Below are 57,671 nucleotides of genomic sequence, written 5' to 3'. Positions count from 1 at the left end.
GAACCACATCGATATATAGTTGTAGCTCCCGTGAAATGACGCTTACGGCTTTCGATATATGGCTGTGCTATATTAAGATGTGAAAAGAAAAAGGGGCTATCTCATAGCACATGGGACGGCCTCTTTTTTCTGTTCGTTTATGAAGACGATGCGGCTTCTAACATTATTGGTTAATATTATAATAGAAAAAATAAACATAAATGTAAAATTAATCCTTTTGAAGAAATGAGATGTAATCGGCGTTACTAGGTTGTAGATAAATCGTTGCTTTATGTTGTTATTCACATGTGGATAAGTTAAAATTGAAATGATTACTTAGAAAGTTGTGGATAGGTTTGTTATTGACGCATATTCTTTTGTTTACAATATAGATAGCACGTTTTGGCTAAAGAGAGGTGAGAAAAAGATGGAGTTTGATACGATTGCGGCAATTTCTACACCTATGGGAGAGGGAGCGATCGCGATCGTTCGGTTAAGTGGAGAGGAAGCAATCTCCATTGCTGATCGGATTTTTAAAGGAGTGGGTGGAAAGAAACTCAAAGATGTCCCATCCCATACAATTCATTATGGGCATATTATTGACCCTGCGAATGGTCAGACGGTCGAAGAAGTAATGGTAACGGTGATGCGTGCGCCAAAAACGTTTACGAGAGAAGACGTTGTAGAAATTAATTGCCACGGTGGATTGGTGTCTGTCAATCGCGTTTTGCAGCTTATCCTTACCAACGGAGCGCGGTTGGCCGAGCCAGGAGAATTTACAAAGCGCGCGTTTTTAAACGGGCGGATCGATTTGTCCCAAGCAGAAGCGGTCATTGATTTAATTCGTGCCAAAACGGATCGGGCAATGAATGTGGCGTTACAGCAAATGGAAGGACGACTATCAAAAATGATTCGCGAACTGCGGCAGACGATTTTAGAAACGCTTGCTCATGTAGAAGTCAACATTGATTATCCGGAGTACGATGATGTTGAAGAGATGACACATCAACTTCTCATGGAAAAAGCACAATATGTTCGCGGACAAATTGAGCGTCTATTGCAGACCGCACAACAAGGGAAAATTTTACGCGAAGGGCTAGCGACGGTTATTATTGGTCGTCCCAATGTTGGAAAGTCGTCGCTTTTAAATAGTCTTGTTCATGAAAATAAAGCGATTGTTACCGATATTCCGGGAACAACGAGGGACGTGATCGAAGAATATGTGAACGTCCGCGGTGTTCCGTTAAAATTAATTGATACAGCGGGTATTCGGGAAACGGAGGATATTGTCGAACGTATCGGTGTTGAACGTTCGCGCCAAGTATTAAAAGAGGCAGATTTAATTTTACTCGTTTTAAATTTCAACGAAGAGTTGACAAAAGAGGATGAACAGCTTTTTGAAATCGTAAAGGATATGGATGTCATTGTCATTGTCAATAAAACTGATTTGCCGCAAAAAATCAATATGGAACGTGTCAAGGAGCTAGCGAATGGACGCCCGATTGTTACGACATCTCTGCTAAAAGAAAAAGGTATTGAAGATTTAGAAGAGGCGATTGCCGCATTATTTTTCACTGGGAGAGTAGAAGCGAATGATTTAACATACGTTTCGAATTCTCGCCATATTGCTTTGCTGCATCAAGCGAAAAAGGCGATCGAAGATGCAATTTCGGGGATTGAAGCAGGGGTGCCGATAGATCTTGTGCAAATTGATTTAACAAGAGCATGGGAATTGCTAGGGGAAATTATCGGTGATACCGTCCACGAAAGCTTAATTGATCAGCTGTTTTCACAATTTTGTTTAGGAAAATAAGCGGTTAGAAAAGGAGGATCGTTTCAATGGAATATCATGGTGGTTCCTATGATGTGATTGTCGTTGGCGCTGGTCATGCCGGATGTGAAGCAGGATTAGCGGCAGCACGTATCGGAGCAAAAACATTAATGATTACTTTAAATCTTGATATGATTGCATTTATGCCTTGCAACCCGTCCATCGGTGGTCCGGCAAAGGGGATTGTCGTCCGGGAAATTGATGCGTTAGGTGGCGAAATGGCCAAAAATATTGATAAAACTTACATTCAAATGAGAATGCTCAACACGGGAAAAGGGCCAGCTGTAAGGGCGCTGCGGGCTCAAGCGGATAAATTTTTGTATCAGCATGAAATGAAAAAGACGCTCGAAAATCAAGAAAACCTTACATTACTCCAGGGGAAAGTGGAGCGCTTAATTGTCGAAGATGGCGTATGCAAAGGCGTTATCACTCATACAGGAGCTCATTATTATGCGAAAACAGTCGTCATTACGACAGGTACGTTTTTACGCGGTGAAATTATTATTGGAGACATTAAATATTCAAGCGGTCCGAACAATCAACAGCCGTCTATTAAGTTATCGGAGCATTTAGAAGAACTTGGATTTGAACTAGTCCGTTTCAAAACAGGAACACCGCCTCGTGTCAATAGTCATTCCATTGACTACAGCAAAACAGAAATTCAACCGGGTGATGATGTTCCACGGGCGTTCTCGTATGAAACGACCGAATATATTACGGACCAGCTTCCATGCTGGCTTACGTATACGACTGAAGAAACACATCGCATTATTGATGAGAATTTGCACTTATCACCTATGTATTCGGGAATGATTAAAGGTACGGGGCCGCGTTATTGCCCATCTATTGAAGACAAAATCGTTCGTTTTCATGATAAACCGCGTCATCAAATCTTTTTAGAGCCGGAAGGTCGAAATACGGAAGAAGTGTATGTACAAGGATTATCAACGAGCTTGCCGGAACATATTCAGCGACAAATATTGGCGACGATTCCGGGACTTGAAAAAGCTCAACTAATGAGAGCAGGATATGCGATTGAGTATGATGCAATCGTTCCAACCCAACTATGGCCAACTCTCGAAACAAAACTTGTCAAAAACTTATATACAGCCGGACAAATTAACGGCACTTCCGGTTATGAAGAGGCGGCAGGACAAGGAATTATCGCCGGTATTAACGCAGCAAGAAAAGCATTAGGAAAAGACGAACTCATTTTAAGTCGCTCCGATGCTTATATCGGTGTGTTGATCGATGATCTTGTTACGAAAGGAACGAATGAACCATACCGATTGTTAACGTCCCGCGCCGAATATCGTCTGTTGCTTCGACATGACAATGCCGATTTACGTCTTACAGAAATCGGATACAAAATCGGTCTCATTTCCGAAGAGCGCTATCAAAAATTTTTGGCGAAAAAAGCAGCCATTGAAAAAGAGAAAAAGCGTCTTGCTGCGCATATTATTAAACCGACTGCTGAAGTGCAAGAAGTCATTCGCAGCGCTGGGGGAAGCGAGTTAAAAGATGGAATTCGTGCTGCTGATTTATTAAAACGCCCAGAGATGACGTATGAACATATTCGAATGCTTGCACCAGCTGACGAAGAAATTCCAGCCGAAGTTGTGGAGCAAGTCGAAATTCAAATTAAGTATGAAGGATATATTGAAAAATCGCTACAACAAGTCGAGCGATTAAAGAAAATGGAAAACAAAAAAATTCCAGAAGATATTGATTACGACGCAATTCATGGTCTTGCGACAGAGGCTCGCCAAAAATTAAAGCAAGTGCGTCCGCTGTCGGTAGCCCAAGCTTCGCGCATTTCTGGAGTAAATCCTGCCGATATTTCGATATTATTAGTGTATTTAGAACAAGGAAGAATTGCGCGAGTGTCGAATGAATAATAAATATATAGTGAAAGGATTGGCGTATGGATACAAAACAGTTTCAAGCGATGCTTGAGGAGAATGGAATTTCCCTTTCTCCTCGAGCATTACAGCAATTTGAGCAGTATTATGAGCTATTGATAGAATGGAACAAAAAAATGAATTTAACGGCGATTACGGACAAGCCTAGCGTCTATTTAAAACACTTCTTTGACTCTCTTTCTCCGGCATTTTACTATGATTTTTCTCAGGTGACGTCGATTTGTGATGTTGGAGCAGGGGCTGGCTTTCCAAGCGTTCCATTAAAAATTTGCTTTCCACATTTGAAGCTATCAATTGTCGATTCTTTGCAAAAGCGCATCACATTTTTACATCATTTAGCGGCTGAACTTGGGTTAGAAGACGTAGCGTTTTATCATGATCGTGCGGAAACGTTCGGAAGAAAAGAGGGAATCCGCGAATCGTTCGATGTCGTGATCGCTCGTGCGGTTGCACGAATGTCGGTGCTGAGCGAGCTTTGTCTTCCATTAGTAAAGTTAGATGGGACGTTTATTGCAATGAAAGCAGCAGCCGCTCAAGAAGAATTAGAACAGGGCAAAACAGCTATTCAAGTACTAGGTGGGGAAATTACTGCAATTGAGCAGTTTGCATTGCCGATTGAGCAAAGTGAGCGTACGATTATCTTTATTAACAAAAAGCGAAAAACACCAAACAAATATCCTCGGAAACCGGGAATACCAAACAAGCTTCCGATTGAATAGTTTTCTTACAATTTAGGGGAGAGTTTTTAAAGGTGGTGTAGGGGAATGAAACATCCTTTCTCGCGCTTCTTTCATTTCGGGGAAAAGGAACAAGAAGAAATCATAGAAAAAACAGAAAGTGAAGAAGTCAAAAAAATTCCGGTATCACAAATTGTGCCTAATCGTTTTCAGCCGCGCACGATTTTTGACGAAGAAAAAATTGAAGAACTTGCTTTAACGATTCGCACACATGGTATTATTCAGCCAATTGTTGTTCGTGAATGCGAGGATGGGAAGTTCGAAATCATCGCAGGAGAGCGGCGTTGGCGCGCTGTCCAAAAACTTGGGTGGACAGAAATTCCAGCTATCATCAAAAACTTAAATGATAAAGAAACCGCTTCTGTCGCTTTAATTGAAAACTTACAACGCGAAGAGTTAACGCCGATTGAAGAAGCTATGGCGTATGCGAAATTATTAGAGCTACATAACTTAACGCAAGAAGCTCTAGCTCAGCGTTTAGGAAAAGGACAATCCACCATTGCGAATAAATTGCGGCTATTAAAGTTGCCTAAAGAGATTCAAGAAGCGTTGTTACAAAGAACCATTACCGAACGTCATGCGCGAGCTTTAATTGTGTTAAAAGATAAAGAAAAGCAATTAAAGCTTTTAAAAGAAATTATTGAGAAACAATTAAATGTCAAACAAACAGAAGACCGTGTTTTGAAACTGCTCGAAGCTGCCAATCCAAAGCCAAAGCCAAAACGGAAAGCATTTAGCAAAGATATGAGAATTGCTGTAAACACGATTCGCCAATCGCTGACAATGGTCGCCGATAGTGGAGTGGCGATTGATTCCGAGGAAGAAGAGTTTGAGGACTATTATCAAATTACCATTCGTATTCCGAAAAAATAAATAGTTCTGTTTCACCTCATCAAACTTTATTTGATGAGGTTTTTTCATTGATTTGAAATTAAAAGCAGAAAACGCGTCCATCTCTTTCGTTTCGTGATAAAATAGAGGATATGAGTAAGAGATAAGGGTAGGTGTCATCGTGGGCAAAGTGATTGCGATTGCAAATCAAAAAGGCGGAGTGGGAAAGACGACAACAGCAGTCAATTTAGCCGCTTGTCTAGCACATATAGGAAAAAAAGTATTGCTTGTTGATATTGATCCACAAGGCAATGCGACAAGTGGCATTGGGATTGAAAAAGGGGATGTCGATGAATGTATTTACAATGTTCTTGTTGAAAATATGAAAGCGAAAGATGTCATAAGACCGACAAATATTGAAAATTTATATATGATTCCGGCCACCATTCAACTAGCTGGAGCAGAAATTGAGCTTGTGTCTGTCATCTCACGAGAGATTCGCTTGAAAAACGCGCTTGATCCTTTGAAAGGGCAGTACGATTTCATCATCATTGATTGTCCTCCTTCACTAGGATTATTGACGCTCAATGCGTTAACCGCAGCGGATTCCGTGTTAATTCCTGTACAATGCGAATATTATGCACTTGAAGGATTAAGCCAACTATTAAATACGATTCGCCTTGTACAAAAGCATTTAAATGGCAATTTAAGACTCGAAGGCGTCGTCTTGACGATGTTAGACGCCCGAACCAATTTAGGTATCCAAGTCATCCAAGAGGTTAAAAAATATTTTCGTGAAAAAGTGTATGAGACGATCATTCCGAGAAACGTTCGTTTAAGTGAAGCTCCAAGCCATGGAAAACCGATTATTCTTTACGATGTAAAATCGCGAGGAGCGGAAGTATATTTAGAGTTGGCAAAGGAGGTGCTAGAGCGTGGCTAAAGGTCTTGGAAAAGGGATTAATGCGTTATTTGCCAATTTAGAAGTGAAGGAGGGGGACTCGATTCAAGAAATCAACATTAAAGAATTACGTCCCAATCCTTATCAACCGCGCAAAACATTTCGGCTGGAAGCGATTGAAGAGTTAAAGCAGTCGATTTTACAACATGGGATTTTGCAACCGCTTATTGTACGAAAAAGCATTAAAGGGTATGAAATTGTCGTTGGAGAGCGACGATATCGTGCCGCGAAAGAAGCGAATTTAAAAACGGTTCCTGTTGTCGTTCGTGATTTAACTGAACAGCAAATGATGGAGTTTGCGCTACTAGAAAATTTACAGCGTGAAGATTTAACCCCGATTGAAGAAGCAACGGCGTATCAAACATTGATACAGAAGCTCAAACTAACGCAAGAAGAAGTAGCCAACCGCGTTGGAAAAAGCCGTCCTCATATCGCCAACCATCTCCGGTTACTTTCACTACCAACAGACATTCAGCAGCTCATAACCGATGGCGTTTTATCAATGGGGCATGGACGAGCATTAGTAGGATTAAAGAATAAAGATAAAATGAAAGCGATTGTCGATAAAGTCATTCGCGAACAGTTAAATGTTCGCCAGCTTGAAAAGCTCGTTCAAGAAACCAATCAAAATGTTTCACGTGAAACATCGAAAAGAAAAAAAGTAGAAAAAAGCGTATTTGTGAAACAAAGCGAATCATTATTAAGGGAAAAACTTGGGACAAATGTAACAATTAAACAAAATCGTAAAAAAGGAAAAATTGAAATTGAATTTTTTTCTACTGAAGATTTAGAAAGAATACTAGAGTTATTGAATGTGCAACTTGATGAATAAAGAGATCCATCTATTTTTGATGGTTTATTTTTTTCGTCGTACATATTGATTGTGGTAGGAGGACAATAAAGTTGGTACTGCTGGGAACAGTCGTCAATGGGATTTGCATTACGTTTGGCTCATTGCTAGGAAAGCTATTTCATCGTATTCCTGAGCAAGTAAAATCGACGGTGATGAGTGGAATTGGCCTGGCGGTGACATTGCTTGGAATTCAAATGGGATTAAAAGGCGAGCAATTTTTAATTGTCATTTGTAGTCTTGTTCTTGGTGGAGCGTTAGGTGAAATATGGAGACTTGATGAAAAATTAAATCGCTTAGGCGATTGGCTGGAGAAAAAAGTAGGGACACATCAACAAGGAAATATCGCTAAAGGATTTGTCACCGCCACGCTCTTGTTTGTGATCGGGGCGATGGCCATTGTCGGTGCGTTAGATAGCGGTTTGCGCGGTGACCATCGCGTTTTATATACTAAATCGATCATTGACGGCTTCACAAGTATAATTTTGACGACAACCCTTGGTGTCGGGGTTATTTTTTCTGCCATTCCTGTTATGTTGTATGAAGGAGCGATTGCCTTACTAGCTACGCAGATTGAGCGGTGGGTTCCAAAAGGATTGCTAGAGTCGTTTATTTCTGAATCCACCGCAACTGGTGGTATTTTAATTATTGCAATTGGGTTAAATATATTAGGCATTACAAGCATTCGTGTCGCCAATTTACTTCCTAGTATTCTTGTCACCGCTTTGCTTGTATCGCTTGCGTATTTCTTTTTATAAATAAACAATCCCTTCTTGTTCCAGTAACAAAGAGGGGATTGTTGTTTTTATGTTGGTAAGTCCTCCGCCTCTAAGCGGAAACAGGGGAAAGTAGGTTAAAATCGTGGATAGTAGTCTTGGTTCATCATAAAGTGAGATAAATAATCTTTCCGCTTTAGTTGTTTGTCTACTTCATAAATGCCATTGGCAATCGTTCTAGCCATATTCATCACTAAATGAAGACGAGTATTTTGCAATACAAAAAACTCCATAAAGCCGCTCACATTCACGACTCCGGTAATATGGAGATCACCCACGGGTGGGAGTTGTTTATTGACCCCGGCTCCCGGTTTGACGGGTCCTTCTGCAATTGTAATAGCGCCAACACTTTTTAATCGGCCTAAACACGCGTCAACAGCAATGATAAATACGTTCTCATGAATCGAACGAATGGCAGAAATTTTTTCCTCTAAGTTCATCGCATGAATAGGCTCTTCCAATGTACCGTACACATAGAAATGAGAAACATTTTTTTCCTTTAACATCGTGCCAACAAGTGGTCCAAGTGAATCTCCGGTAGAACGATCGGTTCCGATACAGACAATAGCGATCGGCTGGGACAGCGGAGAAGGAAGTAAGGAAATGAGCTGTATGGCAACTAAAGTAGAGGCACCTTGTTCATCATGAAAAATTCGTTTATTTCCGTCTTTTGAGTGAAAAGAAATAGACGGTATATTCATAAATGTTCACTCCTAGCTCCGATTAAGTATTAACAGTATACGGAAAAAAAGCACATTATATACATTTCCTTTCTCGTTTCTTGTTAGAGTTATTACTACAAATCTGTTGAAAATCTTGATACAATAAATAATTGATTACAGCAGGGGATATACAATCGTAAGAGGTGTCAATCAAAGTGAGCAAAATTGAAAAGTTTTATGAGGGAATAGCTTCTTTTTTTACCAATGAAGAGTTGTGGACCAATATAGGTATAGGAACTGTAAAAATTATTACCATTATATTGTTATGTTCCATCTTTTCAAAAATTTTAAAAGTAGCTGTTCATAATATTTTTAAAGTACGACAAAAAGCGCCCATTCGCATTTCAGAACGAAGAGAAGCAACGTTGTTAAGGTTGTTAGACAACGTCATTACGTATGTGCTGTATTTCATTGCTTTGATTATGGTGCTAGATACGTTCGGCGTTGAAGTAAAAGCAATTCTTGCCGGAGCGGGAATTGTCGGACTCGCTGTTGGTTTTGGTGCACAAAGTTTGGTAAAGGATGTCATTACAGGGTTTTTTATTATTTTTGAGGACCAATTTTCTGTTGGCGACTATGTCCGAATCGGCAACTTTGAAGGGTATGTAGAGGCGATTGGATTAAGGGTCACAAAAATTAAAAGTTGGACAGGTGAAGTTCATATTTTGCCAAATGGGAGCATTAACCAAGTCACCAACTTCTCTCTAAACAATAGCGTTGCTGTTGTGGATGTTAGCATCGCCTACGAAGAAGACATTGAAAAAGCGGAACAAGTCATTCGCGAGCTACTTTCCGAGTTGCCGGAGAAGTATGAAGATATGGTAGCTCCTCCTGAACTATTAGGCATTCAAAACTTTGCAAATTCAGAAATTGTTATGCGCGTTACGTGTGAAACAAGGCCGATGCGTCATTGGTTTGTTGCGCGCGCATTGCGCAAGGAAATTAAACTTCGATTAGATGAACATGGTATTGAAATCCCATTTCCACGACTCGTCCTGTATAATCGTCAAGACGAAGGAGAATCGATGCCGAAAAATGCGAAAGAAAATGCCTAAATAAAACAGTGATAGGGGTGAGCAAATGGAAAAAGAGTTTGGGTTACATGATATTGTTGAGATGAAAAAGCCACATCCTTGCGGAACAAATCGCTGGAAAATTATTCGTATGGGAGCGGACATTCGTATTAAATGTGAAGGTTGTGCACATAGTGTTTTAATTCCTAGAAAAGAGTTCGTAAGAAAACTAAAAAAAGTATTAGTGAAGCATGAGGAGTAGTTCCCTCATGCTATTTCTGTAAGAAAGGGAGAGAAGTGGGGAAATGGAAGAGATACACATTTCATCTTGCCCGTTAAATTGCTGGGATACATGCGGACTCAAAGTAACAGTAAAAGATGGGAAAGTAATGAAGGTTGAAGGCGACGAAACTCATCCGATTACGCAAGGGAAAATTTGCGGGCGCGGTCGTATGTTAGAAGCGCGCACGAATTCCAAAGAGCGTCTGCTTCACCCTCTTAAAAAAGTAAATGGCCAGTTTGTGCGCATTTCTTGGGAGCAAGCATTAGATGAAATTGCTGAAAAGATGAAAGAGATCAAGAACATATACGGAACAACGGCTGTGCTTCATAGCCACGATTATGCGAATAACGGGTTGTTAAAAAATTTAGATCAACGCTTCTTCCATTGTTATGGAGGCGTGACGGAATTAGCGGGAAGTCTTTGTTGGGGGGCCGGAATTGAGGCACAAACGTGGGATTTCGGCAGCTCGTATAGCCATGCCCCGGAAGATATTTATAACAGCAAACAAGTCGTCGTATGGGGACGAAACGTTGCACGGACGAACATGCATTTATTTCAACATCTCCTAGCAGTCAAAAAACGCGGAACAAAAGTCATTGTGATTGATCCTCTCTTTCATCAAACAGCGCAAATGGCTGACTTATATGTGTCTGTCAAACCGGGAATGGACGGTTTTTTGGCTATAGGAATTATGAAAGAGATATTACGCCTTGGCCTTGAAGATCGCGCATTTATTGAACAACATACAGTCGGGTTTGACGATGTGGTAACGCTGCTAGAAAGTATTACCATTGATGAGATTGAACGAATTACCGAAGTGGATCGCAGTGTCATGACCGAATTAGCTGTCATATATGGCAACCGCCCAACGATGACATATTTAGGGCTGGGAATGCAGCGTTATGCCAATGGCGGAAATACGATTCGATTGATTGATGCGCTCGTTGCAATCAGCGGAAATATCGGCATTCCTGGAGGCGGTGCTAATTTTGGCAATCTCCAAGTCAGTCAAAGTTTTAACATCAAAGCATTGACATTACCGGAGCGAAAAACTGCCTCTCGTACGTTTACGATGATGAAGCAGGCGGAAGGAATTTTACAGGCAAAAAACCCGGAAATTAAAATGATTATTGTTACATGCGGAAATCCGCTTACGCAAGTGCCGAATACTCATCTTGTGAAAAAAGCGTTCCAGTCAGTAGAAACGGTTGTTGTATTTGATCAATTTATGACGGACACAGCGGAATTAGCCGATTACGTTTTACCAACGACAACGGTGTTTGAAGAAGAAGATATTTATTATTCCTCGATGTATCATGCGTATGTCAATTACGGTCCAGCGCTTGTCGAACCGCCGGGTGAAGCGAAATCCGATCTTTGGATTTGGACACAATTAGCGAACCGTCTCGGATTTGGTGACGACTTTGCTTTTACAAGGGAAGAGTTTTTGAAAATGGGGTTACGATCATTAGAACGGTACGGAATTACGTTAGAGAGATTAAAAAAAGAAAAGCATATGCTTCTTCCCGTCCAACCGGTACCATGGAGTGACTATCAATTTCAAACACCGAGCGGAAAATATGAATTTACCTCAGCCTTAGCGGAACAAAAAGGCATGAACGGAACATTGCAGATTATGTATCCAGCAGAATCGGCATTTGCCAACCCGACATTAGCGGAAAAGTATCCGTATCAGTTATTAACGATTCATCCGCTTCGCTCCAATCATTCGCAACATTATCATTTAATTGAGCCGATGCAGTCTGTGAAAATTGAAGTGTCAAAAGATATTGCCGAAGAAAAAGGGTTAGCCGAAGGAGATATGGCAAGAGTGTTTAACGATCGCGGCGAACTTATTGGAAAAGTGAAAATTCTTATCAAGGCGCATCCGAAAACAATTAATGTTGACGAAGGACAATGGCAAAAATTTGGCGGTAGCGTGAATGTCCTGACATCTGATCGTGAGTCAGACAACGGTCAAGGGAGTACGTTATACGATTGTTTAGTCAATATTGAAAAAATCAGCGAATCACAGTGACAGCGCATGAATGCGCTTGTCATTTTCTTTTCAACTATCTATAATGAGGAAAGATGTTGACGGTTAAGAGGAGTGGAAAAAATGGGATTAACAGCAGGAATTGTTGGTTTACCAAACGTCGGAAAATCGACGCTATTTAATGCTATTACAAAAGCGGGCGCAGAATCCGCTAACTATCCTTTCTGTACGATTGAACCGAACGTTGGAATTGTCGAAGTACCTGATGAACGGTTGAAAACATTAACGGGGTTAGTCAAGCCAAAAAGAACGGTACCAACCGTGTTTGAATTTACCGATATCGCTGGAATTGTGAAAGGTGCAAGCAAAGGCGAAGGATTAGGAAATAAGTTTTTATCTCACATTCGCCAAGTTGATGCGATTTGCCAAGTCGTTCGTTGTTTTGCCGATGAAAACATTACCCATGTCGCTGGAAAAGTCGATCCGCTTGCCGATATTGAAACGATTAATTTAGAGCTCATTTTAGCCGATCTTGAAACGGTAGATAAGCGCATTGATCGCGTTGGAAAAATGGCCAAGCAAAAAGATAAAGATGCCATGTTTGAATATGAGATTCTTGCTCGATTGAAAGAAACATTTGAAGCAGGAAAAGCGGCGCGCACCTTATCGTTTACAGAAGAAGAAATGAAAGTCGTAAAACAGCTTCATTTACTGACGATTAAACCGATGTTATATGTTGCCAATGTGGGCGAAGAAGATGTAGCGAATCCGGACGATAATCCATTCGTACAACAAGTGCGTGAATTCGCGAGAAATGACCATGCGGAGGTCATTGTTGTTTGTGCGAAAGTGGAAGAAGAAATCGCTCAATTGGATGACGAAGAAAAAGAATTATTTTTACAGGAGCTCGGCATTGAGCAATCGGGGTTAGATCAACTTATTCGCGCTGCGTATAGTTTATTGGGGCTTGCGACGTTCTTTACTGCTGGGGAACAAGAAGTGCGGGCGTGGACGTTCCGAAAAGGAATGAAGGCACCGCAATGCGCCGGAATCATCCATTCTGATTTTGAGCGTGGATTTATTCGTGCTGAAACGGTTTCCTATGATGATTTAGTCGCAGCAGGGTCGATGGCAGCGGCACGCGAAGCAGGAAAAGTGCGATTGGAAGGAAAAGACTACGAAGTACAAGATGGCGATATTATCTATTTCCGCTTTAATGTTTAATATTGCTTCTATTTTTTAACCGTGATATAATCAAAAAATGTGAGTAATATTTTATTGCTCCTTGCCCTTTTATAGGGCCGTTTAGACCAAAAGGAGGTGACTAGCATGAAAAGAAAATACGAAATCATGTATATTATCCGCCCAAATTTAGATGATGAAGCGAGAAAAGCAGTTGTAGAGCGCTTCAATACTATTTTAACAGAAAACGGTGCGGAAATTGCAAACGTCAAAGAATGGGGTAAACGTCGCCTAGCATATGAAATCAAAGATTTCCGCGACGGTTACTACATGATTGTGAACGTAGTGTCTGAACCAAAAGCGGTACAAGAGTTCGACCGTTTAGCGAAAATCAGCGAAGACATTATTCGTCACATCGTTGTGAAAGAGGAAGAATAATTTCCGTTATTAAGTATTAAGGAGTGGTTCTGATGATTAACCGCGTAATTCTTGTAGGGAGACTTACAAGAGACCCAGAATTACGCTATACTCCAAATGGAGTAGCTGTTGCCACGTTTACGCTTGCTGTCAATCGTCCGTTTACGAACCAACAAGGTGAGCGTGAAGCGGATTTTATTAACTGTGTCGTCTGGCGTCGTCCCGCGGAAAATGTAGCCAACTTCTTGAAAAAAGGAAGTTTAGCTGGAGTGGACGGTCGCTTACAAACGAGAAGTTATGAGGGCCAAGATGGAAAACGTGTGTACGTGACTGAAGTGGTTGCTGATAGCGTTCAATTTCTTGAACCTAAAGGTAGCATGGAGCAACGTGGTGCAACAGCAGGTGGCTACTATGGAGAGCCATTTCCATTTGGACAAAATCAGAACCCGCGTAACACAAACGATCATGGCTTTAGTCGCATCGATGAAGATCCATTTGCCAATGATGGACAACCTATTGATATTTCCGATGACGACTTACCGTTTTAATGAATATATGAAATCAGGATGAGGAAGGAGGATCAATAATGGCAGGACGTAAAGGTGGACGTGCAAAACGTCGTAAAGTGTGCTACTTCACAGCGAACGGAATTACTCATATCGACTACAAAGACGTTGATACACTCAAAAAATTCATCTCTGAGCGCGGTAAAATTTTACCTCGTCGTGTGACTGGTACAAGTGCAAAATATCAACGTAAGTTAACTGTTGCGATTAAGCGCGCTCGTCAAATGGCATTATTGCCATATGTAGCAGGTGAATAAAAAGAAGAAGCAGTAAGGGGGAAACCTTACTGCTTTTTTTATGCTGTGTGATGGTTTTATCATTTCTGTGAATTAGGGTAATATAGTGAGGTAAGGAGGGCGAAAAGTTGAGAAATACATATGCGTTAACGGAGGCTGCCATCCAGCTGGCTCTGTTTACTGTTTTATTTTTAGTTTCATTGTATGTACCATTATTAGGAGCGGTGACAACATTATTTTTATCGATTCCGTTTATTATTTTTACCATCAAGCACGGTTATCAACAAGCGTTGCTATTGCTTGTTGCATCGCTTGTTGTTTCCTCGGTTGTTGGTTCACTACTTTCCCTTCCCGGCGTTCTTATGTTTGGGACAGCTGGCATCGTCATAGGTGCGCTACTGGCAAAACAGAAAAATCGTTATGTTGTTTTAGTGGCAGGAACGATGACATTTTTATTCAATATGGTGATCGACTACATCATTTCCATTCAATTTTTTGAAATGGATATTATTAAACAAGCGCTTTCATTGCTAAATGAATCTTTCCACACAGCCATACAAATGATGCGCGGAATGGGGCAGCAACCGCCAAAGGAATTGCAAGAACGTTTTGAACAAGGATTGGAACTTATCAAATATGTAACTCCTACGTTATTTGTACTAGGTGCGTTTCTGCTAGCCTATGTGACAATGATTGTTTCTGTTCCAATTTTAAAACGATTAAAACTTTCTGTGGGGACTTGGCCACCGTTTCGCAATTTCAGTTTACCGAAAAGCTTATTATGGTATTATTTACTGATTTTAATAGTGACGTTTCTCCCATTGGAAAAAGGAACATTTGTCTACATTGTTGTTCTAAATTTATACTATTTGCTGCAGTTGTTGTTTGTCGTTCAAGGCCTTTCTTTTCTTTATTATGTTGGCGACCGAAAGAACATTCCAAAAGGGATGATCGTCTGGGGAACGGTGCTTTGTTTATTTCTCCCTTTTCTACTTTATCTTATTGCGATATTAGGTATAATTGATTTAGGATTTGAATTACGGAAACGCATCTTGTAATGGATGTGTTCGGATTATTTATGATGTAGGAGCTGACATGAATGTCTCATTTTTATGAAAAGAAAGCATATCGCTATCCCTTGTATTCGTTAATCGTTTTAACGTTTATTTTGGTTGCTATCATATTTTATTTTCAATGGATTTTAGGGATAGCTGGCTTTTTGCTCCTCGGCTTTGTGCTTTATTATGTTATGCGCTCACAGCGGGAATTACAGGAAGAGGTAGAGGAGTATATTTCTACGCTCTCTTACCGAGTAAGGAAGGTAGGAGAGGAAGCATTGATGGAGATGCCCATTGGAATTATGCTTATCAATGATGATTATACGATTGAATGGGCGAACTCCTTTTTAGCTTCTTGCTTTGGAATGGAGACGCTTGTAGGGCAGTCATTGTATGATATCGCAGATCAACTCGTTTCACTGATGAAACAAGACGTTGATGAGGAAATGGTCGATATTCGTGATCGAAAGTTTAAAGTGATCGTAAGAAGGGAAGAAAGGCTTCTTTACTTTTTTGATATAACTGAACAAGTGGAAATCGAAAAGCAGTATGAAGCCGAACGAATTGTATTAGGAATTATTTTTCTTGATAACTATGATGAAGTTACTCAAGGGATGGACGACCAGGCAAAAAGCCAAATGAACAGCCATGTGACTTCCATCCTAAACAAATGGGCACACGATTACGGTCTCTTTTTAAAAAGAACCTCATCGGATCGTTTTATTGCCGTATTAAATGAACAGATATTACAACAGCTTGAAAAAAGCAAGTTTTCGATTTTAGATGAGGTTCGTGAGCAGACAATGAAGAATAATATTCAGCTTACATTAAGTATCGGAATCGGTGCGGGTGCCTCTTCATTGCCTGAACTAGGGGCTCTGGCGCAGTCGAGTTTGGATTTAGCATTAGGTCGTGGCGGCGACCAAGTCGCGATTAAACAAGCCAACGGAAAAGTAAAATTTTATGGTGGAAAAACAAACCCGATGGAGAAACGTACACGGGTACGGGCACGTGTCATTTCCCATGCGTTAAAGGAATTGATTGTCGAAAGCGATAAAGTGCTCATTATGGGCCATAAATACCCGGATATGGATGCTCTGGGAGCAGCAATAGGTATTTTAAAAGTGGCTCAGCTTAACCAAAAAGAAGGGTTTATTGTTATTGATACGACGCGCATTGATGCCGGTGCCCACCGCCTGATTGAGGAAATAAAAAAACATCCAGAGCTTTGGGCACGATTTATTAAACCGGAGCAGGGGCTTGAGCTTGTCACAGACGATACGTTGTTAATTGTGGTAGATACCCATCGCCCGTCATTAGTCGTGGAAGAAAAATTATTATTCCGAACAGATCATATTGTTGTTATTGATCACCATCGCCGTGGTGAGGAATTTATCGATGATCCGATTCTTGTCTATATGGAACCTTACGCCTCTTCTACTTCGGAACTCGTTACGGAATTGTTAGAATACCAACCGAAACGTACGAGGTTAACGATGTTAGAAGCAACAGCATTGCTTGCTGGGATTGTTGTCGATACGAAAAGTTTTACGTTGCGCACCGGCTCGCGCACGTTTGATGCTGCTTCCTACTTACGCGCACAAGGAGCAGATACCGTTTTAGTACAAAAATTATTGAAAGAGAATATAACAAACTATGTGAAGCGGGCAAAAATGATTGAAAATGCGTCAATTGACGCAAGAGGAATTGCGATCGCTAAAGGCGATCCAAATGAAATGTATGATCAAGTTCTCATTGCTCAAGCAGCGGATACGTTATTATCACTAAGCGGGGTTGTCGCTTCATTTGTGATTTCAAAGCGGATTGATCATAAGATTGGCATTAGTGCTCGCTCATTAGGAGATATTAACGTTCAAGTAATTATGGAAAGTTTAGGTGGCGGTGGGCATTTGACAAACGCTGCCGTGCAATTATCTGATGTGACCATTGAAGAAGCAGAACAGCGTTTACGAACAGCCATTGATGAATACTTAGAAGGGGGTAAAAAGTGATGAAAGTTATCTTTCTAAAAGACGTAAAAGGAAAAGGAAAAAAAGGTGAAATTAAAAACGTAGCTGATGGATATGCGCAAAACTTTCTTTTCAAACAAGGTCTTGCCATTGAGGCAACACCAGCTAATTTAAAAGCGCTTGAGGCACAGAAAAATAAAGAAAAACGCCAAGCAGAGGAAGAACTTGAAAAAGCAAAGCAACTAAAGGAACAATTGGAACAATTAACGGTACAAATATTTGCAAAAGCTGGTGAAGGAGGCCGCTTATTCGGTTCAGTCACAAGCAAACAAATAGCCGAAGCGCTTCAAAGCCAATATCAAATTAAAGTCGATAAGCGTAAAATCGAGTTAGATGATGCAATTCGCGCATTAGGGTATACAAACGTACCGGTAAAACTTCATCCAGAAGTAACTGCAACGTTAAAAGTGCATGTAAGTGAACAAAAGTGAACGCATAAAAATGTGATTTTATGAGGAAGTCATTCCTTCCCATATAATCACATTTTTCTTATGGTTATTGTGTTTCAATTGGATCGAAAAACAGAAAAAGGTGGTGAAAAGAGATGAACGATGTATTTGCTGAGCGCATTCCTCCGCAAAGCATTGAGGCCGAACAAGCGGTGTTAGGCGCTGTGTTCCTTGACCCTTCCGCTTTAACATTAGCTTCGGAAATTTTAATTCCTGAAGATTTTTACCGTGCTTCCCACCAAAAGATTTTCCATGCGATGCTAAAGGTAGCCGATAAAGGAGAGCCGGTTGATTTAGTTACAGTAACAGCAGAATTAGCAGATGCGCAAATATTGGAAGAAGTAGGCGGCGTCTCATATTTAAGCGAGCTTGCTGATGCGGTTCCGACCGCAGCGAATGTCGAGTATTATGCTCGCATTGTTGAAGAAAAGTCGATTCTGCGCCGCCTAATCCGCACTGCCACATCGATTGCTCAAGATGGCTATACACGAGAAGACGAAGTTGATGTTTTATTGAATGAAGCAGAAAAGAAAATTATGGAAGTATCGCAACGGAAGCATTCCGGTACGTTCCAAAACATTAAAGATGTGCTTGTGCAGGCCTATGATAATATTGAAATGCTTCATAATCGGAAAGGAGAAATTACAGGGATTCCGACCGGTTTTACAGAGCTTGATCGAATGACGGCTGGATTTCAACGAAGCGATCTTATTATCGTCGCTGCTCGTCCTTCCGTAGGGAAAACGGCGTTTGCATTGAATATCGCGCAAAATGTTGCTACGAAAACAAACGAAAATGTCGCCATTTTTAGTTTAGAGATGAGCGCCCAACAATTAGTTATGCGGATGTTATGCGCAGAAGGAAATATTAATGCGCAAAACTTGCGGACTGGTAAACTAACACCGGAAGATTGGGGAAAATTAACGATGGCGATGGGGAGTTTATCGAATGCTGGCATTTATATTGACGATACGCCTAGTATTCGAGTCAGCGATATTCGGGCAAAATGTCGCCGCCTGAAACAAGAAAGCGGACTGGGAATGGTATTAATTGATTATTTACAGCTCATTCAAGGTAGTGGAAGAAATCGAGAAAATCGGCAACAGGAAGTATCGGAAATTTCGCGTTCATTAAAGGCGTTAGCTCGTGAATTGGAAGTGCCTGTCATCGCTTTATCACAGCTTTCACGCAGCGTAGAACAACGCCAAGACAAGCGGCCGATGATGTCCGACATTCGTGAATCAGGAAGTATTGAACAAGACGCTGACATTGTGGCATTTTTATATCGCGATGATTATTATGATAAAGAATCAGAGAACAAAAACATTATAGAAATTATTATTGCGAAACAACGGAATGGCCCGGTTGGTACGGTGCAATTAGCATTTATTAAAGAGTATAACAAATTTGTGAATCTGGAGCGTCGCTTTGACGATGCCCATATTCCGCCAGGAGCATAATGTTAACAAAGGGGCGCTATTTTGATAAGGAGCGTCCTCTTTTTTATAAATGGGAAACGAAAAGTGTCTAGTTTCAGTGCTCAACTCATTTGTTTCTTGAATAGGTATCCATGTAAAACTTGCGAGAAGCATGATTAGAAAAGAGATGCTTTAAGCAGTTCAGGGGTTAAATAAACTCCGCTTTCGAAGTGCAAGAGCTTCTAGCTTCTAGCGGGCAAAGAACATTTGTCCATCGCAGAAACTAGAATGGCGGCATTTCGCCGTTGGTCCACAGGGTGTCGGCAGTTTTTAGGAGAATTTGGGTCACCTGCGCTTTTCTTATAGGTTGAATACGAATGAAATAATAAAAATAATTGATAAATGTTCGTGTTTTATTGACTTTCATTCGTAAAACTGCTACACTTACTATGTTTATATCGAGAAAAGTGGAGGTGCTCGCCATGTCTTCGGTCGTCGTTGTCGGCACGCAGTGGGGCGATGAAGGGAAAGGAAAAATTACTGATTTCTTATCTGAAAATGCAGAAGTCATTGCAAGATATCAAGGTGGGAACAACGCAGGACATACGATTGTTTTTAACGGAGAGAAATACAAACTACATCTGATTCCATCTGGAATTTTTTATAAAGATAAAATATGTGTGATCGGAAATGGAATGGTTGTTGATCCGAAAGCGCTTGTTGCGGAATTACAATATTTACATAATCACGGCATTTCAACAGATAACTTACGAATTAGCAATCGCGCGCATGTCATTTTGCCATACCATCTGAAACTTGATGAAGTGGAAGAAGAGCGAAAAGGAGCAAATAAAATCGGCACGACGAAAAAAGGAATTGGTCCAGCGTATATGGACAAAGCGGCTCGCGTCGGCATTCGTATCGCTGATTTGCTCGATCGCGAAGTGTTTGAAGAAAAGTTAGCCCGCAATTTGCAGGAGAAAAACGTTCTTTTTGAAAAAGTATATGGCGTTGAAGGGTTTCAACTAGAGGACATTTTAGATGAATATTATGAGTATGGACAACAAATTGCTCAATACGTCTGCGATACATCGGTTGTTTTAAACAACGCTCTCGACGAAGGACGCCGCGTATTATTTGAAGGTGCACAAGGTGTTATGTTAGATATTGACCAAGGGACGTATCCGTTCGTCACTTCATCCAATCCGGTTGCTGGCGGTGTCACTATCGGTTCAGGTGTTGGACCAACGAAAATTAAACATGTCGTTGGCGTAGCTAAAGCGTATACAACCCGTGTTGGCGATGGACCATTTCCGACGGAACTGCACAATGAAATTGGCGACCGCATTCGTGAAGTAGGGCGTGAATATGGTACGACAACAGGGCGTCCGCGCCGCGTTGGTTGGTTCGATAGCGTTGTTGTTCGCCATGCTCGCCGTGTGAGCGGCATTACTGATTTATCGTTAAACTCCATTGACGTGTTAACGGGGATTGAAACGTTAAAAATTTGTGTGGCCTATCGCTATAAGGGACAAATTATTGAAGAATTCCCAGCAAGCTTGAAAGTATTAGCGGAATGTGAGCCTGTATACGAAGAGCTTCCGGGTTGGACGGAGGATATTACAGGAGTTAAAAGCCTCGATGAGCTGCCAGCCAATGCCCGTCATTATATCGAACGAATTTCGCAATTAACAGGTATCCCGTTATCGATTTTCTCCGTTGGTCCGGACCGCTCGCAAACGAATGTTGTCCGCAGCGTATATGCATAATCTTCTTATAACAAGCATAGATACAATGTGTCTATGCTTTTCTTTTTGAATTGGCAATGGGTAATAAGTGAATTCAATCGTATAACGTGATAAATTAATAGTATACGTATTTTTCGATTCCATCGATAAAGAAAGGATGTGAACAATGATGGAAAAACGAATTCTTGTTGTTGACGATGAAAAACCGATTGCAGATATTTTGCAATTTAATTTACAAAAAGAAGGATATGAAGTAGTTTGCGCATATGACGGAGTCGAGGCACTTCAAAAAGTAGAAGAAGTGACGCCCGATCTGATTTTATTAGATATTATGCTCCCACAAAAAGATGGGATGGAAGTATGCCGCGAAGTGCGGAAAAAGTATGATATGCCGATTATTATGTTAACGGCGAAAGATTCAGAGATTGATAAAGTACTTGGATTGGAATTAGGGGCGGATGACTATGTAACAAAACCGTTTAGTACAAGGGAATTATTAGCACGCGTGAGAGCGAATTTACGTCGCCATTCTCAAAGTGCTAATACGTCGGAAGAGAACAATGACATGAACGAGATCACTGTTGGTTCACTTGTTATTCGTCCTGATGCGTATATTGTGTCAAAACGAGGAGAAACGATCGAATTGACACATCGGGAATTTGAATTGCTTCATTACCTTGCTAAACATATTGGGCAAGTAATGACAAGGGAGCATTTATTGCAAACCGTGTGGGGATATGATTATTACGGAGATGTTCGTACCGTCGATGTAACCGTGCGCCGCTTACGAGAAAAAATTGAGGATAATCCGTCTCATCCAGCATGGATTGTCACGCGGCGAGGAGTCGGTTATTATTTGCGCAACCCAGAACAGGAGTAAAGGAAACCAATGAAAAAAGTAGGTCCATTTCGTTCGATTCATTTTAAATTTGTTTTGATTTACGTGCTTCTCATTCTTGTTGCGATGCAAATCATTGGCGTATATTTTGTGAGAAAGCTAGAGACAGAGCTTGTGCAAAACTTTAAAAACTCTCTAAATGAGCGAGTGACGCTGCTTGCCTATAACGTGGAACAGGCAATGAGTAAAGAGAGAGATTCGAAAAGCCCGACGTTAGAGGAAGATATTCGCTCCCTTCTACATGATTTTGTCTCCCAAGACATTTCCGAAGTACGGATCATTGATGATAAAAGTAAGGTGCTTGGCACATCGAACCCTTATATGCAAAACATCGTTGGCAAAAGGACAACAGAGATTTTTGTGAAACGAGCACTCGTTACAGGAGAAATGGTTGATCGAATGTTCATTGATCGAAAAACAGGGCATCGCATGTACATTTCCTCGACACCGATTAAGCCGGGCGGCGAAATTAAAGGTGTTATTTATGTCATCGCTTCGATGGAAAATGTATTTTCACAAATGAGACAAATTAATATGATTCTAGCGACAGGAACGGGGATCGCGCTAGCTATTACTGCAATATTGGGCATCTTTCTATCGCGGACGATTACCCGCCCAATTTCGGATATGCGAAAGCAAGCCCTTGCGATGTCGAAAGGGAACTTTTCTCGAAAAGTAAAGGTGTATGGTTATGATGAGATTGGCCAATTGGCCATGACATTTAACAATTTGACAAAAAAATTACAGGAAGCCCAAGCAACAACGGAAGGAGAGCGCCGAAAGTTAGCCTCCGTGTTAACGCATATGACCGATGGAGTGATTGCGACTGACCGCCGCGGGAGAATTATTTTAATTAACGATGCCGCATTGAATATTTTGAATGTTTCACGTGAAACAGTTCTTTCAAGCTCAATTATTGATGTATTAGGCCTCGGCGACCAATACACATTTGAGACGTTACTAGAAGAGCCCGATTCGTTAATTTTAGACTTTAGTACGGATGACGAATTATATATCTTGCGTGCTTCTTTATCCGTTATTCAAAAAGAAACTGGATTTGTCAACGGATTAATCGTTGTGCTGCATGATATTACGGAGCAAGAAAAAATCGACCAAGAACGGCGAGAGTTCGTCGCCAATGTTTCTCATGAGCTGCGGACGCCTTTAACAACAATGAAAAGTTATTTAGAAGCGTTAGCAGAAGGAGCTTGGAGGGATGAAGAGATTGCCCCACGGTTTATTGAAGTCACGCAGATGGAAACGGAGCGAATGATTCGATTAGTCAATGATTTACTTCAGCTCTCCAAACTCGACAGCAAGGACTATAAGCTGAATAAGTCATGGGTGAATTTTTCACGATATTTTCATAAGGTAATTGACCGTTTCGAATTAACGAAAAATGAAAATATTACGTTTGTGCGGAAAATTCCTGATGAAGCGATTTTTATTGAAATCGATGAAGATAAAATCACCCAAGTGCTCGATAACATTATTTCCAACGCGTTAAAATATTCTCCTCGAGGCGGTAACATTACGTTTCGCGTCAAAGAGCTGAGCGATGAAATTTTAGTTAGCGTCAGTGATGAAGGAGTTGGTATCCCGAAAGCAGATTTAGCAAAAGTATTTGACCGATTTTATCGTGTCGATAAAGCACGGTCACGTAAACTTGGCGGCACAGGGCTGGGATTGGCGATCGCTAAAGAAGTGGTCGTTGCCCACGGAGGGAAAATTTGGGCAGAAAGTAAGGAGCATAAGGGCACAACGATTTTCTTTACTTTACCGTTTGAACGGATTCAAGAGGATGACTGGTATGAAGTATGAAACAATTAAAACGATTATATTAACTTTTTTAGTGTTGACAAGCATTGTGTTGACATGGGGACTATGGACATACCACCCCAAATATGATGTAATGCAAAATGATGAGTATATCCAGCACATATCAGTCAGCAATACGCAAGTCGATACGGCGATGATTGTTCAGCCTTCACAAATATTCATCCATAAAAATAATGCCCACTATGGAATGATTGAAGAAGAAGAAATCAACGCGTTATTAAAAGAAATGAAAAAATGGACATTCGATGATTTCGAAAATATTTCAACGACCATTCCGAAGGGGAATTTCTTATCGTTTTTACATGGAAGAGGGAAAATTGAAATCGTTTATCCAGATGATATTCCGATTGATATTTATCGTGCAATTTTTCAAATTGAAGATAAAGGAATTAAAAGAGTTAGCTTTGACCGAATCATCATCCCTGTTGAGAAACAAGAAGATATTTCTGTGTACTTTGTTTCAACGAACAATCGAAGAGTATATAAAGCTGTAGCCAGCAATGTTTCATTCGCGGAAATCGAACGTTTATATGATGAAAAAGCAGACAAGTATCCACGCTATTTTGCTTACAACATCAGTGAGACAAAGTCCATCTTCCTTCCTGAAAAAGAAGTTACGCTGAGTCGGTTACAATATTACACAGATGAACTTGATCCTGATAAGTTTAAGGAAGCGTTATTTAGCGATCCGAGCTTTGTGAAAAAAGATTTGCTCACGTTTGGCGAAGAATATACAGATGGTTCACGGCTGATGGATGTGGACTTTTTACAGCGGTTGTTGTTATATGTCAATCCTGCTGCCCAAAATACAATGAACAGGACGAGTGAGGAAGATAGCAATTTGATCCAACGAAGCATTGATTTTGTCAACGAGCATGGCGGTTGGACGGACATGTACCACTTTGCTGAATGGGATCATGAAGAACGGAAAGTTATTTTTCGTTTGAGTATGAATAACTATCCTGTGTTTAACGATTATGGAATGTCTGAAATTGTTCAAACGTGGGGCGATAATGAACCGATTAAGTACCAGCGTCCGTTATTTCGTCTGGAAATTCCAGACCGTGTAAGTGTGCCTATGAAACTGTTATCTGGTCATGAAGTGATTGAAAAGCTACAGAAAATAAAAGGATTCAAAAAAGAATTAGTGAATTGGATTACAGTAGGATATGAGCTTGTGAAAGATCCGGAGAGGGAAAAGGTTATTATTTTGAAACCGGCTTGGTTTTATTTGTATGGAGGAACATGGCGGGAAGTTCCGATGGAAGAGTTAAACAAAGAAAGAGGAGGGAACGTGAATGGATTGGAGTAAAACAAAAACGATTTTTATTATTACGTTCCTCATCCTCGATTTCTTTTTGGGTTATCAGTTTATGGAAAAACGAAGCAACAGTCAATTAGATGTCATTTTAGAAACAACGATTGAGGAGCAGTTAGAAGCAAATGGCATTACCTACGTGGAGCTGCCCAAAGAAATTACAAAAGCGACATATGTAAGCGGAAAGAGTAAAACGTTTACCCGTCAGGAAATTAGCAAATTATTCAATCAAAAAGTCACTGTAAGCAATCAAACGATTTTGCAGGCAACGTTTATTCATCCTATATCTCTTTCTAATTTTAGAGATCCGTATCGTTTGAGCGAGTTCTTACAGCGCCATATTCTTAATGGTAAAGATTATACGTTTTGGGCGTTTGATGAAAAATCGAATACCATTATTTGTTTTCAAAAGTATAATGGCAAAGTTATTTATAAAAATGTAAGTAGCATGTTGTTGCTTCATCTAAATGAAAAAAATGAAGTTGTTTCCTATGAACAAACTCTATTAGATGATTTAGAGAAATATGAGAAAAAGCAAGAAATCATTCCAGCCATTAAAGCCATTGAAACGTTATATAAAAAAGACTATTTGAAACCGGGAGACCATGTTACGTCCATTGAACTTGGTTACTATGCGCTTGTTCAATTTACGGCTTCACAAGTGTTAACACCAACATGGCATATTGTAGTGAACGGAAAAGAAGATTATTTTATTAATGCGTTTGAAGGACAGATTATTAGCGATGAAGGGAAAATGTTGGAGTGAGAAAAATGAATATGCAGTTTAGCGTCCTAGCAAGTGGAAGTACCGGAAATGCTTTTTACATCGAAACAGATGAACATCGATTGCTTGTCGATGCAGGATTGAGTGGCAAGCAGATGGAACAGTTGTTTCAACAAATTGATCGTAAGCTGCAGCAGGTGACGGCCATTTTAGTGACCCATGAACATAGTGATCATATTAAAGGACTAGGTGTCATCGCGAGGAAATACAAGCTTCCCATTTATGCAAATGAAAAAACGTGGAAAGCGATGGAAGGTTTGATTGGTGACATTCCGACCGAGCAAAAATTTGTATTTCCATTAGGAACTGTGCGTTCGTTTGGAAGTTTGGATGTTGAATCATTTGGCGTGTCCCATGACGCTGCAGAGCCGATGTTTTATGTGTTTCACTGCGGCGGCAAAAAGCTTGTCTTGATCACAGACACTGGATACGTAAGCGACCGCATGAAAGGAATTATTAACAATGCGGATGTGTTCGTGTTTGAAAGCAATCATGATGTAGATATGTTACGAATGGGGCATTATCCTTGGAATATTAAGCGCCGCATTTTAAGTGATGTAGGTCATGTATCTAACGAAGATGCGGCCCTTGCTCTAGCCGATGTCATTGGCGATCGGACAAAACGAATCTATTTAGCACACTTAAGTCAAGATAACAATATGAAGGAATTAGCGCGAATGACAGTCGGACAGACATTAACCAGCAAGGGATTCGCCGTTGGAGAGCAATTTCATTTATATGACACTGATCCGAAAATTCCAACAGACCTCGTGTATGTGTAGCCAACATTTTGGGAAAGATAAGTTAATGTGTTTACAATGGATTTTTTCCATCGTCACGAAGTATAATGGGGGATAGATACACACACTACCTTTTACCGAACCCTCTTTGTCGAAAGGATTGGTGAGTATGGGGTATTACGATGATCATTATGAACAATATCGACAAAAGCAAAAAGGAAATCGCGGTGGTTGGTTTTTATCAGCGCTAGTCGGTGCCATTTTAGGTGCATTATTAATAATGATTTCAATTCCAGCACTTTCAAAATGGAATGTGCTTCCTTATGATATTACGCCAAAAGAGAGTGAACAGGCGGGAAAAGAGGAAGCAGGAACGACAAAGCAGCCGGCTGTACAGCAAAATGTGGCTGTCAATGTTTCGTCCCAAGTGACAAAAGCGATTGATAAAGTATCGGATGCCGTTGTTGGTGTCGTCAACATTCAAGAGGCCAACTTTTGGTCGCAAGGCGACGAGGAAGCGGGAACAGGTTCCGGTGTTATTTATAAAAAAGCAAATGGTAAAGCATTCATTGTTACGAATCATCACGTTGTTGAAAATGCAAGTCAATTAGAAGTAAGCCTAAAAGATGGAACAAGGGTGCCTGCAAAGTTATTAGGAAGCGATCTGTTAACCGATTTAGCAGTGCTTGAAATTGATGCAAAGCATGTGAAAAAAGTAGCGGAATTCGGAAATTCTGACACGGTTAAGCCAGGGGAACCAGTCATTGCGATTGGAAACCCGCTTGGACTTCAATTTGCTGGTTCTGTTACACAAGGAATTATCTCAGGAACGAATCGGACAGTTGAGGTTGATTTAGACCAAGATGGGTTACCAGACTGGAATGCCGAAGTATTACAGACAGACGCAGCGATCAACCCAGGAAATAGTGGTGGCGCTCTTGTTAATATTGAAGGTCAAGTCATCGGTATTAACTCGATGAAAATTGCTCAAGAAGCAGTAGAAGGAATTGGCTTTGCGATTCCGATTAATTCGGCTCTACCGATTATTTCCGATTTAGAAAAGTATGGTCAAGTACGTCGTCCTTATATGGGAGTAGAGCTCCGTTCATTAAGTGATATCTCATCTTATCATTTACAGGCAACATTGCACTTGCCAAAAGATGTGACAGAAGGGGTTGCGGTTATTCAAGTTGTGCCAATGTCTCCAGCGGCACAAGCGGGATTAAAACAATTTGATGTCATCGTTGCGTTAGATGGTAAAAAGATTCGCAATGTCCTTGAATTGAGAAAATACTTGTATACAAAAAAATCAATTGGTGATAAAATGACCGTTACATTCTATCGTGATGGAGAGAAACGAACAGTCACTATGAAATTAACGAAAGAATCCTTTTAGATGATGTAACGAGAATGGTTTGTGAATAAGTTATCAACAAGGAGCGAAAATCACGCTCCTGTTTTCTTTTTTCCACAAGTGGATAAGGAGGGACATGTTATGTTTGCCTGTTGTGAAGATCATATTGATTTAGCAATTGATATGTATGTGGATAAAATGGAGCAAGCGCCGGAAATTACACATATGACTGTGGATAACCAATCTAAAACATGCGATTTTTGTCCAAAGAAGGCCGTATATATAGTGGGGAACTAATGTTTTTACACTATATGTGGATATGTGTTGTGTATATGTGGATAAATCTTGTGGATAGTTTGTTTGTAAAGTGGGGATGAACTGTGAATATTACCGTTATTTCTGTTGGTAAGCTAAAAGAAAAATATTTAAAACAAGGAATCGAGGAATACATAAAACGGCTGTCAGGCTATGCAAAAATCGAAATGATTGAAGTGCCAGACGAAAAAGCGCCGGAGAATTTAAGCAATCAGGAAATGGAACAAGTCAAAGAAAGAGAAGGCGAACGCATTTTAGCGAAGATTTCGGATGATACGTATGTGATTGCTTTAGCTATTGAAGGAAAGATGAAATCGTCTGAGGAATTGGCAGAAAGCTTGGACAAGCTCGCCACCTATGGCAAAAGCAAAATCGCCTTTATCATTGGTGGTTCGCTCGGTTTAAGCAAAAAAGTCATGCAACGTGCCGATGAAGCCTTATCATTTTCCAAGATGACGTTCCCCCATCAGCTCATGCGCCTCATTCTCCTTGAACAAATTTATCGGGCGTTTCGGATTAATAGAGGTGAACCGTACCATAAGTAAATGAGGTTTTTGGTTATAATTATTGGTGTGTTTATTCATTGGAAAAAGTGATTTCACACTCAACATACGTGCGTTTCATAGATCCTTTTAAAAGAAGAAGCAGGAAACCAATAAGGGTTTCCTGTTTATACTCAAAGCAAATTTTTAACCAGAGATGAAAATATAATTGTTTAAAGAAACACCTGTATCAGTGAGTTCAGTCCACGAAAGTTTATTATCTACCACCCCTTCCATTATGAATACGATAATCAATAGTATCTTCATTTTTGACATAGAGTTCATATTCCCAGACGTTTTCATAAGTATCAATAAAATGACTTGACGACCTATAAATTCATTTATGCATAATAAGTTTCTTTATAGATCAAAGATGATTCATTTTTAACAAAATGCATTCATTTGATGTACCAATTCTATATCATTGAAAATATATTTTTGCTTTAAAAATTTTATAAAAGGTATCCCTAAGCGCGCGCTATAGATAAAAAACAATAAAATAATGGGGTAATGTAGACAAAAAGGGACTGCTTATTGAAGCTTATTATGCGTGAGAAGATGGCGGAATATTGATTTGGGGGTTATCAAGAAAATAAAGACAACTTGCAAATGGCTTAAAAATATTCACATTTTTACTTTCGTCGGACAGACTCCTAGCATTTGAATGATGTCAATCATGGTCATTCATTGTTCATATTCAGTTCATAAAGAGGTGTTACCATCACCATGTACTCAGTTGTAGAGGAGGAATTGAAATGGGACATATATACCGAACAGTGCCAAACAATGGCGATTGGGCTATTGAAGCGCACGGACTTGTTAAAACTTTTGGCGACAAACGTGCGGTTGATGGCGTAAATTTGAATGTGCGCGCTGGTCGATCTACGGCGTGCTTGGGCCGAACGGGGCAGGCAAGACCACTACAGTCAGAATGCTAGCGACCTTATTGCGACCGGACGCAGGTTCGGCATACATCTTTGGTTACGATGTGGTGAAGGAGCCGCAGATCGTGCGTCAGTTGATTGGTGTGACTGGCCAGTATGCATCGGTTGACGAGTCACTCAGCGCGATCGAGAATCTAGTCATCTTTTCTCGGCTGCTAGGGCTGAGCCGCACAGAGGCACGGCGTAAAGCTGCGGAGTTGTTGGAGGAATTTGGTTTGACAGAAGCGGCGAAGCGCCCGCTGAAAAATTTCTCCGGCGGCATGCGGCGCCGGCTGGATCTAGCGGCAAGCCTTATTGCACAGCCGCCGCTCATCTTCTTAGACGAGCCGACTACAGGACTGGATCCGCGCACGCGCAATCAAATGTGGGATACCATCCGGCGATTGGTAAAGCAGGGCTCAACCGTACTGTTAACAACCCAGTATTTACAGGAGGCTGACGAACTAGCTGATCGAATCGCGGTGATTGATCGCGGCCGGGTCGTTGCCGAGGGAACCGCGGATGAGCTGAAAGCGTCAGTTGGCAGTTCGTCGCTACAATTGAAAATCCAAAATACAAAAGATATCGAAAATGCCCGCCAGACCGTTGAACGGGTGCTCAAGGTCCGGTCAAATGTGTCGCTGGAAACGGGGAAGATTACTGCACCGATGGCGGACGCCGATCGAGTTACTGATCTGCTTATCGCTCTTCGCGAGGCAGGAATCCACTTGGCTGAATTGAGTGTTCAGAAGCCGACTCTTGACGAGGTCTTTTTAACCATTACTGGCCATAGTGTGAAGGAGGACACATCAGAGACATCCGATGAAATGGGGGAGGTAAGAGTATGAAAAGCACTTCTAAGCAGCTAGCTGTTAATCGCCAATTAAAAAACAACACAAGCTTTGGCCAGGCGGTGCGCAACTCGTTGACGATGGCCTACCGAGGTTTGCTGAAGATTCGGCGCACACCCGAGCAATTATTCGATGTCACGCTTCAGCCAATTATCTTCACCTTGATGTTTACCTACATCTTTGGCGGAGCCATCTCGGGAAATGTACATAACTATTTGCCGATCATCATTCCTGGCATCCTCGTGCAGACTGTCATCGGGACATCCATTGTTACCGGAGTCCAACTGCGCGAGGATATGGATAAGGGCGTGTTCGACCGCTTTAAGTCGCTGCCTATTGCACGCATTGCTCCGTTGGCGGGAGCTCTGTTGGCAGACACCATCCGATATACCATTGCGACAGTGCTCACCTTTGTTATGGGGTATATCATGGGCTATCGTCCAGAAGGAGGACTGGGTTACGTCGTCATCGCCGCGGTTTTCGTGATTGTGTGTTCTTGGGCAATCAGCTGGATCTTCGCCTTTTTTGGCGTGATTGCGCGTACGGCTTCAAGCGTACAAGGAATCTCGATGCTTGTGCTGTTTCCGCTTACGTTTCTTTCGAATGCTTTTGTGCCAGTCAAGACGATGCCCGATTGGCTCCAATGGTTTGCGAAGATCAATCCGATCTCGCATATTATTACTGCTGTCCGTGATCTGATCAATGATGGAACTATTGGCTGGGATTTCGCCGTCTCTCTCATCGGGGCTGCGGCCATCGTGGCGATCTTTGCGCCTATCACCGTCCGTGTATATATGCGCCGGGCATAAATTGGATATCTTGTACTGATCAGTGCACGATATCCTAGTTATAAAATAAGCTTTTACCGAAAAATTACGGAACCTTACTACTACTTGCAGAACTTTTAACAAATCATATAGTCTTCCATAGTTTATATGTGTATCGGTTGTATACCGATGGCACATTGCAGAGAACGGTGAAAGATATAACATTTTATAATTTAATCCATATAAAAATCTTTAGAAAGATCCAAAGCTAAAACTAAGCCTCATTTAGATCGTATATAAATAGTGGATTAAAGCATAAGATGGTGATCGTGATCCATAGCTCTTTTATTGACAGATTAGAGGCATGGAATATACCAAGAGAGGATAAACAAAGACAGCCTAATACATGAAACTTTAGGCTGTCTTTCCGTTGTTCAACTATTATTCGAAAATCATTCATTTTTGTTTTTTTCCAAACAAAATGGTTAAATCAATGGTTATTTCAGCTGAATCCATTTTTAGAATCTTTTGTAGACGTTCCTCTGTTGCTCTCCAAGATAAGGGGGCATCTGAACCAAGTGTTCGATAAGTGTATGATCCAAAGTTACACTATAATGCACATGTTCAATGTCCCGAAGATCAAATTCCTTCAAATTCTTACATAAGTTTGGCATTTATCATCTTTTTACTGCTTTTGGACATAAAAAACACCCCAATTCATTCGTAGTCGGTGAATGAAAAAAGGCGCAGCCAAATAAACCCATACCATTTAAAAAATCGGATGGGGTAAAAAAATGGTCTGCACCTTACATTACCGTAGACGAATGAACTGGATGATCATACGAATTACCTTCTCCTGTAACAAAAATTAAAAAAGGGGAATAATTCTATTCTATTAGAACAAAAATCAAAGAGTATATAAATAATTTAATATTACCCTTAAAATTAGTATCCTTCTGTTTCTCTACAATTTTCTTGCTCAGCCATATCATAAGTAAATGAGTTTTTTGCATAATATCGAATCGATGAGTGGGAATCTTAACATAAATGGCCGTTCCTGGTTGCGTAATCAAAATCAAGACAAAAGGAGTGGCACCTAAGGCTCCACTCCTTTTGTCTACTTATCGTGTTGGAGGATCGAGCTTTTCATGTGTTTGACCGTGACAAAATTGAGGCTTTTCTGCACACGCTAAAAGAGGTCTAAATAATTAAGGCGGGTAAAAAATCATGTCCATCAAACAACTCCATACTATAGAAGACTTGCATCAATTTGTTCAACAATCGGGCCAACAACCGCTTTTTAAACACAGCACCAGTTGTCCGATCAGTGCTAAAGCCTATGAGGAATTTCAAGCATTCGTGAAGGAAACGGATACTCCTGCTGCTGTATTCCTGGTGATTGAAGATCGTCTCGTTTCCAACAAAATTGCAGAGGAATTTGGAATTAAGCATGAATCTCCGCAAATTTTTCTTTTGGAGGATGGAAAAGTACGCTGGAATGCTTCCCACTGGAAGATCACCCGGGAGTCTATCAAGGAGGCGCTAACCCAATGAACAAACAAGTAATCGTCTATTCCGCACAGGGATGCAATGAGTGCAACAAGTAAGTGGAAAAGTTTGGGTTTATAGTAGTGCCTGTAACTGTCGTAGCAGATCAAGCGGTAAAAGGGTTTAATCCTGCTGAACTAAAAAACTGATAGAAATAGTAAAAGAGTAGAAACCGTGACCAAAAAAGTCACGGTTTTAAACTTATCCTTAACATCCAGTTGAAAGGGCTCCTGACTCTTTGTTATCAAATTTACTGGTATTTACAATCATTTATGATCATCTCTTTTTGTAACATTTATATGGAATATAAAAGTAAATGATTGTATAGATGAATTAAATGAAAAGCATTTTTATCAGAGAGTATTGATTTATATGAGTTTATAGAAGAGTAGCTTGAAGGAATGAAAGAGGACAAAATTAAGGCTTTTATAATTTCCTAATAAAGATACATCTATTGTTGAGATAGATATATTAATCAGAGATTTAAGAGCAGAATTAGAAAAATACAAGTAAATCGTTTTTGAACGTAATTTAACGTAACGAAGACCACTTCCATCAAATGAAGTGGTCTAATATTTTAATAGAAATATATACTTTTACCATAAGTAATGACATGTTTGTAGGGAACAGTAAATAGACCGAGCGAGAGCACAAAGTAATTATCAGCTGTTTAGGTGTTTTTCTACTTGCCGTCGAATACCAGCGTATTTGACGACCGGCCATTTTTCCTTCCGCAGCGCGTTCATCAGTTCTGGTCCTACATGCAAGTTGCTCTCTACCAGCTCCCGAGGAGTCAGCGCCATCCACTGGTTCAGCGACACGTCGGCGAAACGGTCACTCTTGAATATCTCCAGAAACCACAGACTTTGGTCACCAGTGTTTTGGATATAGTGCCCGAAGGCGAACGGTACGTATCCTACATCACCAGCCCGGAAATTGAAAGTTCGGGCCTTGCCATTCGCCGCAAACACAGTCATACGCGCCGTGCCCGTGAGGTAATACTGCCACTCGTCGTTATTCGGGTGCCAATGCATTTCCCTCATTCCACCTGGCTTGACTTCTACCAACGCCGCCGCAACTGTAGTCGAAATGGGGAAGTTAGTGGAATCGACTATGCGCACCGTCCCGCCCGGAGTTACGATCGGCTCCTGTGCAAGCAGCCGGTGTGTGAAGTTCTTTGGAACAGTACCGTAAGGATCCGGTATCTTTTGACTTTCCAGAGAACCGGGCACCTTTGATTGGAAAATGTATCGCTGTTTCGTCGGGATGTGGGCAAAGGCGCTTTCCGGTACGCCGAAATTTGCCGCCAGCACGTCTTTAGGTGTGTGCGCGAACCAATCGGAGATGGAGAAGGTGTCGAGGTCGGAGAAGTTGCCGTCGTCGAAGACGAGCAGAAACTCGCAGCCTTCCTCCAACCCTTGAATCGAGTGTGGAATGCCAGGGGGAAAGTACCACAGATCTCCCTTGCCGACATCGGCTATAAAGTTCCGCCCGTTCTGATCGATCGCGGTGATGCGTGCCCGGCCCAAAATCATGAAGGCCCATTCCGCTTGCTTATGCCAATGCAACTCACGTACACCGCCCGGCGTCAGGCGCATATTCACACCCGCAAGTGTTGTCGCGACCGGAAGCTGTCTAACCGTCACTTCCCGTGACCAGCCGCCGTGATTTAACTGCATATTGGTGTCGGAGAAAGAGAATTTCAAGTTGGGGATCGTTCCGGCGTCGGTGGCCGGCGGAACGAGCATATCGGGGTTTTCAAGGTCTCGCATGACGTCCCGCGGACCGAAATCGGTCGCACCAGCACCATCATCTCTTATAGGCTGCGGCACATTTCCATACGCAGGTTGATTTCGGGTTCGATTATCCATGAAACACGCTCCTTTTTCTTAGATCATACAGTGAGTATTCATATTGGATTTTATGATGACTTTGACATGTGTATGTCAGACGGTATCTATTAAAAGTCCGATTTTTAATTAGAGAGGCAGGAATATATCATTTTCGCGTAGCGGCGAAGAAAAGTATTTTCTCTTATAACCTGAAGATGTAACGAATAGACGAATGACTAGGGGAGGAACGGAGAGAATTGTTGAAAGCGATAAACGAACAGAAGAAGGAACTGGTTAGAGATATTATAATAGAGGCCGAATTAAATCGAAGAGATATTAAACAGATATCTTTTTTGTTCAACTACCGACGGTACTACTTAGTAAAACGCGGTGAACCGTACCACAAATAGTGAGAAAACAAAAGTTTGAAGTGAGTAATTAAATATGAAACAGAGGCTTGTTGTAGATTGACAAGCCTCTGTTTTAATTAGTATTCAACATTTAAGCGTTTGTATGAAGCATTACTTTGTATTAAATCTAGTTAAAAATAAAGAGGGAGATGCGCTTTGCATCCACCAATGATAAGCATGGTGTTCGTTAGCGATGACAATGATCTGTTACGATCCTGTCATTTGATACGCATCGCTCGAAGGATGACATCGTGTATATGTGTATTTTCATAGATTCCTGTTAATTTCTCAGCTCCTGGGCCCATGGCTGTTAAAGGCACATCAGTACCTGTATGGCCGGATGTTGTCCAATCTAGGACAAAGTTCTGATCGGAATGGGCGATAGGAAATGGACCGTCCTCAGATGAGGTTGTTTTTCCATCACCGGATTCATCAGAGTCGTTCACGGTTTCAACCGTAAGTCCACCACAATCATGGTCAGCTAGGACGATGACAAGTGTATCAGGATGTTGCTTCGCATAGGCTTTCCCTACAGCTACCGCTTGGTCAAATTGTTGACCGGCTTTAATAGTTAAGGCGGCATTGTTTTCATGGCTCATTTCATCGATCGCTTCCTCTTCAACTAGAAGGAAAAATCCTTTTTTGTTTTTGGACAAAATGTCGATCGCTTTTTTGGTCATGTCAGGCAGTGATACCACCGGGTCGTAGATGTCTCCTTCTCCTTCTGGACGTTGCTGAAACATTTCTTCATTGGCAAACAAGCCAAGGAGTTTGTTAGATTTTGCCCGTTTCAATTCATCAGCATTGCTGACATACGTATAGCCTAATTGTTTGGCTTTGTCGACGAGGTTGCCGTTTGTTCCTTTGCTCGCTTCTGTTGGATCTTCAGCGGGATAGTCAGGGTATTTTCCCGGATTTTCAGTTGGATACCAATAATCTTCCCCACCCCCTAAAATCACATCGACTTTACTGTTTTCTAGATATTGTTTGGCAATATCACTTTGTGATGAGCGGTTTGCCACATGAGATGCAAACGCGGCAGGAGTAGCATCGGTTACTTGACTCGTTGTGACAATCCCCGTTGCTTTTCCCGCCTCTTTCGCTTGTTCTAAGACGGTTTTAACAGGTTTTCCGTTCAGATCGACACCGATGGCCCCATTATACGATTTTACTCCTGTAGCAATCGCAGTAGCGGCGGCGGCTGAATCGGTGACAAACGATTTTGGATCCGCTGAATTTGTATGGACGATTCCGGCATAAGGCATGTCATCCATTTCCAACTTTCCATTAAGTCCTTTGGCCGCCAGCCGAATGGCGTCACGATGGGCTGCTCCCATTCCGTCCCCGACAAACACAATTACATTTTTGGCTTTTCCCTGAATAGGAGAAGATTGATTCGGCGTGTCATTGTTGAAAAAAGCAAATGTTGTGACAGCTCCAGAAACAGTTAGCGCCACACCTAACGTTAATCCTATGATCCGATGCTTTTTTTGGCTCATTTTTGACACTCCTTTGACTTGTTTTTACAATCATCATGATAAAATAAAAATTTTAAGGGACTATTAAGAGGATGTAATTAATGTGAAAATTTTCAGTATATAATGAGAACAATGATAAAACGAACAAAAAATATATATTTCCATATGATGAGTGCGATTTTCCGTAAGAGGATAGTTAGGATTCATTTAATGTTTTGGTAGCATAGTAGCTTTCAGCATAAATGAAAATGAGGGAGGGAATGAAGTTGCAATGGTTTACCCCAAAATTAGCTCAAGAAATCGTTGATCGCACGATGAAAATTTTAGGAAAAAATATTAATGTGATGGATCGTAATGGCGTAATTATTGGTTCTGGAGATCGAAGTAGGATCGGCCATACTCACGATGGAGCCTTATTAGCATTAAAGGAAAACCGGACGATTGAAATTGATGAGCAAAGTGTGAATCAGTTGAAAGGTGTCAAAATGGGAGTAAACTTGCCGATTCATTTTTTAGGGGAAACAGTAGGCGTTATTGGAATTACAGGTGATCCAAATGATATTCGGGAATACGCGGAACTAGTAAAAATGGCTGCTGAGATGGTATTGCAACAATCATTCTTTTTAGAACAAGTTCAATGGAAGCAGCGGTTAAAAGAAGATCTAGTCAATCAACTTATTTATGACGACTATGTAGATGAATCATCATTCCTTGAGCGGGCGAAGACGTTTGGTGTCAATCTGTCCCTTCCTCGGCTCGTCATCGTGGTGGAAATCCCTCATGAACAGATTCAGTATGTGAACCAACAGTTGCTTCGAACGCTTACATATGAATTAGCAACAGAGGATTTGGCTGCCTTCACATACTCCTCGGAAATCGTTGTGCTTAAATCTATTGTCAATGAAGAAAGAGATATTGGTGACATCATCGGTAAAATGGAAAGAATTTTACAAAAAGTGACGAACGGAAAAGCAGGGATTGGTCCGTGCTGTTCAAAAATCCCAGCGATTAAACAATCATATGAACTGGCCAAACAAGCCGTAACGGTGGGGAGGAAAATGGATCCAGAACGTTACGTATATCATTATAAAGAGGTTGAGTTTGAAATTTTATTATCGGAAATGGGGCAGTTACCTCTTGCGGGAAGCGCGTTTGAATTTTATGAGCGGCTTCTTGAACACGATGAAACCGGTGAATTGCAGGAGACGTTACATGTTTATATTCAAGAAAAGGGAGAACTGAATAAGACGGCCAGCAAACTATTTGTTCATCGCAATACGCTGCGTTATCGGTTCGAAAAAATTCAGAAAATCACTGGAAAAGACCCTCACAATATCAAGGATTTGCTTCAGCTATATACAGCGCTTATTGTTCATCAGCTTCGTTAGTAATTTGTGCATTTGCACAATAAATAGTGGAACGATCGCTTCATAAATTCGTTTTGTTTCACAATGAAATTATTATGGATAGCGCTTACGATAAAAATAAGCAAAGGGGGGGCTTGGATCGTGGATATTCAAGTAAGCGCTTTAGGAGCGATCGTCGCATTAGTTATTGCGATCATACTCATTTTACGAAGAGTTTCACCTGCTTACGGGATGATTGCAGGTGCTTTCATTGGTGGAATCGTAGGTGGGATAGATGTAACAAATACTGTCAATATCATGATGGAAGGAGCCAAAGAAATGATCCCTGCTGTGCTGCGCATTTTAGCTGCAGGGGTGCTAGCGGGGGTACTGATTGACTCTGGAGCAGCTGCGTCGATTGCAGAAACGATTGTACGGAAGCTCGGAGAAACACGAGCGCTACTTGCATTGGCTGTCGCAACGATGATTTTAACAGCGGTCGGAGTGTTTATTGATGTCGCGGTCATTACAGTTGCACCAATTGCGTTAGCGATTGCCAGCCGGACAAAATTATCGAAATCAGCGATTCTTTTGGCGATGATTGGTGGAGGGAAAGCAGGGAACATCATGTCGCCTAATCCGAATACAATCGCTGCCTCGGACGCATTCCATGTCTCATTAACCTCGTTGATGGCAGCTGGGATTATCCCGGCTCTTTTCGGAATTGTTGTAACCTATCTTCTAGCGAAGCAACTCGTTCATAAAGGAGCACCAGTTGCGAATACGAGGAAAGCTACAGGCAATGAACATAAGGAATTGCCAACATTTTTAGCTGCGATCGTAGCTCCAATTGTAACGATTGTACTGTTGGCATTGCGTCCGGCATTTGATATTGCCATCGATCCAATGATTGCACTTCCTGTCGGTGGAATTGTGGGTGCGATTGCGATGAAACAAGCAAAGAATATCAATGACTATGCTGTTTCTGGCTTATCGAAAATGTCCGGCGTCGCCATTATGTTGTTAGGAACGGGAACGTTAGCAGGGGTTATTGCGAACTCATCGCTGAAAAATGCGATCATTGGCGGATTAGCTCATTCGGGATTGCCGGCGTATTTATTAGCGCCGATTTCAGGTATCTTCATGTCCGGGGCTACCGCTTCAACAACAGCAGGAACGGCGGTTGCCAGCAGCGTGTTTGGAGCAACGATCATTGGTTTAGGTGTTTCCGCGCTAGCCGGAGCAGCAATGGTTCATGCTGGTGCTACGGTGTTGGATCATTTGCCTCACGGAAGCTTTTTCCATGCTACAGCTGGGAGTGTTCATATGGAAATCAAAGAACGTCTCAAACTCATTCCATATGAATCGCTTGTAGGGATGACGTTAACTGTTATATCGACATTAATTTTTGGAGTATTTCAGTTTTTTGGATCATAGAGAAATGGAGATGGAACGATGAAAATTGTCATTGCGCCTGATTCGTTCAAAGAAAGTTTGTCTGCGTCACAAGTAGCAAATGCGATAGAAAAGGGATTTCGGGATGTATTTCCAGAAGCGGAGTATGTGAAAATACCGATGGCTGATGGAGGAGAAGGGACGGTTCAGTCATTGGTTGACGCGACGGGAGGTACGGTCATCGAAAAACGGGTTACAGGACCGTTAGGAGAGCCAGTGAATGCCTTTCTTGGCGTGCTTGGTGGAGGGAAAACTGCGGTAATCGAAATGGCAGCTGCTTCAGGATTACATCTTGTTCCGAACGAAAAGCGAAACCCGCTTCTCACGACAACGAGGGGAACAGGGGAATTAATTCGAGCAGCTCTGGATATGGGCGTGGAGCATATTATCATTGGAATCGGCGGAAGTGCGACAAATGATGGCGGGGCAGGAATGATCCAAGCGCTGGGCGGCCGGCTTCTGAACCGGGCTGGACAAGAGATTGCTCCCGGCGGTGGAAATTTATCGCAGCTTGTCACGATTGACCTTTCACAGCTCGATTCGAGACTCAAAAAAGTAAAAATTGACGTTGCTTGTGATGTCGACAACCCATTAACGGGACCACAAGGAGCATCAGCAGTATTTGGACCACAAAAAGGGGCAACGCCGGAAATGGTCCGACAGCTTGATGAAAATTTAAGCCACTATGCCGATATGATTGAACAGACGTTAGGAAAACAAGTTCGCCATGTTCCCGGCGCAGGTGCAGCAGGTGGGCTTGGTGCCGGATTACTTGCGTTTCTTAACGCGGAGTTAAAACGGGGAGTAGAGATTGTTCTTGCGGCTGTTCAATTTCATGAACGTGTAAAAGGCGCTTCGCTCGTCATTACAGGGGAAGGGCGTATTGATAGTCAGACCATTTATGGGAAAACGCCCGTCGGTGTGGCAAAAGCGGCGAAACAATACGGTATTCCCGTTATTGGTATTGCTGGTTCGTTATCAGACGATAGCGATATTGTGTTACAGCACGGAATCGATGCCCTTTATAGCATGGTGCCGGGAATTATTCCGCTTACAAAAGCATTGGAAAACGCTGAACCTTATCTCACAAAAACAGCTCGTCAAATTGCAGCAATGTGCAAAATCGGAATGGGGATGAGATAAAAGGCTTCTCGGAAGGAGAGGCCTTTTTTATTTGTTAATGACCCGCTTTTTACAAGTCAGGCATTTGAAAGATATGATGAAGCAAATGTTTGACGGGTGTAACTCTGAAGAGGGAATTTCTTTGTTTCAAGTGTTATCGCTCGCTTTATCGGGACGGGTCGGGACCGGCAACATCGCTGGAGTGGCAACAGCCGTGTTTTGGATGTGACTCATCGCCTTTTTAGGAGCGGTGTTGGCGTTTGTCGAAGCAGCTCTTGCACAAGTATACAAAATTAAGCAAGATGGCCAATTCTGTGGAGGTCCTGCCCATTATATTGAAAATCAAATGGTATGCGGTATGATTCGCTGTTGGGACCGTATCGGCCACTGGTATGCTTCTTCCGGGAGTACAAGCCAACAGTATTGCGGCAGGAATTAAAAATGCGTTTGGGATCAATCCAACGATCATAGGAATCGGGTTAGTGATTATTGCAGTGGCCATTATTTTTTGGCTGTGTCAAGCGAATCGCTCGCTTGGCTTCATTCCATTTCGTCTTAGTTTCAATATGTGATACTCGTGGTTGTTTGTTTTCGATGGTAGCGTCAAAACAGCAAAACTTACTTGAATGCTTAGAGATATTGCATAGCATGGCTGAATATGATTGCGATCCCTTTTTTAAGAAATCCGGCTTTGAAAGTATTATAAAAGATTAAGAGGAGAAGAAAAAAGCCGGGAAAGATTCCTGTATTTGATCCAGTGAAAGCAGGTATTACTGACATAGATGATAAGTAAGTGATAATAAAGTTGTTTAATTACAAATAAAGTCGTTTAATTTACAAAAATGTTGTTTAAAACTCCAGCTACATTATTCCATTAAAGGGCCATTTAATTGAATAACACTTGGTAGTTAATTTGGATATTTGGCAGGAATGAAAGAACTAGAAAAAAGCCTTAAAAAATTTTGTTAATAAGCTTACAAGATATCGGCAAATCCTTTTAAAAATAAAGACTTAAAAGAAATGGAGAAGATCTTTAATGAAAGGGGATATACACTTAATATACTCGAACATGACAGATAAAAAATACAAAAGGTGGAGAGTTAATGAAAATGGTAATAAAGTTACAGAATGAGGCTCTAGATGAAATGAAACTCGTGAATAACTGTATTATGCTTGATATGTTCTCTGAAGGATTTCTCAATAAGATTTATCTAACCTTACTTTAAATGATCGTATATTTGGATATCATTTTTTGTGAGTCATTTGTCTTGTTAAATAGGGTTTTTCTACCTTTAAAATTGCAACAAGTACGATCCATCATAGCGGCGGTAGTGTTAAATACATTGATAAAATAGAGAAACTATGATAAATTAGTATAGAAACACATTTTATTTGTTAATTATAATATAATATCCCATTATAATTATGCATCATAAATCCCCTTCAGTCAACCCCCATTTTTCATTTTTTTAAAGGAGTGATTGAAATGACAGAACTTCGGCAGGAGCAAGAACGATTGGACAGCATAATGGAGACAATTGCGGAGCAAATCGGCATGCTGGAAGACGAAACCTTGCGGCGTCGGAAAGAAGTGATTGATATCCGCAAACACTTTTGGGATGACGTCAAGGTTAATATAGATACTTTCGACGATTTTCTTGAGACGATCATCAGCTTGAGACAACAGGCTCAGAACCTGTCTGTCAGCCAAAGCACCCACAGACAAGCCTTCAAGAGGTTGTCTGTGCTGCGCCGCATGCAGGAGGTGCCTTATTTCGGCCGAATCGATTTCACTGAAGAAGGAACTTCCGCTGCTGAACGAATCTATATCGGCATCTCCACGCTCACGGATACAAGCGGAGAGAACATCCTTATCTACGACTGGCGGGCGCCGGTCTCGAGTATCTACTACGATTACCCGCCCGGTCCGGCCGAATATGCTACGCCCGGAGGCGTAATCCGTGGCATGCTGGAGAAAAAGTGGCAATATATCATCCGCGGCGGTGTTATCAAATCGATGTTCGATACCAGTCTCACCATTGGAGACGAGATTTTACAACAGGTGCTTGGCAGAGTCACAGACAAACATATGCACAACATCGTGGCCACCATTCAACGGGAACAAAACCGGATCATCCGGCACGATCGCGGGCGGCTGCTCATTGTGCAAGGCCCTGCTGGCAGCGGCAAGACATCGGCCGCCCTGCAGCGGATCGCTTACTTGCTCTACAAGTATCGGGATCGGCTGAAAGCCGATCAAATCATTTTATTTTCACCTAATTCGATGTTTAACAGCTACGTATCCAATGTGTTGCCCGAACTCGGCGAAGAGAATATGCAACAGGTCACATTCCAGGAATACTTGGATTATCGGCTGAGCAACGAATTTCAAGTAGAGGGTCCTTACGAGCAATTGGAATATGTGTTGACTGCAGCGGATGACCCTTCATACCGGACTAGGACTGCGAGCATCCGATTCAAGGCATCAACCCGTTTTTTCGAGTCGATCAAAACATACTGGAAGTCGCTGGAATCCTCCGGCATGCTATTCAAAGATATTCTATTTAGAGGAAAACCGATCGTCACCGCCAAACAAATCGCGGAAAGGTTTTACAGCAGCGACACCTCACTCCGCTTTCACAACAGACTTGAAAAGTTGGTGGATTGGCTAAACAAGCAAATCGATGCAGCCGAGAAACTTGAGCGGACCAAGCTATGGGTGCGGGAAGAAATCGAGCTGCTTAGCAACGAGGATTACCATAAGGCTTACACCCATTTACGGAAAAAACGCCGCTTTAAAGGAGAATCGTTAGACAATTATGAGATCGAGATCGAAGCGCTTGGCGAATTGATCGTCCGCAAAAAATTGAAGCCGTTGCGCAAACGGATCCGGACGCTTCGTTTCATCGACTTTAAGGGAATATACAAGCAACTTTTCGCCGATCCAACACGGATCAAACTGTGGATGGAGGGGGAAACACCCGAGGAGTGGGAGGATATTTGCCGATTGACGGTGAAAATGCTAGACGAAGGCAAACTGTTTTACGAAGATACAACTCCGTTTTTATTTTTGAAAGATCTGATTCAAGGCTTTCAGAGGAACATCTCGATCAAACACGTGCTTGTAGACGAAGCGCAAGATTATTCTCCGTTTCAATTCGAGTATTTGAAATGTTTGTTTCCCTCGGCAAGGATGACCGTGCTCGGCGACTTTAACCAGGCGATCTTTGCCCATGCCAGTGAAACGGCCGATTTTCAAACACTTACCAGCTTATACGGACCGGACGAAACCGATGTGATAACCTTGACCCGCAGCTACAGATCCACAAGACAGATCGTCGAATTTACGCGCGGACTCGTGCCTGGCGGCGAACGGATTATCGCTTTTGAGCGCGACGGCGATAGGCCTGTGCTGACGAGAGTTTCCAATCATGCCGAACTGCACCGCTGCATTGCTTCCAAAATCAAGGACTTGCGGAACCGGGGGTATAATACGATCGCGATTATATGCAAATCTGCTGCGGAAAGCACCGCCGCATACGAAGCACTGAGCGACGTCGAAGAAATTAAGCTCGTGAAGAGCGGATCTACCGAATATGAACAAGGTGTTGTCGTCATACCGGCGTATTTGGCCAAGGGCATCGAATTTGACGCCGTCATCATTTATAACGCATCGGCGCAAGTATATGGCGATGAGAGTCTGCGCAGATTGTTCTACACCGCCTGCACCCGGGCTATGCATCACTTGCAGCTTTACAGTGTAGGCGAACCGAGCCCCTTTTTGCGCAACGTTGAGCCAGGGAGTTTACTTCTGATCCAGAGTTAACAAGGGACTGGTGTGGAGTCTTAAATTATCACTGTAATTAAAAATAGAAATGGGGTTTTGCATTATTAAATTGAATAATCCAAAATTAACTGACCATTCTATCAGAAACTTAAACGGAGGGATTAAAGTAGAAAGAGCAATTAGGAGTCAAAAGAAAGCTAGTCCTTCTGGGACTTATACTCGGGATGTTTTTCAGTGCTCTGGAGCAAACCGCCGTGGGAACTGCCATGCCGACTATCGTCGGCGAGTTGAACGGATTTTCGATTTTCTCATGGGCAACGACGGCTTATCTTATTACATCTACCACGGTGGTACCGATCGCCGGTAAGCTGTCCGACATGTTTGACAGAAGGATTTTATACTTATTGGGTATTCTGATCTTCGTATTGGGCTCGGGGCTGTGCGCTACTGCCACCGCCATGGAGCAACTGGTGCTATACCGCGTCCTGCAAGGCCTGGGAGGCAGCATGATCATGTCTTTGTCCCAGACGATCATAGGGGATATCTTCTCGGCGGGGAAACGGGTCAAATGGCAGGGCGCATTCGGAGGCTTGTTTGCCCTAAGTTCCATCGTTAGACCGTTTATCGGTGGCTTCCTTGTGGATCACGTCAGCTGGCACTGGATTTTCTTAATTAACGTACCTTTTGGCTTGTTGTCAGGCATTCTGATTTTTGTTGGATTGAAGAGGGAAAAAGCGGCAGGCACCACCGATGCTCCCATTGACTACTTGGGTATTGCCGTATTCGTTCCGGCACTGGTTTTGCTGCTATTTAGGCTGACTTTCAGCGGAGAAAAATTTGCATGGGATTCTGCTGCCAGCTACAGTATTTTCGGTGCATCCACTGTTTTGTTCATTCTGTTCGGTTGGGGGGGACGTTGGGCCAAAGAACCGATTCTCGATCTCAAGCTGTTTCAAAACCGCGTATTCGCTGTTTCAAACGTGCTGGGTTTGGGCATGTTCGGCGCAATTATGTTCGTTCCGATGTTCATACAGGCCATCTTGGGCGTATCGCTGACGAAAGCTGGCTGACGACCCCTATGATGATCTCCTTGATCGCTGCAAGCATAATCGATTCCCAGATCCTTCTGCGCACCCGGTACCAGAATGTGCTTGTTACGGGGATGCTGATCACTTCGCTGGGATTTTATCTGATGAGCACCATGGGTGTGGACACTTCCTCGTTTATTACTTACCTTTATATGATCATTCTCGGAAGCGGCATGGGTCTCGTCATGCCAACCTTGGCTATTGTGGTTCAGGAAGCCTTCCCGAAAAGCCAGCTCGGTACCGTAACCTCGGCCGCTGCCTTCTTCCGATCCATCGGGGGTACCATCGGAGTCACGCTGTTTAACGTGGTAATGAACCACAGCATCAGTGACAATATGCAGCAGGTGCTCTCAGATCCGGATGTCGCTTCCAACCAGGCTGTCCACCCGGTATTGGCAAAGCTTGCGGAGAACACCGACAGTCTGTTCGGTATGATGATTGCTCCGGACGTGCTGAAGTGCCGGAGAAGCTGACCAGACAGATCGTCGGTTACGTGAAGCACGCTTGGACTGATTCCTTCAGCTTCGTCTTCATTGTCGGATTGGGCATTATCGCCCTCAGCGTCCTGACCGCTTCTTTTGTCGGCGATAGTCGAATTCAGCGGGATATGGAGAAGAAAGAGGTCCATGCCGTTACAGATTAAAGGTTGAGTAACTTGACATAAGCCGGAGCGCAAGTGCAGCAGCTGCACACGTTGTACCGTCTTATTCCGTTTCAGTGGACCAAATGCCTCCGGATAACTCCTAGCTGGTTGCTTTCAAGGCTTTTCATACTTCCATAAGGACCGATACATTCTGAAGCAAACTTCAACAATCGGGAGCGATAGTTGAATAACAGAAAATTTGTGAAACAACTTTTTTTGTTACTGCTTCTTAAAACAATTCAAGTTATCTAAAATGAAATAACTATTTTTTGAACACCGTTCGGAATCGAATGGTGTTATGCGTGTTTAGAGTATTAAAATTAAACAACTTTATTGTAAGTGAACAATAGAGTTTTTAGAAAAAGAATATCGGTCATCACATGAGGTAGCAGTGAATGAAAACCGATCAATATCTTCGTAAATGCCAAAGAAGCTGCCTCACGAAACGAGACAGCTTCTTTGTTATGGGTGTTGCGATGGTGATGAGGAAATAATTTCTAATGTTCCTTTGATCGAAAAATATCCAAATTGGTAAGGAAGAATGAAATGGTCTCCTTTCGTTAACGAATACGATTGGCCTTCTGAAATCAGCTCTCCTTCTCCGTGAAGAACGCTGACGATGAGAAAAGGTTTGCTTTGCTTGAATGTGGCTGTTCCCTCGATATTCCATTTTTGCACGGTGAAATAGTCGCTTTCAATAAACGTCGTAATCGTTGTACCATCGTATTTGACGACGTGTGGCTGGGAGTATGCATCGGTATGTGGGACGGTAATAACGTCCAGCGCCTTTTCTAAATGGAGTTCCCGCTTGTTTCCTTTTTCGTCGACGCGGTCGTAATCGTATACACGATACGTCGTATCCGAACTTTGTTGCGTTTCTAACACAAGGGTTCCTTCGCAAAGGGCATGAATCGTTCCGCTTGGGACATAGAAAAAGTCCCCAGGTTTGATTTTCACTTTGCGAAGCAGCTTGTCCCATTGTCCGTTATCCATCATTTCTTTTAGTTCTGTTTTCGTTTTGGCATTGTGGCCATACACGAGCTCTGCGTCTTTTTTGCAGTCGATAATATACCAGCATTCTGTTTTTCCTAGTTCGCCGTTTTCGTGTTCGCGTGCATATGTATCATCTGGATGAACTTGAACGGATAAATCGGCATTGGCATCTAAAATTTTCGTAAGCAACGGAAAGTGCTCGGAAGGGAAATGACCGAACAAGTCACGGTGCTCGTCCCATAGCTGTCCGAGCGGCATCCCTTCAAATGGTCCATTTTTGACAAATGTTTGTCCGTTCGGATGAGCGGATACTGCCCAACATTCCCCTGTCCGCTCGGAAGGAATGTCGTAGCCAAACTGTTGCGCTAACTTTGTTCCTCCCCAGATTCTTTCTTGGAAAATGGGAGTGAAAAAAATCGGCTCTATTTGCATGTGTTTTCACACCTTTTTATGAAAATATATATAATTTCTATATTTTGATTATACAAAAAATTTCTCTGATTTTATACTTGATCAAACAATTGCATCACTTCTTCTTTCGTTGTGGCATGTAAAAGGTGTTCACGAAATTCGTCATCCATTAATTTGCGAGATAGAAGTTGGAGAATTTTTAAATGCTCATCTCCTGCATGTTTTTCTGGTACAGCAATCATGAAGATAAGTTGGGCTTTTTCGCCGTCTAGGCTATCCCAGTCAACTCCGCTTTTTTTCACTCCGAAGGCCACACATGTTTTTTTCACAGCATCGCTTTTGCCATGGGGAATCGCAATTCCGAAGCCGATGCCTGTGCTTCCTTCCATTTCTCGTTTGTACAATGACTGTTTATATTTCTCTTTATCGTGTAAAGCTCCGCTGCGATCAATCATTTCGGCCATTTCTTCCATGATTTCGTCTTTTGTTTTTCCTTCTAATTGTAATTGGATTAAATTGGTTGTTACAAGTTCTGTTAAATTCATGTTTCTCACTCCTTCTAAATGTGTAAAGAAAATTTGTTTTGCTTCAGAGTCCAGAGTTTTTTTGTTAAACTCGTGTTTTCACGGTGACAAGTGTTTCTGCAGGAGAAGAACGTTTGGCTTCGAGAGCTAAACGAGCCCCCTTGTTTTTTTGTTTACTGATTCGTAAAATTCGTCAATGGTTGTAGAAAGGGCTAATTGTTTTAGCGTCTCTTCGTCTTCTGATAAATCGGATAATTCTTGAAACAATTTCTTTATTGTTTCGTTATCGTGAAAGTTATGAGCGATCATAAAAACGAATTTCACTTTTTCTCCATCCCAATCAATAGCGGAGGATAGTCGAGCAATTGCTATAACAGATTGCTTAATCCATTGCACTTGCCCATGCGGAATCGCAATCCCCCCGCCAATATACGTGGAAGAGAGTGTTTCTCGCTCTTTTGCACTTTCTCCGTATGGTTCTTCTACATAGCCGTGTTTGTAAAGCTCGTTCGCCACATATTCAATGATTTCTAATCGGTCTGTGAAAGAGACATCAAGAAAAATTAAGTTTGGATCGATGAATTGTTGTAATGTTTCGTAACGATGTGTTTCTTCTGCGAAATGAGAAACGCGATAAATAAATTGTTTGAGCATTTCTAGTTCGTGTTTTGGCAATAGCGGACTCACCGTCATAACAGGAACAGGCGTATAGTCTAGCGGAACGGTACTAAGTAACAAGTCGGGTTCTTTTGCTGCGATGACTTCGTTCAGTTTGGCAATCGAAGTTACTTCGACAATCTCTAGCTCTGGAAATGAAGCGGAAATTTTTGCTTCAATCAATTGTGATGTCCCGGAACCGGTAGCACAAACAATGACCACTCGCGTTTTTTCTTTTTTGTGTTGCAGCCGTTCTAGGGCAGCTTGAACATGTAGGACAATGTAAGCTACTTCGTCTTCCGGAATGATAACGTTTGCTTTTTGTTCAACCTTAGTGATCAAAGATAGAACGAGTTCGAATGGATAGCAATACATTCGTTTGATTTCTTTAAGCATCGGGTTTTTCACCGATAAACCGTTTCTCAATCTGTTTAGTGTCGAATGAAAATGAATAGTGAGTCCCACTAATAATTCTTTATCGTCGCACAATCGTTCGTTGGTGTGTAATGAGATTTCCTTAATTAGTTCTCTGACGATTTCTAACGATTCTCTGTCTACTTTTTTTAATAAATGCTCAATCCCTTCTTTTATGTGGATTTGGTCATACCGTACTCTTGCGCCTAGAAAATGAAGAGTAATGTATCCAATTTCTTCTTTCGGGATTTTAACGGCTAACCATTGTTCAATCCGTTTCGCAAGCTGTTCCGCGAGCAGGTATTCTGTTTTTGTCTGTAGCTCTTGTAATTGGCTTTCGTCCATGCGAATACTATGCCCTTTTTTAATTCGCTTGACCGCGATTGCAATGTGCACAGTTAGACTGACAACTGATTGATCGGTTAGCCGAAAATCAAGAGATTCGTCCATTTGACGAATTTCTTTTTCAATGAGAGCTAATTCATATGGTTGTAAAACATCTTCAATCATTTTTAGCTGTTTTGCATCGAGAATGTAGTAGGAATGGTCAACGAGCAACTCTACGAGCTGTGATAAGGCGGAGCGCCACGCTTTTTCTGTTCCTTCTACTTTTAAACCTAGGTGTGGTTTACGAATTAATGTAAGTCCAAAAGATTGTAACCAATCTTCTATTTCTTCTAAATCGTAGCTAATTGCCGATTTACTGACATAAAATTGATTTGCTAGTTGCTGCATTGTTACTGGTTTATCTGCTGTCAGTAGCGCTTTGATCAATTGGAGCTTTCGATAGTCTTGAGATACGTCTTTTTCATCCAAAAGCGAAAGGTCGCGAAAAAGTTTCTGTTTTTCCTTTTCGTCCCCTTTCACGATGACCCCTATACTTGGTTTTCGTTCAATCACGATATGGGGATATTTTTGTAATAGAAATTCATCAAGCGCTTTTAAATCATTTCGGATCGTCTTTTCAGAACATACCAATTCATTCGCCAATGAAGTGACAGATGTATAGGCATTGGTAGTTAACAAATGTTTTAATAGTTGTTTATGGCGAGAAAGCATCACTGTCACCTCTTTCTTTTGCATTGGACAAAAAAGGCAGAATCGTTGCTGGTTGCAAAGATTCTTATACAAATATAATGTTACTCTGCAGATTCAACCGGCTTTTTAATCACATTCACTACTAAAGCTGTAACAATCATTCCAATGATGATCGATACAAAAAACATTGGGACGTTATCAACAGCTTGGAATACGGCGACAATTGGACCACCATGTGGGACATGGTCTGTTACTCCGCTTAACATGGCGATTACCGCCCCTACCATTGAGCCGATCATAATGCTTGGAATGACGCGGAGTGGGTCTCGTGCGGCAAACGGAATTGCTCCTTCTGTAATACCGACTAGCCCCATTGCCAGCGCCGCTTTTCCGGCTTCCCGTTCTTCTGCGGTAAATTTTGTTTTGTTTAATAAAGTCGCTAATCCTAGTCCAAGCGGCGGGATACAAATGGCGGCAGCGATCGCCCCCATAATATGAGCATTTCCTTCTGCGATCATTGCTGAACCGAATAAGAAGGCGACTTTGTTGACAGGACCACCCATATCGAATGAGATCATCGCTCCGAGAATTATCGCTAATACGATTTTACTTGCACCTTGCATGCTGTTTAGCCATGATGTAAGTCCTTCCATCATTCCAGCAATCGGTTGTCCAAGGATGAAGATAAAAATTGCTGCCACTAAGATGGAAGAACATAATGGAATGACGAGTATAGGCATAATCGGTTGAATCACTTTAGGAACACGGATGCTTTTAATCCATTTTGCAATGTAACCAGCTAAAAATCCAGCAATAATTCCTCCGATAAATCCAGCTCCTGCTTCACTGCCGTAAAAACTTCCGTTTGCGGCAATATAACCGCCAATCATACCCGGGGCAAGTCCAGGGCGATCAGCGATACTCATAGCAATAAACCCAGCTAAAATTGGGACCATGAATGTAAAACTAGCTGTCCCGACGTTAAGAATGTGATTCCAAACGGAGCCTTTCGGAATGACGAGACCTTTTTCTGTTGGTTCCCCACCAATAGCGAGAGAAAGAGCGATTAACAATCCACCGATGACGACAAATGGAATCATATAAGAGACTCCGTTCATCAAATTGCGGTAAATTGGATTCTGTTTTTGTGTTCTTTCTTCTTTGACTTCTTCGATCGTTTTCAGCTTATCAGGCTCCGATTTTCCATATATAGGGACTTCATTACGTTCGAATTTAGCAATGAGTTCTTCCGGTTTGCGAATGCCGTCGGTTACGGACGCTTCTAACACTCGTTTTCCATAAAAACGGCTTTTGTCCACTTGTTTATCTGCGGCAATAATAATTCCGTCTGCTGTTTGAATGTCTTCTACGGTTAATTCGTTCTCGACACCAATGGAGCCTTGTGTTTCTACTTTCATCTCATGTCCCATTTTTTCAGCGGCTTTCGCTAGTTTCTCAGCAGCCATATACGTATGTGCAATTCCGTTGGGACAAGAAGTAATCGCTAAGAGTTTCATAATTTTCCCCCTTTCTGGTTGTAAGCCCTTTCACAGACATATTAACGCGATTTGATAGGGAAAATAGAACAAATATGTACCGGAAGTTCCGGTAAAAAGTATGTTAATCAGTTTTTCGGAAGGAAATAAGGAAAGAGCCGCCTCATTGGCAGCTCTTTGTCAAGGTTTGTCATCATTGATTTTTATTAGTGGCTGTTGGGCCGGGCCTTCGATGACGTCACCGTGGACGGAGAAACGAGACCCGTGACAAGGACAGTCCCATGTGCGGTCGCCGCTATTCCACTCTAGTTCGCACCCCATATGGGTACATGTCGTGTCAACAATGGACAATGTCCCGTTCTCGTCTTTATAGGCTCCTGCTCGTCTGCCGTTGACGACAACAACGGCCCCTTCCCCGTTCGCCAAGTCCTCTGGTGTTCGAATTGCGACTTCGACTTTTCCTTCAACAAGGTGTTTGGCGACATCAAGGTTTTGTGTGATAAAGTGTTTTATGCTAGGATCAGCATAAAACCTTGATGGTGTGTATAGGTCGCGATAGCGGTTGTCCCGTCCCATAATTAAATCTTTCAGCAACAATCCAGCGACGGTTCCGTTTGTCATTCCCCATTTGCGGTACCCTGTCGCGACATAAATATTTGGCGTATTCGCTGTCATGTTTCCGATATATGGAACTTTGTCTAATGTCGTTAAATCTTGCGCCGACCAGCGGTAAGGAAAGGCTGACACTGTAAACAACTGCGAGGCAAACGATTGAAGCGCCTCATAATGTTGAATTGTGGGAACACCTTGTCCCGTTTTATGATTTTCTCCCCCGATCAAGATCAGTTTTTCGTCGCCCATTGTGGCATAACGAATCGAGCGTTTCGGGTTATCGGCGCTTAAATACATGCCACCAGGATACTCTTCAGCAATCTGTACGGCTAGCACATACGACCGTTCTGCATACATTCTTGAAAAATAAAAACCGCCATCGTAAAACGGAAAATGAGAGCAAATGACCACATGTTCACACGTGATCCGCTTTTTATCTCGAGTGACAACGGTTAATGTTTCTCCTTGTTCTATATCTGCAGCGGGAGTTTGCTCGTAAATCTTTCCACCGTTTTGGACAATGATATCAACGAGTTTTAGTAAGTATTTTAGCGGATGAAATTGAGCTTGGTTTTTCATCATGACAGCGGCTTTGACCGGAATGGAAAGCGGAATCGTTTCGATAAATGCTCCGTCAATGCCAAGTTTTTCGTATGCTTTCCATTCATTGATAAGCTTATTGAGCGATGACGAAGAATTTGTGTATATGTATGCCTCTTGTTCCACAAAGTCGCAATCTATACCCTTTTCTTTCACAGTACTTTTGATAAACTGTAGAGCGTCCATGCAAGCTTCGTAGTACAGTTTTGCTTTTTCTACACCGAGATGATTAATCAATTCGTCATAGATGAGGTCGTGCTGCGCTGTAATTTTCGCGGTTGTATGTCCGGTTGTTCCATTTACAAGACGATCAGCTTCGATAAGCGCGACTTTTAAGCCCTCGTTCACAAGCAAATAAGCAGTCGTAATTCCGGAAATACCTCCGCCGATAATGGCAACATCGACGTTAATATCATCTGTTAGCTTTGAAAACGACGGAATAGAAACGGACGTCCGCCAATACGGTTCAAGCGATGTAGGAAGAGAATTCATTGGATATTCCTCCTTATGATGATTTTCCTTATATACATAAATTTCCTTAAAATAAAAAAATTATCCCTGTTTTTCTGATTAGCAAAGAAATGAGACAGTTAAAACGGTTGGTAAGGGAATGAGCAGCAATGAGAGTAGAGGGAACATGGAGACTTTCATACTTTTAAATTATATTAATATAGAAATTGTGACAGAAAAACGTCTTAAACAGATTAGAGCGGAAATCGGATGAACAACATGTGTGAAGTGATGATAGAAGGAAATCTAGTAAGAAGTGCGGATGTTAACGGCTGTTCGTTGGTTTGAGTTCGCCTTAGTCCTTCTTTACTCGAGATGGGAAGAAGCGAAAAACACCATTTAAAATCTTTTGGAAATAAATGAATATGTAAAATGATAGGTGTACAATAGAATCTGTCTTTTTCTTTTTTTGGTAATCACACTCACTAAAGAGGAAAGATGATAAAATAAGAATTATAGGAAAGCGGTGTAAACAGAAATATTTTTATAAAATAATTTAAGAGGGAGATTGGAAGTGAATAAATATACAATACATTCAGATGACCATTCATCCGTACTGCACGATAGTCTCATTCTGGAACATTACGGATTAAATGAATTAAATTTTGAATCTGTAAAAAGTTACCGTGAAAAATTTGCAGCTGTAAAGCCAAATCATCCATGGAATGGACTCGAGACAAAAGAATTTTTATACAAAATTGGCGCATGGGGAAAACTGCGGAACAGCAGTAAAGAAGGAGTCACATTGGCAGGTTTATTAATGTTTAGCGAAGAGCGGATTATTACAGAAGTTTTACCGCAATATTTTTTGGAGTATCGGGAAAGTTCGAGCGATATAGTAACCAGTGTTTGGACAAAGCGATTTACGTCTCAAGATGGAACATGGTCAGGAAATGTGTATGATTTTTATTTTAAAGTGATGGCACACTTCACCAACGTAGATTCTACATTGTCCCCTGCTTTGCATGAAGCGCTCATCAATGCATTAGTTCACGCTGATTACTCGGGCGAAGGTGGCATTGTCATTGAAAAAGAGCAGGATGTCTTTCGATTTTCAAACCCAGGATTATTTCGGATTCCAATTGATCACGCTTTTTCGGGTGGAATGAGCAATCTCCGCAATCCGAATCTATTTAAAATGTTTATTTTAATTGGACTTTGTAAACGGGCTGGTTCGGGGTTAAAGCATATTGAAATTACGTGGAAACAACATCAATGGAAGCAGCCGGAGTTTTTGCAACATACAAATCCAGAGCGCACGATTTTAACATTAACGATTCAATCATCGAAGTATCTTTTTCCAGATGAAACGGCTGCATCATATGAAACAGTTCATGTTGATGATATGCAACAGCATGAAAATGACGATATGAATGAACCGATGTTTGAGCAAGTAGTAAACTCCGTAAATAAGGATTTATACTCCGTAAACAAAAATCGACACTCCGTTAATAACCATAAAAACTCCGTAAACAAAGGTGTCGACTCCGTAAATAATGACATTAAGTCCGTAAATAAAGATCCGGATTTCATAAGTGATATGATGAACTCAGTAAATAAAGATTCTAACTCCATAAATAATCCATCGAACTCCGTAAATAACAAAAACGATCGATCTTCTGAGATGGCTTCGTTCGTTGAGTCTGGACAGATTCATGAAGAATTATGGAATATAGCGGAGTTAGCACGAAAGAAAAAACGTCTTCATCCAAGTGTAATGGAACAAATCATTTTACAGCTTTGTGCCAAAAAACCGTTAATGTTAAAAGAATTAGCCACATTGTTAGCAAGAACGCCTGATGGTTTGCGAAACAACTATTTAGCGAAGTTGTTAGACGAAGGGAAAATACAATTAAAATATCCTAATCAGCCAAATCACCCAAGGCAAGCTTATATAACGAAGAAATGATTTTTCTTTATATTGTACAATAACAGTAGGATTCACAATTTGTTCAATATATAACAAACAACTGTTTGAAAAAACGTATTACAATAAGAGCAAACATGGTAACATTAGGAGTGAGAACATGATTGTTTGCGAGTGGAGAGATTTTTCAACTGATGTAGCAACTTATACACTGGAGAGCTTTGAAGAAACGATTGGCGACTCGTTTGAAGCGATGATGTTTGAAGAGGGGAATGACATCCCTTCTTATATATGGACAGTTAATTACGTCGTTATTATTAAAAGAAATACACGAATGTATCATGATATTTCATTTACTAAAATTCCTCGCAATCCTGTTTGCGAGTAGCAGTAACGAGCTATCTTGGACGATAGCTCGTTTTTTACAAAAAAAAAGATTGTTCAATATTTCACAAATTTGACAAACCGAAATCCCAGTCGACCGTTTATAATGAAAGTGTGCTGGATGAGATGATTCTCATCTAAAATTTTTCTTTTTGTTTGTGAAATTCTTCACAAATTAATAGGAGGTCGTCAACATGGCTGTTGAAGAAAAAGTGTTAGACAAAAAAAGTGAAGTGACCAAAATGATCGACCAGCTTGTCGCGAATGCTCAAAAGGCACTAGAAAGATTTAGAGATTACGACCAAGAAACGATTGATAAAATCGTTAAAGAAATGGCGTTGGCTGGACTCGATCAGCATATGTCATTAGCAAAACTTGCAGTCGAAGAAACAAAACGTGGTGTATATGAAGATAAAATCATTAAAAATATTTTCGCAACCGAATATATATACCACAATATTAAGTACGATAAAACGGTCGGTATTATTCGTGAAAATCCGCATGAAGGAATTGTGGAAATTGCAGAACCGGTTGGTGTAATTGCAGGGGTAACACCAGTAACAAACCCGACATCAACGACGATGTTTAAAGCACTTATTTCGATTAAAACACGTAACCCAATCATTTTTGCTTTCCATCCATCTGCGCAAAAATGCAGTAGTGAAGCAGCAAGGGTTTTACGTGAAGCAGCGATTAAGGCAGGCGCTCCAGAACACTGTATCCAATGGATCGAAACACCTTCATTAGAAGCAACACAACAACTCATGCATCATCCAGGTGTTTCTCTCATTTTAGCAACTGGTGGCGCAGGTATGGTGAGGGCTGCTTATAGCTCAGGAAAACCAGCTTTAGGTGTTGGTCCTGGTAACGTCCCTTGTTATATTGAAAAAACGGCGAATGTGAAACGAGCGGTCAACGATTTAATTTTATCAAAAACATTTGATAATGGCATGATTTGTGCTTCTGAGCAAGCTGTAATCATTGATAAAGTGATTTACGACAAAGTCAAAAAAGAAATGATCGAAAACCATTGTTATTTCTTAAATGAAGAAGAAAAGAAAAAAGTAGAAAAACTCGTGATCAATGAAAATACGTGCGCTGTCAACCCTGATATCGTTGGGAAACCGGCATATGAAATTGCAAAAATGGCTGGTGTCGACGTACCGAAAGACACGAAAATTCTTGTTGCCGAATTAAAAGGAGTCGGTCCGCAGTATCCACTTTCTCGCGAGAAGCTAAGCCCTGTGTTAGCTTGTTATACAGTAAATAGCACAGAAGAAGGTTTTAAGCGTTGTGAAGAAATGCTAGAGTTTGGGGGATTAGGTCACTCAGCTGTGATTCATTCTGATAATGAAGATGTAATCACAGAATTTGGCAAGAGAATGAAAGCAGGCCGAATTATTGTCAATGCTCCATCTTCACAAGGAGCGATTGGTGATATTTATAATGCATATATTCCATCGCTAACACTCGGCTGTGGTACATTTGGCGGAAACTCTGTATCAACGAACGTAGGAACGATTCACCTCATTAATATTAAGAAAATGGCGAAAAGGACTGTCAATATGCAATGGTTTAAAGTACCACCAAAAATTTATTTTGAGAAAAATGCTACGCAATATTTGGCGAAAATGCCGAATATCTCAAAAGCGTTTATTGTTACAGACCAAGGTATGGTGAAACTGGGATACGTAGATAAAGTGTTATATTATTTACGAAAACGCCCAGATTACGTTCATTGCGAAATTTTCTCGGAAGTAGAGCCCGACCCATCCATCACGACGGTGATGAAAGGTGCCGATATGATGAGAAGCTTCGAGCCAGATGTGATTATTGCGCTCGGCGGCGGTTCAGCGATGGACGCAGCGAAAGCGATGTGGCTGTTCTATGAACATCCAGAAACAGACTTCAATGGATTGAAACAAAAATTCTTAGATATTCGGAAACGTGTTTTTAAATATCCAAAGCTAGGCCAAAAAGCGCAATTTGTGGCGATTCCAACAACATCAGGAACGGGTTCAGAAGTTACATCATTTGCGGTTATTACCGATAAAGAAAATAACATTAAATATCCATTGGCAGACTATGAATTAACACCAGATGTGGCGATTGTCGACCCG

48 protein-coding genes and 3 pseudogenes (2 of these 51 running past the window's edge) are annotated in these 57,671 nt (G+C 41.5%); 42 read left to right on the top strand and 9 right to left on the bottom strand.

Annotation, left to right across the window (positions count from 1 at the left end; translation table 11 throughout):
* The 8 genes from jag to ISX45_RS15570 all read left to right on the top strand — a co-directional run.
* Window positions 1-39 carry the 3' portion of an RNA-binding cell elongation regulator Jag/EloR gene (jag, locus tag ISX45_RS15605; protein ID WP_181555261.1) on the top strand. Its footprint begins 579 nt before the window's first position, so only the last 39 of its 618 coding nucleotides appear in the window; its start codon lies off the left edge, out of view; its stop codon occupies window positions 37-39.
* Window positions 40-406: 367 nt separating this feature from the next.
* Entirely contained in the window at window positions 407-1,792 is a 1,386-nt protein-coding gene (gene mnmE / locus ISX45_RS15600; protein ID WP_194519385.1) for a tRNA uridine-5-carboxymethylaminomethyl(34) synthesis GTPase MnmE, read from the top strand.
* A 26-nt stretch (window positions 1,793-1,818) separates the two neighbouring features.
* Window positions 1,819-3,708, top strand: coding sequence for a tRNA uridine-5-carboxymethylaminomethyl(34) synthesis enzyme MnmG (gene mnmG, locus ISX45_RS15595; RefSeq protein WP_194519384.1), 1,890 nt, complete (start codon window positions 1,819-1,821; stop codon window positions 3,706-3,708).
* Between the two features lie 26 nt (window positions 3,709-3,734).
* Window positions 3,735-4,451 (top strand): 16S rRNA (guanine(527)-N(7))-methyltransferase RsmG, encoded by a 717-nt coding sequence (gene rsmG / locus ISX45_RS15590; RefSeq protein WP_181555264.1) that lies wholly within the window; start codon window positions 3,735-3,737, stop codon window positions 4,449-4,451.
* A 45-nt stretch (window positions 4,452-4,496) separates the two neighbouring features.
* Complete coding sequence (gene noc, locus ISX45_RS15585; RefSeq protein WP_181555265.1) at window positions 4,497-5,342, top strand: nucleoid occlusion protein; 846 nt, start codon at window positions 4,497-4,499, stop codon at window positions 5,340-5,342.
* Window positions 5,343-5,481: 139 nt separating this feature from the next.
* Window positions 5,482-6,243 carry a ParA family protein gene (locus ISX45_RS15580; protein WP_194519383.1) on the top strand — a complete coding sequence of 254 codons (762 nt, stop codon included), beginning with the start codon at window positions 5,482-5,484 and terminating at the stop codon, window positions 6,241-6,243.
* A complete protein-coding gene (locus ISX45_RS15575) occupies window positions 6,236-7,093 on the top strand; it encodes a ParB/RepB/Spo0J family partition protein (protein WP_194519382.1) in 858 nt (285 codons plus the stop codon). The genes ISX45_RS15580 and ISX45_RS15575 overlap by 8 nt, the downstream gene beginning before the upstream one ends.
* A 71-nt stretch (window positions 7,094-7,164) precedes the next feature.
* Window positions 7,165-7,869: a DUF554 domain-containing protein gene (locus ISX45_RS15570; protein ID WP_194519381.1), complete on the top strand. Its 705-nt coding sequence runs from the start codon at window positions 7,165-7,167 to the stop codon at window positions 7,867-7,869.
* Window positions 7,870-7,964: 95 nt separating this feature from the next.
* Here the strand turns inward: ISX45_RS15570 and yyaC are convergent, their stop codons facing one another.
* Entirely contained in the window at window positions 7,965-8,588 is a 624-nt protein-coding gene (gene yyaC / locus ISX45_RS15565) for a spore protease YyaC (RefSeq protein WP_194519380.1), read from the bottom strand.
* Between the two features lie 176 nt (window positions 8,589-8,764).
* Here yyaC and ISX45_RS15560 point away from each other — a divergent pair, with 176 nt between their 5' ends.
* The 20 genes from ISX45_RS15560 (at window position 8,765) to rlmH (ending at window position 28,798) form a co-directional block, all read left to right on the top strand.
* Window positions 8,765-9,664: a mechanosensitive ion channel family protein gene (locus tag ISX45_RS15560; protein ID WP_181555270.1), complete on the top strand. Its 900-nt coding sequence runs from the start codon at window positions 8,765-8,767 to the stop codon at window positions 9,662-9,664.
* 25 nt (window positions 9,665-9,689) lie between these two features.
* Window positions 9,690-9,884: a DUF951 domain-containing protein gene (locus tag ISX45_RS15555; protein WP_194519379.1), complete on the top strand. Its 195-nt coding sequence runs from the start codon at window positions 9,690-9,692 to the stop codon at window positions 9,882-9,884.
* A 43-nt stretch (window positions 9,885-9,927) separates the two neighbouring features.
* Complete coding sequence (locus ISX45_RS15550) at window positions 9,928-11,943, top strand: molybdopterin-dependent oxidoreductase (RefSeq protein ID WP_181555272.1); 2,016 nt, start codon at window positions 9,928-9,930, stop codon at window positions 11,941-11,943.
* 81 nt (window positions 11,944-12,024) lie between these two features.
* The gene (gene ychF / locus ISX45_RS15545) at window positions 12,025-13,125 is read left to right on the top strand and encodes a redox-regulated ATPase YchF (protein WP_181555273.1); all 1,101 of its coding nucleotides are present in this window, start codon (window positions 12,025-12,027) and stop codon (window positions 13,123-13,125) included.
* A 105-nt stretch (window positions 13,126-13,230) separates the two neighbouring features.
* Entirely contained in the window at window positions 13,231-13,521 is a 291-nt protein-coding gene (gene rpsF, locus ISX45_RS15540; protein WP_181555274.1) for a 30S ribosomal protein S6, read from the top strand.
* 32 nt (window positions 13,522-13,553) lie between these two features.
* Entirely contained in the window at window positions 13,554-14,048 is a 495-nt protein-coding gene (gene ssb, locus ISX45_RS15535; protein ID WP_181555275.1) for a single-stranded DNA-binding protein, read from the top strand.
* A gap of 38 nt (window positions 14,049-14,086) precedes the next feature.
* On the top strand, window positions 14,087-14,323 hold the full coding sequence (gene rpsR / locus ISX45_RS15530) for a 30S ribosomal protein S18 (protein WP_027408127.1): 237 nt from the start codon (window positions 14,087-14,089) through the stop codon (window positions 14,321-14,323).
* Between the two features lie 107 nt (window positions 14,324-14,430).
* Window positions 14,431-15,360, top strand: coding sequence for a YybS family protein (locus tag ISX45_RS15525; RefSeq protein WP_194519378.1), 930 nt, complete (start codon window positions 14,431-14,433; stop codon window positions 15,358-15,360).
* Between the two features lie 41 nt (window positions 15,361-15,401).
* Entirely contained in the window at window positions 15,402-17,372 is a 1,971-nt protein-coding gene (locus ISX45_RS15520) for a DHH family phosphoesterase (protein ID WP_181555277.1), read from the top strand.
* Window positions 17,372-17,821 carry a 50S ribosomal protein L9 gene (gene rplI / locus ISX45_RS15515; RefSeq protein ID WP_181555278.1) on the top strand — a complete coding sequence of 150 codons (450 nt, stop codon included), beginning with the start codon at window positions 17,372-17,374 and terminating at the stop codon, window positions 17,819-17,821. Before ISX45_RS15520 ends, rplI begins: the two co-directional genes overlap by 1 nt.
* A 113-nt stretch (window positions 17,822-17,934) precedes the next feature.
* Window positions 17,935-19,299 (top strand): replicative DNA helicase, encoded by a 1,365-nt coding sequence (gene dnaB / locus ISX45_RS15510; RefSeq protein WP_181555279.1) that lies wholly within the window; start codon window positions 17,935-17,937, stop codon window positions 19,297-19,299.
* A gap of 440 nt (window positions 19,300-19,739) precedes the next feature.
* Entirely contained in the window at window positions 19,740-21,026 is a 1,287-nt protein-coding gene (locus tag ISX45_RS15505) for an adenylosuccinate synthase (protein ID WP_194519377.1), read from the top strand.
* Window positions 21,027-21,174: 148 nt separating this feature from the next.
* Window positions 21,175-21,885: a response regulator YycF gene (yycF, locus tag ISX45_RS15500; RefSeq protein WP_181555281.1), complete on the top strand. Its 711-nt coding sequence runs from the start codon at window positions 21,175-21,177 to the stop codon at window positions 21,883-21,885.
* 9 nt (window positions 21,886-21,894) lie between these two features.
* A complete protein-coding gene (gene walK, locus ISX45_RS15495) occupies window positions 21,895-23,724 on the top strand; it encodes a cell wall metabolism sensor histidine kinase WalK (RefSeq protein ID WP_181555282.1) in 1,830 nt (609 codons plus the stop codon).
* On the top strand, window positions 23,705-25,054 hold the full coding sequence (locus ISX45_RS15490; protein ID WP_181555283.1) for a YycH family regulatory protein: 1,350 nt from the start codon (window positions 23,705-23,707) through the stop codon (window positions 25,052-25,054). Before walK ends, ISX45_RS15490 begins: the two co-directional genes overlap by 20 nt.
* Window positions 25,041-25,826 (top strand): two-component system regulatory protein YycI, encoded by a 786-nt coding sequence (locus tag ISX45_RS15485; RefSeq protein WP_181555284.1) that lies wholly within the window; start codon window positions 25,041-25,043, stop codon window positions 25,824-25,826. The genes ISX45_RS15490 and ISX45_RS15485 overlap by 14 nt, the downstream gene beginning before the upstream one ends.
* 5 nt (window positions 25,827-25,831) lie before the next feature.
* Window positions 25,832-26,626, top strand: a complete 795-nt coding sequence (locus ISX45_RS15480) for an MBL fold metallo-hydrolase (RefSeq protein WP_181555285.1) — start codon at window positions 25,832-25,834, stop codon at window positions 26,624-26,626.
* A gap of 127 nt (window positions 26,627-26,753) precedes the next feature.
* Window positions 26,754-27,980: a S1C family serine protease gene (locus tag ISX45_RS15475; RefSeq protein WP_181555286.1), complete on the top strand. Its 1,227-nt coding sequence runs from the start codon at window positions 26,754-26,756 to the stop codon at window positions 27,978-27,980.
* A 99-nt stretch (window positions 27,981-28,079) separates the two neighbouring features.
* Complete coding sequence (locus ISX45_RS15470) at window positions 28,080-28,235, top strand: CxxH/CxxC protein (protein ID WP_194519376.1); 156 nt, start codon at window positions 28,080-28,082, stop codon at window positions 28,233-28,235.
* An 83-nt stretch (window positions 28,236-28,318) separates the two neighbouring features.
* Window positions 28,319-28,798: a 23S rRNA (pseudouridine(1915)-N(3))-methyltransferase RlmH gene (gene rlmH, locus ISX45_RS15465; RefSeq protein ID WP_181555288.1), complete on the top strand. Its 480-nt coding sequence runs from the start codon at window positions 28,319-28,321 to the stop codon at window positions 28,796-28,798.
* Window positions 28,799-28,966: 168 nt separating this feature from the next.
* On the opposite strand, the pseudogene ISX45_RS15460 reads toward rlmH, so the two are convergent.
* A pseudogene (locus ISX45_RS15460) lies at window positions 28,967-29,132 on the bottom strand (phenolic acid decarboxylase); the annotation flags it as partial.
* A gap of 523 nt (window positions 29,133-29,655) precedes the next feature.
* Between ISX45_RS15460 and ISX45_RS15455 the strand changes: the two are divergent.
* From ISX45_RS15455 to ytxJ, 3 genes and pseudogenes are all read left to right on the top strand, one after another.
* Window positions 29,656-30,566, top strand: a pseudogene (locus ISX45_RS15455) (ATP-binding cassette domain-containing protein).
* On the top strand, window positions 30,563-31,378 hold the full coding sequence (locus ISX45_RS15450) for an ABC transporter permease (protein WP_181555290.1): 816 nt from the start codon (window positions 30,563-30,565) through the stop codon (window positions 31,376-31,378). Before ISX45_RS15455 ends, ISX45_RS15450 begins: the two are co-directional and overlap by 4 nt.
* Window positions 31,379-32,563: 1,185 nt before the next feature.
* Window positions 32,564-32,890 carry a bacillithiol system redox-active protein YtxJ gene (gene ytxJ, locus ISX45_RS15445; RefSeq protein ID WP_194519375.1) on the top strand — a complete coding sequence of 109 codons (327 nt, stop codon included), beginning with the start codon at window positions 32,564-32,566 and terminating at the stop codon, window positions 32,888-32,890.
* Window positions 32,891-33,546: 656 nt separating this feature from the next.
* Here ytxJ and ISX45_RS15440 read toward each other — a convergent pair.
* Window positions 33,547-34,755: an oxalate decarboxylase family bicupin gene (locus tag ISX45_RS15440; protein WP_194519374.1), complete on the bottom strand. Its 1,209-nt coding sequence runs from the start codon at window positions 34,753-34,755 to the stop codon at window positions 33,547-33,549.
* 589 nt (window positions 34,756-35,344) lie between these two features.
* Window positions 35,345-36,625, bottom strand: coding sequence for an alkaline phosphatase (locus tag ISX45_RS15435; protein WP_194519373.1), 1,281 nt, complete (start codon window positions 36,623-36,625; stop codon window positions 35,345-35,347).
* A gap of 245 nt (window positions 36,626-36,870) precedes the next feature.
* Here ISX45_RS15435 and ISX45_RS15430 point away from each other — a divergent pair, with 245 nt between their 5' ends.
* The 8 genes and pseudogenes from ISX45_RS15430 to ISX45_RS19720 all read left to right on the top strand — a co-directional run bounded on the left by ISX45_RS15430 (window position 36,871) and on the right by ISX45_RS19720 (window position 46,045).
* On the top strand, window positions 36,871-37,992 hold the full coding sequence (locus ISX45_RS15430) for a CdaR family transcriptional regulator (RefSeq protein ID WP_194519372.1): 1,122 nt from the start codon (window positions 36,871-36,873) through the stop codon (window positions 37,990-37,992).
* A 120-nt stretch (window positions 37,993-38,112) separates the two neighbouring features.
* Complete coding sequence (locus ISX45_RS15425) at window positions 38,113-39,387, top strand: GntP family permease (RefSeq protein WP_194519371.1); 1,275 nt, start codon at window positions 38,113-38,115, stop codon at window positions 39,385-39,387.
* Window positions 39,388-39,405: 18 nt separating this feature from the next.
* Window positions 39,406-40,548: a glycerate kinase gene (locus tag ISX45_RS15420; RefSeq protein WP_194519370.1), complete on the top strand. Its 1,143-nt coding sequence runs from the start codon at window positions 39,406-39,408 to the stop codon at window positions 40,546-40,548.
* 19 nt (window positions 40,549-40,567) lie between these two features.
* A pseudogene (locus tag ISX45_RS15415) lies at window positions 40,568-41,067 on the top strand (alanine:cation symporter family protein); the annotation flags it as partial.
* 946 nt (window positions 41,068-42,013) lie between these two features.
* Window positions 42,014-44,353, top strand: coding sequence for an RNA polymerase recycling motor HelD (helD, locus tag ISX45_RS15410; RefSeq protein ID WP_194519369.1), 2,340 nt, complete (start codon window positions 42,014-42,016; stop codon window positions 44,351-44,353).
* 227 nt (window positions 44,354-44,580) lie between these two features.
* A complete protein-coding gene (locus ISX45_RS19965) occupies window positions 44,581-45,384 on the top strand; it encodes an MFS transporter (protein ID WP_267240184.1) in 804 nt (267 codons plus the stop codon).
* 8 nt (window positions 45,385-45,392) lie between these two features.
* On the top strand, window positions 45,393-45,875 hold the full coding sequence (locus ISX45_RS19960) for an MFS transporter (RefSeq protein WP_267240183.1): 483 nt from the start codon (window positions 45,393-45,395) through the stop codon (window positions 45,873-45,875).
* Entirely contained in the window at window positions 45,860-46,045 is a 186-nt protein-coding gene (locus ISX45_RS19720; protein WP_228485565.1) for a hypothetical protein, read from the top strand. The genes ISX45_RS19960 and ISX45_RS19720 overlap by 16 nt, the downstream gene beginning before the upstream one ends.
* Window positions 46,046-46,507: 462 nt before the next feature.
* Here the strand turns inward: ISX45_RS19720 and manA are convergent, their stop codons facing one another.
* From manA to ISX45_RS15380, 5 genes are all read right to left on the bottom strand, one after another.
* On the bottom strand, window positions 46,508-47,470 hold the full coding sequence (gene manA, locus ISX45_RS15400) for a mannose-6-phosphate isomerase, class I (RefSeq protein ID WP_181555298.1): 963 nt from the start codon (window positions 47,468-47,470) through the stop codon (window positions 46,508-46,510).
* Between the two features lie 71 nt (window positions 47,471-47,541).
* Window positions 47,542-47,994, bottom strand: coding sequence for a PTS sugar transporter subunit IIA (locus ISX45_RS15395; protein WP_181555299.1), 453 nt, complete (start codon window positions 47,992-47,994; stop codon window positions 47,542-47,544).
* A gap of 126 nt (window positions 47,995-48,120) precedes the next feature.
* On the bottom strand, window positions 48,121-50,103 hold the full coding sequence (locus ISX45_RS15390) for a BglG family transcription antiterminator (RefSeq protein ID WP_194519368.1): 1,983 nt from the start codon (window positions 50,101-50,103) through the stop codon (window positions 48,121-48,123).
* A gap of 80 nt (window positions 50,104-50,183) precedes the next feature.
* Entirely contained in the window at window positions 50,184-51,599 is a 1,416-nt protein-coding gene (locus ISX45_RS15385; protein ID WP_181555301.1) for a PTS fructose transporter subunit IIC, read from the bottom strand.
* 159 nt (window positions 51,600-51,758) lie between these two features.
* A complete protein-coding gene (locus ISX45_RS15380) occupies window positions 51,759-53,282 on the bottom strand; it encodes an FAD-dependent oxidoreductase (protein WP_194519367.1) in 1,524 nt (507 codons plus the stop codon).
* Between the two features lie 532 nt (window positions 53,283-53,814).
* Between ISX45_RS15380 and ISX45_RS15375 the strand changes: the two genes are divergently transcribed.
* The 3 genes from ISX45_RS15375 to adhE all read left to right on the top strand — a co-directional run.
* Window positions 53,815-55,209 (top strand): ATP-binding protein, encoded by a 1,395-nt coding sequence (locus ISX45_RS15375; RefSeq protein WP_194519366.1) that lies wholly within the window; start codon window positions 53,815-53,817, stop codon window positions 55,207-55,209.
* A 118-nt stretch (window positions 55,210-55,327) separates the two neighbouring features.
* The gene (locus tag ISX45_RS15370; RefSeq protein WP_181555304.1) at window positions 55,328-55,555 is read left to right on the top strand and encodes a hypothetical protein; all 228 of its coding nucleotides are present in this window, start codon (window positions 55,328-55,330) and stop codon (window positions 55,553-55,555) included.
* A 190-nt stretch (window positions 55,556-55,745) separates the two neighbouring features.
* Window positions 55,746-57,671: the 5' portion of a bifunctional acetaldehyde-CoA/alcohol dehydrogenase gene (adhE, locus tag ISX45_RS15365; RefSeq protein ID WP_194519365.1), read on the top strand. The gene runs 678 nt beyond the window's last position; only the first 1,926 of its 2,604 coding nucleotides appear in the window; its start codon is at window positions 55,746-55,748; the stop codon falls past the right edge of the window.

Origin of the sequence: Thermaerobacillus caldiproteolyticus (genome assembly GCF_015326725.1) — a bacterium.
Taxonomy (GTDB): Bacteria; Bacillota; Bacilli; order Bacillales; family Anoxybacillaceae; genus Thermaerobacillus; species Thermaerobacillus caldiproteolyticus.
This window is presented reverse-complemented; position numbering and strand designations above follow the sequence as displayed.

What these genes read in the sequence shown, in the direction of transcription:
- mnmE (WP_194519385.1), top strand. Translation starts at nt 407, where the DNA reads ATGGAGTTTGATACGATTGCGGCAATTTCTACACCTATGGGAGAGGGA.
- mnmG (WP_194519384.1), top strand. Translation starts at nt 1,819, where the DNA reads ATGGAATATCATGGTGGTTCCTATGATGTGATTGTCGTTGGCGCTGGT.
- rsmG (WP_181555264.1), top strand. Translation starts at nt 3,735, where the DNA reads ATGGATACAAAACAGTTTCAAGCGATGCTTGAGGAGAATGGAATTTCC.
- noc (WP_181555265.1), top strand. Translation starts at nt 4,497, where the DNA reads ATGAAACATCCTTTCTCGCGCTTCTTTCATTTCGGGGAAAAGGAACAA.
- yyaC (WP_194519380.1), bottom strand. Translation starts at nt 8,588, where the DNA reads ATGAATATACCGTCTATTTCTTTTCACTCAAAAGACGGAAATAAACGA.
- ISX45_RS15555 (WP_194519379.1), top strand. Translation starts at nt 9,690, where the DNA reads ATGGAAAAAGAGTTTGGGTTACATGATATTGTTGAGATGAAAAAGCCA.
- ISX45_RS15550 (WP_181555272.1), top strand. Translation starts at nt 9,928, where the DNA reads ATGGAAGAGATACACATTTCATCTTGCCCGTTAAATTGCTGGGATACA.
- ychF (WP_181555273.1), top strand. Translation starts at nt 12,025, where the DNA reads ATGGGATTAACAGCAGGAATTGTTGGTTTACCAAACGTCGGAAAATCG.
- rpsF (WP_181555274.1), top strand. Translation starts at nt 13,231, where the DNA reads ATGAAAAGAAAATACGAAATCATGTATATTATCCGCCCAAATTTAGAT.
- ssb (WP_181555275.1), top strand. Translation starts at nt 13,554, where the DNA reads ATGATTAACCGCGTAATTCTTGTAGGGAGACTTACAAGAGACCCAGAA.
- rpsR (WP_027408127.1), top strand. Translation starts at nt 14,087, where the DNA reads ATGGCAGGACGTAAAGGTGGACGTGCAAAACGTCGTAAAGTGTGCTAC.
- ISX45_RS15520 (WP_181555277.1), top strand. Translation starts at nt 15,402, where the DNA reads ATGTCTCATTTTTATGAAAAGAAAGCATATCGCTATCCCTTGTATTCG.
- rplI (WP_181555278.1), top strand. Translation starts at nt 17,372, where the DNA reads ATGAAAGTTATCTTTCTAAAAGACGTAAAAGGAAAAGGAAAAAAAGGT.
- dnaB (WP_181555279.1), top strand. Translation starts at nt 17,935, where the DNA reads ATGAACGATGTATTTGCTGAGCGCATTCCTCCGCAAAGCATTGAGGCC.
- ISX45_RS15505 (WP_194519377.1), top strand. Translation starts at nt 19,740, where the DNA reads ATGTCTTCGGTCGTCGTTGTCGGCACGCAGTGGGGCGATGAAGGGAAA.
- yycF (WP_181555281.1), top strand. Translation starts at nt 21,175, where the DNA reads ATGGAAAAACGAATTCTTGTTGTTGACGATGAAAAACCGATTGCAGAT.
- walK (WP_181555282.1), top strand. Translation starts at nt 21,895, where the DNA reads ATGAAAAAAGTAGGTCCATTTCGTTCGATTCATTTTAAATTTGTTTTG.
- ISX45_RS15490 (WP_181555283.1), top strand. Translation starts at nt 23,705, where the DNA reads ATGACTGGTATGAAGTATGAAACAATTAAAACGATTATATTAACTTTT.
- ISX45_RS15485 (WP_181555284.1), top strand. Translation starts at nt 25,041, where the DNA reads ATGGATTGGAGTAAAACAAAAACGATTTTTATTATTACGTTCCTCATC.
- ISX45_RS15480 (WP_181555285.1), top strand. Translation starts at nt 25,832, where the DNA reads ATGAATATGCAGTTTAGCGTCCTAGCAAGTGGAAGTACCGGAAATGCT.
- ISX45_RS15475 (WP_181555286.1), top strand. Translation starts at nt 26,754, where the DNA reads ATGGGGTATTACGATGATCATTATGAACAATATCGACAAAAGCAAAAA.
- ISX45_RS15470 (WP_194519376.1), top strand. Translation starts at nt 28,080, where the DNA reads ATGTTTGCCTGTTGTGAAGATCATATTGATTTAGCAATTGATATGTAT.
- ISX45_RS15450 (WP_181555290.1), top strand. Translation starts at nt 30,563, where the DNA reads ATGAAAAGCACTTCTAAGCAGCTAGCTGTTAATCGCCAATTAAAAAAC.
- ytxJ (WP_194519375.1), top strand. Translation starts at nt 32,564, where the DNA reads ATGTCCATCAAACAACTCCATACTATAGAAGACTTGCATCAATTTGTT.
- ISX45_RS15440 (WP_194519374.1), bottom strand. Translation starts at nt 34,755, where the DNA reads ATGGATAATCGAACCCGAAATCAACCTGCGTATGGAAATGTGCCGCAG.
- ISX45_RS15435 (WP_194519373.1), bottom strand. Translation starts at nt 36,625, where the DNA reads ATGAGCCAAAAAAAGCATCGGATCATAGGATTAACGTTAGGTGTGGCG.
- ISX45_RS15420 (WP_194519370.1), top strand. Translation starts at nt 39,406, where the DNA reads ATGAAAATTGTCATTGCGCCTGATTCGTTCAAAGAAAGTTTGTCTGCG.
- helD (WP_194519369.1), top strand. Translation starts at nt 42,014, where the DNA reads ATGACAGAACTTCGGCAGGAGCAAGAACGATTGGACAGCATAATGGAG.
- ISX45_RS19965 (WP_267240184.1), top strand. Translation starts at nt 44,581, where the DNA reads ATGCCGACTATCGTCGGCGAGTTGAACGGATTTTCGATTTTCTCATGG.
- ISX45_RS19960 (WP_267240183.1), top strand. Translation starts at nt 45,393, where the DNA reads ATGATGATCTCCTTGATCGCTGCAAGCATAATCGATTCCCAGATCCTT.
- manA (WP_181555298.1), bottom strand. Translation starts at nt 47,470, where the DNA reads ATGCAAATAGAGCCGATTTTTTTCACTCCCATTTTCCAAGAAAGAATC.
- ISX45_RS15395 (WP_181555299.1), bottom strand. Translation starts at nt 47,994, where the DNA reads ATGAATTTAACAGAACTTGTAACAACCAATTTAATCCAATTACAATTA.
- ISX45_RS15390 (WP_194519368.1), bottom strand. Translation starts at nt 50,103, where the DNA reads ATGCTTTCTCGCCATAAACAACTATTAAAACATTTGTTAACTACCAAT.
- ISX45_RS15385 (WP_181555301.1), bottom strand. Translation starts at nt 51,599, where the DNA reads ATGAAACTCTTAGCGATTACTTCTTGTCCCAACGGAATTGCACATACG.
- ISX45_RS15380 (WP_194519367.1), bottom strand. Translation starts at nt 53,282, where the DNA reads ATGAATTCTCTTCCTACATCGCTTGAACCGTATTGGCGGACGTCCGTT.
- ISX45_RS15370 (WP_181555304.1), top strand. Translation starts at nt 55,328, where the DNA reads ATGATTGTTTGCGAGTGGAGAGATTTTTCAACTGATGTAGCAACTTAT.